40 protein-coding genes and 1 tRNA gene (1 of these 41 cut by a window edge) are annotated in these 57,671 nt (G+C 57.7%); 25 read left to right on the forward strand and 16 right to left on the reverse strand.

Translation table 11 applies throughout. From position 1 onward, the window contains the following. Positions 1-80: the final stretch of a helix-turn-helix transcriptional regulator gene (locus ACOBR2_RS08810; RefSeq protein ID WP_420239647.1), read on the forward strand. It extends 256 nt beyond the left edge of the window; the window shows 80 of its 336 coding nt (coding positions 257-336); its start codon lies off the left edge, out of view; the stop codon is at positions 78-80. A 40-nt stretch (positions 81-120) separates the two neighbouring features. On the opposite strand, the gene ACOBR2_RS08815 is transcribed toward ACOBR2_RS08810, so the two are convergent. The 5 genes from ACOBR2_RS08815 to ACOBR2_RS08835 all read right to left on the reverse strand — a co-directional run bounded on the left by ACOBR2_RS08815 (position 121) and on the right by ACOBR2_RS08835 (position 3,478). Continuing rightward, complete coding sequence (locus ACOBR2_RS08815) at positions 121-1,374, reverse strand: tyrosine-type recombinase/integrase (protein ID WP_420239648.1); 1,254 nt, start codon at positions 1,372-1,374, stop codon at positions 121-123. Positions 1,375-1,459: 85 nt separating this feature from the next. Further along, positions 1,460-1,551, reverse strand: a tRNA-Ser gene (locus ACOBR2_RS08820). 151 nt (positions 1,552-1,702) lie between these two features. After that, a complete protein-coding gene (locus ACOBR2_RS08825) occupies positions 1,703-1,972 on the reverse strand; it encodes a response regulator transcription factor (RefSeq protein ID WP_420239997.1) in 270 nt (89 codons plus the stop codon). Then, the gene (locus ACOBR2_RS08830) at positions 1,858-2,175 is read right to left on the reverse strand and encodes a response regulator (RefSeq protein ID WP_420239998.1); all 318 of its coding nucleotides are present in this window, start codon (positions 2,173-2,175) and stop codon (positions 1,858-1,860) included. The genes ACOBR2_RS08825 and ACOBR2_RS08830 overlap by 115 nt, the downstream gene beginning before the upstream one ends. 43 nt (positions 2,176-2,218) lie before the next feature. Then, positions 2,219-3,478: a glycosyltransferase family 4 protein gene (locus ACOBR2_RS08835; RefSeq protein WP_420239649.1), complete on the reverse strand. Its 1,260-nt coding sequence runs from the start codon at positions 3,476-3,478 to the stop codon at positions 2,219-2,221. A 438-nt stretch (positions 3,479-3,916) separates the two neighbouring features. Here ACOBR2_RS08835 and ACOBR2_RS08840 point away from each other — a divergent pair, with 438 nt between their 5' ends. Next, the gene (locus tag ACOBR2_RS08840; RefSeq protein WP_420239999.1) at positions 3,917-7,717 is read left to right on the forward strand and encodes an alpha-amylase family glycosyl hydrolase; all 3,801 of its coding nucleotides are present in this window, start codon (positions 3,917-3,919) and stop codon (positions 7,715-7,717) included. Between the two features lie 558 nt (positions 7,718-8,275). Continuing rightward, complete coding sequence (locus ACOBR2_RS08845) at positions 8,276-9,130, forward strand: deoxyribonuclease IV (RefSeq protein WP_420239650.1); 855 nt, start codon at positions 8,276-8,278, stop codon at positions 9,128-9,130. Positions 9,131-9,183: 53 nt separating this feature from the next. Here the strand turns inward: ACOBR2_RS08845 and ACOBR2_RS08850 are convergent, their stop codons facing one another. Next, positions 9,184-9,855 carry a methyl-accepting chemotaxis protein gene (locus ACOBR2_RS08850; protein ID WP_420239651.1) on the reverse strand — a complete coding sequence of 224 codons (672 nt, stop codon included), beginning with the start codon at positions 9,853-9,855 and terminating at the stop codon, positions 9,184-9,186. 141 nt (positions 9,856-9,996) lie between these two features. Here ACOBR2_RS08850 and ACOBR2_RS08855 point away from each other — a divergent pair, with 141 nt between their 5' ends. Further along, on the forward strand, positions 9,997-10,158 hold the full coding sequence (locus tag ACOBR2_RS08855) for a hypothetical protein (protein ID WP_420239652.1): 162 nt from the start codon (positions 9,997-9,999) through the stop codon (positions 10,156-10,158). Between the two features lie 38 nt (positions 10,159-10,196). Here the strand turns inward: ACOBR2_RS08855 and ACOBR2_RS08860 are convergent, their stop codons facing one another. Both ACOBR2_RS08860 and relB read right to left on the reverse strand, forming a co-directional pair. Beyond that, on the reverse strand, positions 10,197-10,505 hold the full coding sequence (locus tag ACOBR2_RS08860) for a type II toxin-antitoxin system RelE family toxin (protein ID WP_420239653.1): 309 nt from the start codon (positions 10,503-10,505) through the stop codon (positions 10,197-10,199). 2 nt (positions 10,506-10,507) lie between these two features. Further along, positions 10,508-10,744 carry a type II toxin-antitoxin system RelB family antitoxin gene (gene relB, locus ACOBR2_RS08865; protein WP_420239654.1) on the reverse strand — a complete coding sequence of 79 codons (237 nt, stop codon included), beginning with the start codon at positions 10,742-10,744 and terminating at the stop codon, positions 10,508-10,510. 101 nt (positions 10,745-10,845) lie between these two features. Between relB and leuS the strand changes: the two genes are divergently transcribed. The 8 genes from leuS (at position 10,846) to ACOBR2_RS08905 (ending at position 24,874) form a co-directional block, all read left to right on the forward strand. Further along, a complete protein-coding gene (gene leuS, locus ACOBR2_RS08870; protein WP_420239655.1) occupies positions 10,846-13,362 on the forward strand; it encodes a leucine--tRNA ligase in 2,517 nt (838 codons plus the stop codon). Positions 13,363-14,143: 781 nt separating this feature from the next. Further along, positions 14,144-14,848, forward strand: a complete 705-nt coding sequence (locus ACOBR2_RS08875; RefSeq protein WP_420239656.1) for a putative Ig domain-containing protein — start codon at positions 14,144-14,146, stop codon at positions 14,846-14,848. A 225-nt stretch (positions 14,849-15,073) separates the two neighbouring features. Then, entirely contained in the window at positions 15,074-15,520 is a 447-nt protein-coding gene (locus ACOBR2_RS08880) for a pyridoxamine 5'-phosphate oxidase family protein (RefSeq protein ID WP_420239657.1), read from the forward strand. A 316-nt stretch (positions 15,521-15,836) separates the two neighbouring features. Beyond that, positions 15,837-19,283, forward strand: coding sequence for a TonB-dependent receptor domain-containing protein (locus tag ACOBR2_RS08885; protein WP_420239658.1), 3,447 nt, complete (start codon positions 15,837-15,839; stop codon positions 19,281-19,283). Between the two features lie 279 nt (positions 19,284-19,562). Further along, positions 19,563-22,889: a carboxypeptidase regulatory-like domain-containing protein gene (locus ACOBR2_RS08890; RefSeq protein WP_420239659.1), complete on the forward strand. Its 3,327-nt coding sequence runs from the start codon at positions 19,563-19,565 to the stop codon at positions 22,887-22,889. Positions 22,890-23,048: 159 nt separating this feature from the next. Continuing rightward, entirely contained in the window at positions 23,049-23,327 is a 279-nt protein-coding gene (locus ACOBR2_RS08895; protein WP_420239660.1) for a hypothetical protein, read from the forward strand. Between the two features lie 261 nt (positions 23,328-23,588). Beyond that, a complete protein-coding gene (locus ACOBR2_RS08900; protein WP_420239661.1) occupies positions 23,589-23,825 on the forward strand; it encodes an amidohydrolase family protein in 237 nt (78 codons plus the stop codon). 122 nt (positions 23,826-23,947) lie between these two features. Further along, complete coding sequence (locus tag ACOBR2_RS08905; RefSeq protein ID WP_420239662.1) at positions 23,948-24,874, forward strand: LysR family transcriptional regulator; 927 nt, start codon at positions 23,948-23,950, stop codon at positions 24,872-24,874. Here ACOBR2_RS08905 and ACOBR2_RS08910 read toward each other — a convergent pair. Beyond that, positions 24,864-25,427, reverse strand: a complete 564-nt coding sequence (locus tag ACOBR2_RS08910; RefSeq protein ID WP_420239663.1) for a UbiX family flavin prenyltransferase — start codon at positions 25,425-25,427, stop codon at positions 24,864-24,866. The two genes, ACOBR2_RS08905 and ACOBR2_RS08910, sit on opposite strands and share 11 nt — an antisense overlap. Before the next feature lie 322 nt (positions 25,428-25,749). Here ACOBR2_RS08910 and ACOBR2_RS08915 point away from each other — a divergent pair, with 322 nt between their 5' ends. From ACOBR2_RS08915 to ACOBR2_RS08925, 3 genes are all read left to right on the forward strand, one after another. Continuing rightward, on the forward strand, positions 25,750-27,258 hold the full coding sequence (locus tag ACOBR2_RS08915) for a UbiD family decarboxylase (protein ID WP_420239664.1): 1,509 nt from the start codon (positions 25,750-25,752) through the stop codon (positions 27,256-27,258). A 114-nt stretch (positions 27,259-27,372) separates the two neighbouring features. Then, positions 27,373-28,758 (forward strand): SLC13 family permease, encoded by a 1,386-nt coding sequence (locus ACOBR2_RS08920; protein ID WP_420239665.1) that lies wholly within the window; start codon positions 27,373-27,375, stop codon positions 28,756-28,758. A 286-nt stretch (positions 28,759-29,044) separates the two neighbouring features. After that, a complete protein-coding gene (locus ACOBR2_RS08925) occupies positions 29,045-30,721 on the forward strand; it encodes an outer membrane beta-barrel protein (protein WP_420239666.1) in 1,677 nt (558 codons plus the stop codon). Between the two features lie 345 nt (positions 30,722-31,066). Here ACOBR2_RS08925 and ACOBR2_RS08930 read toward each other — a convergent pair whose 3' ends face one another. Both ACOBR2_RS08930 and ACOBR2_RS08935 read right to left on the reverse strand, forming a co-directional pair. Further along, a complete protein-coding gene (locus tag ACOBR2_RS08930; protein ID WP_420239667.1) occupies positions 31,067-31,810 on the reverse strand; it encodes an SDR family NAD(P)-dependent oxidoreductase in 744 nt (247 codons plus the stop codon). A 58-nt stretch (positions 31,811-31,868) separates the two neighbouring features. Beyond that, on the reverse strand, positions 31,869-32,393 hold the full coding sequence (locus ACOBR2_RS08935) for a carboxypeptidase-like regulatory domain-containing protein (protein ID WP_420239668.1): 525 nt from the start codon (positions 32,391-32,393) through the stop codon (positions 31,869-31,871). A gap of 437 nt (positions 32,394-32,830) precedes the next feature. On the opposite strand from ACOBR2_RS08935, the gene groES reads away from it, so the two are divergent. From groES to ACOBR2_RS08960, 5 genes are all read left to right on the forward strand, one after another. Further along, the gene (gene groES / locus ACOBR2_RS08940) at positions 32,831-33,136 is read left to right on the forward strand and encodes a co-chaperone GroES (RefSeq protein ID WP_420239669.1); all 306 of its coding nucleotides are present in this window, start codon (positions 32,831-32,833) and stop codon (positions 33,134-33,136) included. A gap of 137 nt (positions 33,137-33,273) precedes the next feature. Further along, positions 33,274-34,905: a chaperonin GroEL gene (gene groL / locus ACOBR2_RS08945; RefSeq protein ID WP_420239670.1), complete on the forward strand. Its 1,632-nt coding sequence runs from the start codon at positions 33,274-33,276 to the stop codon at positions 34,903-34,905. 344 nt (positions 34,906-35,249) lie between these two features. Then, positions 35,250-35,948 carry an OmpA family protein gene (locus ACOBR2_RS08950; RefSeq protein ID WP_420239671.1) on the forward strand — a complete coding sequence of 233 codons (699 nt, stop codon included), beginning with the start codon at positions 35,250-35,252 and terminating at the stop codon, positions 35,946-35,948. A gap of 291 nt (positions 35,949-36,239) precedes the next feature. Next, positions 36,240-38,600 (forward strand): PAS domain S-box protein, encoded by a 2,361-nt coding sequence (locus ACOBR2_RS08955; protein WP_420239672.1) that lies wholly within the window; start codon positions 36,240-36,242, stop codon positions 38,598-38,600. Further along, positions 38,597-39,835 carry an HDOD domain-containing protein gene (locus tag ACOBR2_RS08960; protein ID WP_420239673.1) on the forward strand — a complete coding sequence of 413 codons (1,239 nt, stop codon included), beginning with the start codon at positions 38,597-38,599 and terminating at the stop codon, positions 39,833-39,835. Before ACOBR2_RS08955 ends, ACOBR2_RS08960 begins: the two co-directional genes overlap by 4 nt. 28 nt (positions 39,836-39,863) lie before the next feature. On the opposite strand, the gene ACOBR2_RS08965 is transcribed toward ACOBR2_RS08960, so the two are convergent. Further along, positions 39,864-40,496, reverse strand: coding sequence for an HAD family hydrolase (locus tag ACOBR2_RS08965; RefSeq protein ID WP_420239674.1), 633 nt, complete (start codon positions 40,494-40,496; stop codon positions 39,864-39,866). A gap of 125 nt (positions 40,497-40,621) precedes the next feature. Here ACOBR2_RS08965 and ACOBR2_RS08970 point away from each other — a divergent pair, with 125 nt between their 5' ends. Next, complete coding sequence (locus tag ACOBR2_RS08970) at positions 40,622-41,770, forward strand: pyridoxal phosphate-dependent aminotransferase (protein ID WP_420239675.1); 1,149 nt, start codon at positions 40,622-40,624, stop codon at positions 41,768-41,770. 85 nt (positions 41,771-41,855) lie between these two features. Here ACOBR2_RS08970 and ACOBR2_RS08975 read toward each other — a convergent pair whose 3' ends face one another. Further along, positions 41,856-42,500, reverse strand: coding sequence for an MBL fold metallo-hydrolase (locus ACOBR2_RS08975; RefSeq protein ID WP_420239676.1), 645 nt, complete (start codon positions 42,498-42,500; stop codon positions 41,856-41,858). Positions 42,501-42,583: 83 nt separating this feature from the next. Between ACOBR2_RS08975 and lexA the strand changes: the two genes are divergently transcribed. Continuing rightward, positions 42,584-43,189, forward strand: a complete 606-nt coding sequence (lexA, locus tag ACOBR2_RS08980) for a transcriptional repressor LexA (RefSeq protein WP_420239677.1) — start codon at positions 42,584-42,586, stop codon at positions 43,187-43,189. 429 nt (positions 43,190-43,618) lie between these two features. Here the strand turns inward: lexA and ACOBR2_RS08985 are convergent, their stop codons facing one another. Together ACOBR2_RS08985 and ACOBR2_RS08990 are read right to left on the reverse strand one after the other, a co-directional pair. Next, entirely contained in the window at positions 43,619-46,879 is a 3,261-nt protein-coding gene (locus tag ACOBR2_RS08985) for a BTAD domain-containing putative transcriptional regulator (RefSeq protein ID WP_420239678.1), read from the reverse strand. Between the two features lie 747 nt (positions 46,880-47,626). Further along, positions 47,627-48,643, reverse strand: coding sequence for a response regulator (locus ACOBR2_RS08990; protein WP_420239679.1), 1,017 nt, complete (start codon positions 48,641-48,643; stop codon positions 47,627-47,629). Between the two features lie 605 nt (positions 48,644-49,248). Here ACOBR2_RS08990 and ACOBR2_RS08995 point away from each other — a divergent pair. From ACOBR2_RS08995 to ACOBR2_RS09005, 3 genes are read left to right on the forward strand one after another with little or no spacing between them, the layout of a single operon-like run. Continuing rightward, positions 49,249-51,576: a PAS domain S-box protein gene (locus ACOBR2_RS08995; protein ID WP_420239680.1), complete on the forward strand. Its 2,328-nt coding sequence runs from the start codon at positions 49,249-49,251 to the stop codon at positions 51,574-51,576. Then, positions 51,573-52,007: a response regulator gene (locus ACOBR2_RS09000; RefSeq protein WP_420239681.1), complete on the forward strand. Its 435-nt coding sequence runs from the start codon at positions 51,573-51,575 to the stop codon at positions 52,005-52,007. Before ACOBR2_RS08995 ends, ACOBR2_RS09000 begins: the two co-directional genes overlap by 4 nt. A gap of 3 nt (positions 52,008-52,010) precedes the next feature. Next, positions 52,011-53,465: a sensor histidine kinase gene (locus ACOBR2_RS09005; RefSeq protein WP_420239682.1), complete on the forward strand. Its 1,455-nt coding sequence runs from the start codon at positions 52,011-52,013 to the stop codon at positions 53,463-53,465. A 293-nt stretch (positions 53,466-53,758) separates the two neighbouring features. On the opposite strand, the gene ACOBR2_RS09010 is transcribed toward ACOBR2_RS09005, so the two are convergent. Beyond that, positions 53,759-57,406, reverse strand: coding sequence for a DUF3683 domain-containing protein (locus tag ACOBR2_RS09010; RefSeq protein ID WP_420239683.1), 3,648 nt, complete (start codon positions 57,404-57,406; stop codon positions 53,759-53,761). Between the last annotated feature and the right edge of the window lie 265 nt (positions 57,407-57,671).

Genomic DNA, 57,671 nt, shown 5'->3' on the forward strand with positions numbered 1-57,671 from the left:
GCCGCCTTCATCCTTCCGTCGGCAAAAAAGCGCCAACTTCGCAACGGCCAATCGTGAACCAGATGCAGATTGCAAGCTGACCCGCTGCCGGCTTTCGTCAACGACTACGTCGGCAGAAACCTACTCAGCTTGCGGAGCATATTCCGCCAGCAGGCTTGAATTGATTTTGTGGAGCACATCCTTGCTTCGCACAGCCTTGAGATAAACCATGGTCGATGCCAGATCGCTGTGGCCCAACCAGAGCTGAAGCGTGCGAATGTCACAGACACCTTCCTGCAAATTACGCGTGGCGAAAGTGTGCCTGAACTTGTGCAAGAAATACTTCGAGCAGTACGGTCCATCCGAGCAACGGTTCCCGTGGCGGCTGATGCACGTCCCACAATTCAGACCGGCCCGGCGAGCTACCCATTTGAGCTTGAGTTCGTGTTTGGTGTCCGGTGATCCCGACTGAGTTGGAAAGACGAGTTGATGGGGGTTCGGCACCTGATTTTTCTGATGGCGCTGCAAAGCGGCAATCAAGCTGGCCGGAACAGGAACTTCGCGCTCCTCTTTGTCCTTGGGGCGGAAGTCCCACACCGTCTTGCTGGTCACCCTCAATACGCTTCGCCGGAAGTCCACATCGGGCCAAGTGAGATACCGCATCTCCTTTTCGCGGAAGCCGGAAAGCAGGTATGCGCTGAAAAGTAAATGCTCCGGGGGATTGCACGCCGCGAAAAGTGCTGTCAACTCTTCCGGTTCGTAAATTACTCGAATCGAATCCACGTACGCCGGCCAGTCGAACTTTTTCAGCAGGCCGGTTATTCCTTGCAGCTTGAGGAAGGAGACCAGAATACTCACGCGATTGTAGGCTGTCCGAGGGGCGCACCCGACCTTGTACTGGTAGCGAATGTATTCGAGCAAGTCCTCGCGCTGCACTTCGGAGACGTAACGCTTCTTGCAGGTTGCGACGAACTGCCCCAAGCTAAATTTGTACGCCATGTACGTCTTCTTTTCCCGCTGAGGCGGCTTGATGTCTTCGAGGTAATCCGCTGCGGCATCGGCGAGCGTTATGCCAGGCGATGCCTGCTCTGGAGTCTCTGCGATCAGAACTCCAGCTTTCGCGGCTTGAAGTTCCAGGAACTTGCGCCGCGCCCAATCCAGCACATCAGCTTTGTCGGGCACAGGTTCGCGGGAGCGGGATTTTCCCTCGCGCCACTCAAGGTAGTACGTTCCCTCGGGGTGGACTTCGACCGCGCCCTTAATGCGGACCTTGTCCTTCAATTTTCCATTGGATTCGACGACGGCAGGGTAAAAATTCCAAGCGCCATCCACCTTGATCTTTTTGAGGATGTTGACGCGCTGGGTAGGACCGTAGCTGGAAACGACTTTTGCCATGGTGGGGACTCCAAAAGCGCCAATTTAGCGCTTTATGGATACCATTGTGGACACCAAGGAAGATAAAGTCAATAGAATCAATATATGGCGGAGAGGGGGAGATTCGAACTCCCGATAGAGTTACCCCTATGTCTGATTTCGAGTCAGGTGCATTCAACCAGGCTCTGCCACCTCTCCGACTTCTTTAGTTTACTGAGAATGCTGGTTTTGTGCAATGGTCTCAGGGGGTTCCGGGAAATTCCCTGTGGAAACCTGCTAAGTTTTTGTGTTTAGTAGGGATAGAGCGAATCTGAGGGGGCACGGGCAGGCTGGAATGGACGCTTCGGGGCTACTCCAGCAGGCCTTCCTGCAGCACGTAGCGAATGACCTCAAAGTTGTTGGAGAAGCTCATTTTGTTCAGAATGCGCTCGCGATAGGTGCTGACGGTCTTCACGCTCAGGTCGAGGGTGCGGCCGATCTCCACCGTCGATTTGCCGCTGCCGATCATGCGCAGAATTTCAAACTCCCGGTTGGAGAGCGTTTCATGCAGGGGGCCCTGTTCCTGGCTGGTGATGCTGCGTGCAACCTGTGCCGCGACGTGCCGGGAAATGTAGGGGATGCCATTCGCGGCATAGCGTTCTTCGGGTGCATGCTGAGCAGCAGAACGGGGAGTTTTTCGCGGAGCTTGTGAATCTCTACTAGCGCCTCCAGGCCGTTCATGCCGGGCAGCGTGAGGTCGAGCAGCACAACATTTACGTCGACGGGGGTGCTGAGAATCTCTAGCTGTGACTTACAGCAGGCTACACGAAGTCCGCTGTAAATTCTGCCGGGAAATCTCCTACACGGCGCTCTTTTTTACCTGTATTTACTGCACCAGTTCGCTGAAGACCGCTGCCAGCCGCTCCAAATTGCGGGGCAGGTTATAGCGCTCAACGATGCGTTTGCGGCCGTTTTTGGCTAGCCGCTGGCGCAACTTTGGGTCGTCCATCAGCCGACGCAAGGCGTGGGTGAGCGATTCCCGATCAGAGGGCGGCACCAGCAGGCCATCCTGGCCGTCGCGGATCATCTCTGGAATGCCGTTGATGTGGGTGGTTACGCAGGGAATTTCCATGGCCATGGCCTCCATCAGCACTACCGGGAGTCCTTCGGCAAAGCTGGCGATGGCAAAGGCGTCGGCCTGGGCGTAAAACGAGCGGATGCGGTCCTGATTCACCGGGCCTTCGAAGATGATGCACTCCGGGTGGTCGAGCCGGGAGGTGTGTACGTGCAGGGTTTCGTCATCGGGCCCGCTGCCCACCAGCCGCAGACGCACCTTGCGGCCCTCGGCCACCAGCTGCCCGACGGCGTCGATGAGCATGTGTTGTCCCTTGGTGGCCACCAGACGGCCAACGCAGAGAATCTCAAAGACATCCGGAGCCTCACGTTCGGGCCGGGGAGTGAACTGTTCAACGTCCACGCCTAGCGGCGTCACTACCATCTTGTGCCAATACATATAGGCCGAGTGTTTCATCATCTGGCTGCGGGCAAAGGAGCTGATGCAGCAGAGGAAGTCCGCCGCCGCGGCCTTGCGGCCCAGCAACTGGCGTTCGGCGTCATAGAATTCGTCGGGGCCGTGCACGGTGATCGAGTAGCCAAAACCGAAGATGGTTTTTACATAGAGCCCGACGGTAGCCGCCTGCGAGGCCAAGTGCACATGCAGGTGGGTCAGATCTTTTTTCTGCATCCAGCGGCCTACCATCAGCGCTTCGGTAAAGTACATGGCGTGATAAAACCACTGGCGCAGGTCGAGTCCGGCCAGCCGGCCCACCAGCTCCATACCGCACCCATAGCCTTTGCTGTGGTGGTAGAGCGTCTTCAAGTGCGCCACAAGAGCGCCGCGCACGCTGTGGCGTTTGACGCAGTAGGTGTGGGCGGCTTCTGCGGCTTCGTCGGCCGTCATGGCCTCTGTTGACCGGTCGGGCGGATTGATGGATGCGGTTTCGATCTGGAAGCCGAGCGCCCGTAACCCAAGCACCTCCCGCAGCACAAAGATCATGGAAAGCGTTGGATAGGTGCTGACCAGATAGGCCAGCCTGCGCGGGTGCGGAGCGGGGCTGGCGGTTTTGGTCTGTCGTTTGTCGGGCATGCACACACTCCCACCGGAAAACACAGGACTGCCGCTCCATCATAGCTTTTGCGGCTGTGGCTTTCGGGCAAAAAAGAGCGACTTGGCCCGGGGCTGCTCCGGGTTGAACCATGAAGGCAAACAGGCAGAGGCAATGCCGTGCCGGATGAACCAGCAATGGGCAAGCTATTCAGGGTAAAATCACATCTTCCAGCGCCTTTGGGTGCAGGCCGAGGACCAAAACTGCCTCGGCGGAAGAGCCTGTGCTGTTGTGCCGTGCTCAGGCTTCGGCGGGCGGACAGGATCTGCTGGTTTGCAGCTGCGGGAGGGGGAGATTGCTGCAAAGCATCTCTCCGCAAAACAGAAGCGGGTCAATGGGGCTATTTGTTGACGCGAGATCAGGAAGCGCAGCCCTGCAAGTGGACTGCTCCTGCAAAGCAAGAGGAGAGATGCTCTGTGATGATGGAATTTCACATTGCCAGAAGCGCCCGTCAGCGCTATCAGTTCGATGAGTCCCTGTTCGGCTTCAACGGCAATGTGGTTCTTGCCAACATGCCGGCCTGCCGCGAGTTTGCCTATCGCATGAACCAGGTGCGCAATGTGGAACAGCATCCCGAGCTAGCGGTGCACGCCGGGCAGCTTTACGCCATGGGCCTGATCGACGAGGCCAGCCATGTAGTGATGGCGCGCTATCGTGAGCAGTTCGACCCCGAGGTGATGAACGCCGCGCTCAGTTGGTTTGCCGTCAAGGTAGGCACCAAGCCGCTCGACGAACTTCTGCTGGCCTTTGTGGAGCAGTTTCCCGGCCAGAGCGTCTTGCGTGGGCAAGAGACTCCGGCCCAGTGGTTGGCAGGGGAGTGCGACGGCCAGCCGAATCGCGCGGCCGCGCTGGAAGAGTTGTTGATGCTGCATCTGGCCAATCGCAACCCCGCCTTCAAGCCCTTTGCCGAGCTCTTTGAAGACAAATTGCTGGCCGAGAAGACGGCCTACCGCCAGCTTGCCAGCAAAGCTCCCGAATACTTTGCCACCCGTCCGCTGATCCCGTTGCCCGATGCGGTTCCGGTCAATCTCTACGATCTGCTGAGCGTTCCTGCGCTTAATGCGCCCGAGTCGCTTGGCGAGCAGTTGAAGCTGATCCGCAAGCTCTGGAAGCCGCTGATTGGCCACTCCCTCGATCATTTTCTGGAGCTGGCCGGTGAGATTCTGCATGAGGAAGAGCTGGCCATCTGGATGCAGTTCAACCCGCCTGCCGCCTCTGCCCGCGCCGCTGCTGAGGCAGCCGCACGCAAGCGCTGGGAGAGCGGCCAACACCTGGGCGGAGGTCCGGTGGCCACGGCGGAAGTGCCCACCTTTGGCGATCCGGCCCATGAGTACGAGAAGTTCTCGCCCGATCAGGCCTGGATGCCGACGGCCGTGCTCATTGCCAAAAGCACCTACGTCTGGCTGGCCCAGCTCAGCCGCCAGCATGGCCGGCACATTGGCCGTCTGGACGAAATTCCCGATGAAGCGCTGGCCGAGCTGGCCGGTCGGGGCATGAATTCGCTGTGGCTGATCGGCATCTGGGAGCGCAGCCGCGCCTCCAAGACCATCAAGCAGCTTTGCGGCAATCACGACGCCGTGGCCTCGGCCTACTCGCTCTTCGATTACCGCATTGCCGACGATCTGGGTGGCGAGGCGGCCTACATCAACCTGCGGGATCGCGCCTTCCGCCACGGTCTGCGGCTGGCCAGTGACATGGTGCCTAACCACATGGGCATCGATTCGCCCTGGGTCGTCGAGCATCCCGACTGGTTCATCTCCCGTTGGGAGTCGCCCTACCCGACCTACAGCTTCAATGGGCCGGATCTGTCCAGCGATCCACGGGTCGAAATCAAGATTGACGATCATTATTACGAGCAGTCCGATGCCGCCGTGGTCTTCCGCCGCGTGGACCGCTCCAGCGGAGAAACCCGCTACATCTACCACGGCAACGACGGCACCAGCTTTCCCTGGAACGATACGGCGCAGCTCGACTACCTGAATCCGGCCGTCCGTGAGCAGGTGATTCAGGCCATTCTGCATGTGGCCCGGCTCTTTCCCGTGATTCGCTTTGATGCCGCCATGACGCTGGCCAAGCGCCATTTTCATCGCCTCTGGTTTCCAGGTCCCGGCACCTCGGGCGCGATTCCATCCCGCGCTGAGTCCGGTATGAGCGATCAGCAATTCGATCAGGCCATGCCGCTGGAGTTCTGGCGCGAGGTGGTGGACCGCGTGGCCACCGAGGTTCCCGGCACGCTTCTCCTCGCCGAGGCCTTTTGGCTGATGGAGGGCTACTTTGTCCGTACTCTCGGCATGCACCGCGTCTACAACTCGGCCTTCATGGTGATGCTGCGCGACGAGGACAATGCCAAGTACCGTCAGGTGATCAAGAACACCATCGAGTTCGACCCCGACATCCTCAAGCGCTACGTGAACTTTATGTCGAATCCTGATGAGCGCACAGCAATTGACCAGTTTGGCAAGGGCGACAAATGCTTCGGCGTGGCCATCATGATGTCCACCTTGCCCGGCCTGCCCATGTTTGGCCACGGACAGGTGGAGGGCTTTACCGAGAAGTACGGCATGGAGTATCGCTGGCCGCGCTATCAGGAAGATCCCGACCACTGGCTGGTGGAGCGCCATCAGCGCCAGATTGCCCCGCTGCTTGAGCGTCGCTGGCTCTTTGCCGAAAGCGCCAACTTCCTGCTCTACGACTTCTATCAGGGCGATGGCCATGTGAACGAAGACGTCTTCGCCTACTCCAACCGTAGCGGCAGTGAGCGGGCTCTGGTCGTCTTCCATAATCGCTACGCCACGGCCTCGGGAACCATCGACAACTCGGCTGCCTACGCCGACAAGGCTGCTGGGCAGTTGCGTCAGCGCCGGTTGGCGGAAGGCCTTGGCCTCAGCGGCGACCGCTCCATGGTTCTGGCCTATCGTGACTCGCTCTCTGGTCTGGAGTATCTGATTCGCGCCTCCGATCTGCTGGATCGTGGCCTGAATCTGACCTTGAATGCCTACCAGTGCCACGTCTTTCTGGACTGGCGGGAGCTGAGGAGCACGACACTGGAGCCCTGGGACCGTCTCTCCGACGAGTTGGCCGGACGCGGCGTGCCCAATCTGCATGAAGAGTTGTTGCAACTGGAGTTGCAGTCGGTGCACAAGGCGCTCAAGCGTCTGCTGGAGCCAGCGGTGTTGCGCCTGATGGCCGATGCGGCTGAGCCTGTGAGTCTTGTCAACAGTGCCCAGCACGCCGAGCGTGAAAGCCAGTTTCTTGAAGAGGCCTGGGCGCGTTACGAGCAGTTTTTGCGGGTTGCGCAAAGGGCCTATGCCGAGCGGGTGCATAAGGCGCCTTCGGCTGGCTTCGATCACGCGTTGCTGGCTCCGCTCTTCCGCCAGCGGTTGCGTACGGCCTTGCGTTTGCCGCTGCTGGAGGCGCTTTCGCCCGCTCCCTGGAGCAACGCGGCGCGGCATGTACTGCCCAGCTACAGCCCTTTGCGCGACGCCGCCAGCCTGTGGGCACCGGTGCTGGCCTGCTGTGTGCTGGAAGAACTGGCTGAATCCGTGGATGCGCTGCGGCCCGAGTGCGCGGCCATCCATCTGTTTGAAAGTTTGCGCTTGCGTACGCCACTCGGGGAGGCATTTGCCGCCTTCGGCTTCGAAGGCGAGGACGCCTGGAGGGCCGCAGCCCGCGTCAAGGTGCTGCTGGTCTCTTCTGCGGCCAATGCCGCCGCGAATTCCACAGCCGCCGCCACTGCCACGCCAGCCGAAGCAGCGCTGCCTGCGTCTGCAAGCGAAGGCTGTGCGGCGCATCCTCCGGAGCTCTGGCTGGATCCCGATGTACGCTGGCTGGCCGGCGTGCATGAAGATGATGGCAGTGTCTATCTGGTGCATGAGGCCTACGAAGAGCTGCTCTGGTGGCTGCAGCTTCCTGCTTTGCTGCAGGTGGCGGCGCAGCGCATTCCCAATCCGCTGCAGGTGGAGCAGATCGCCCACGCCGTGGAAGAGGCTTTGGCCAGGGCCGAAGCTGCCGACTATCGAGTGCACCGGCTTGACGGCTCGAAGGAAGCAGACGCAGTAGAGGCGGAAGGAATTCTGTCCGCGCAAGAAGTCCCGGAAGACGAACCCAAGCCCACACCGCAACCCGAGCTTGCTGCCGAAACTGCTTCTGCGGCTGTTGCCGATACAGCCGCTGCTGAGGTAGATACTGAGGTTGATGTGGCAGACGCTAATACGCCGTAGGCGTAATACAGGTTAGCCCCACGTTTCAACGTGGGGGTACGCGGCAGCAGCGACGAACAAAGTCCCGTAGGGACGGCGCAATCCAGCCTGAACTCCCTGCTGTGTCACGCGCAGCCATTGGCCCCACCGCAGGTGTCACGCGCAGCAGTTGGCCCTACCGCAGGTGTCACGCGCAGCCATTGGCCCCACCGCAGGTGTCACGCGCAGCAGTTGGCCCCACCGCAGGTGTCACGCGCAGCCATTGGCCCCACCGCAGGTGGTCCAACCCGCACCTGCAGAGGGATGCGAATACGACCGGATCAAATTTGCAGGATGAATGTAATGGTTTACGAAGAATTCGTCGTCTCAAGGAAGCATTGGAAGTAGTAGACGGCTGCTCCTGATAGGAAGCCTCTCAGTTGAACAACGCGTACGCCGCATCCTTACTATAAGGATGCGGCGTTTTTTTACTCTCTGCACCTTATGGGCCGGGCCGCGCATCTGTAGTTTGTGCCTGAGTCTGTTCCCGCAAGGGGCGGACCGGAGCGAAGCGTTTCAAGAAAACGATAGACTGACATCATGACCAAGCGAATCGGAGTGCATCTGGGCACCACGGGCGGCGTATCGAATGCCGTGGATCGCGCCGTGGAGATCGGCGCCAACACCTTTCAGATTTTTTCGTCGAGCCCCCGCATGTGGCGCGCTCCCAAGGTCGACCCCAAGCAGGCCGCCCGCATGAAGGAACTGCGCGCCAAACATGACGTAGGCCCGCTGGTCATTCACACCAGCTACCTGGTGAACCTCTGCAGCCAGACCGAAGAGGTGCGCGAAAAGAGCGTGGTCGCCTTCCGGGGCGAGATCGAACGTGCTCTCACCCTTGGCGCTGAGCATCTGGTGCTGCATCCCGGCTCGTGGAAGGGTCTGACGCGCGAAGAGGGCCTCAGCCATGCGGCCGAATCCATCACCCGCGCCATCGACGGCTTGCCCTGGCAGGGAACCAACTTCAATGTGCTGATCGAAAATACGGCGGGATCGGAATTTTCGCTGGGCGGCAGCTTTGAGCAGGTGGCCGAACTGGTTTCCCGCCTGCGTGCCTCGGCTCCGGTGAATGTCTGCCTCGACACTTGCCACACCCACGTTGCGGGCTACGATCTGGTCACGCCGGAAGGCTACGAGGAGACGATGCGGCAGATCGCCGCGACCGTCGGTTTTGATGCCGTCAAGGTCTGGCACTGCAACGACGCCAAAGCTGCCCGCGGCTCCAAACTTGACCGCCATGAGCACATTGGCGAAGGCACCATGGGTGTGGAACCCTTCCGCCGCCTGCTGAACGACCCGCGCTTTGCCCACTCCGCCTTCGAGGCCGAAACCCCAGTCGACGCGCCCAATGACGATGAGCGCGACGTTCGGGCGCTCAAAGCGCTGGTGGTTTAATTCGAACGTTCCTACCACGCAATAGGCGGATCAGGCCTCGGTGCCTGATCCGTTCATACCCCCAGCCGGAAACCCTTGGCACTGTGCTCCAGATCGACGGCTAACCGGCTTAGGTCATTGCAGGCCCGGGCGGTTTGCTCACTTGTGGAATGGGCGTATTCGCTGAAGCTTGAGATGCCCCTCATGGATTCTGAAATCTGTCCGGAAACCTGACTTTGCTGGTCGACGGAGTCCGTGATCTGGCGGACAATCTGCTCTTCTACCTGTATCAGGTTCACAATATTGTCGAGTGCATCGCTGCAGACGCTGACTTTTTCCGTCAGCTGGTTTACCTGCTGGCGTCTTTGCTCCATCATTGTTTGTGCCGCCGCTGAGTCGTTCTGGATGTTGCTGATCCTTCCGCTGATTTCCTGTGTGGCCACAGTCGTGCGCTCGGCCAGCCGCCGTACTTCGTTGGCGACCACGGCAAAGCCCCGGCCCTGTTCGCCAGCGCGGGCGGCTTCAATGGCTGCATTTAGGGCTAGCAGATTGGTTTGACTTGCAATCTGCTCGATTACGCTCAGTACCTGACCGATCTGGCTGGAGCTCTGGCCCAGCCTTTCGATCTGCTGGGAAGCCTCATTGGCCATCCGGGTGGACTGTTCGAGTACCTGTCGCGTTTCCTGCACGACCTGCGTGCCATGGTTGGCTGCGCCTCGGGAAGACTCGTTGGTAGACCAGCGCAATGTCCTGATAGAGCGCCGAGTTGATGCGTACCACGCGCAGGGTGTGGAAGGCCAAGGACGGCAGATGCGGTCATGATGCTCAGCTTGACCGCAAATCTCAGGTTGCTCAGAAACCCCATTGATGAATCCTCCATGGAGTAAATGGAATCCGCGAAGTTTTCGCTGATGCTGGCCCGCGTCTTCGGCAATTCGCCGGAGTTCTGGCTGAATGTGCAGCGCCGGACGGATTTATGGGAAGCTTTGCACACGCCCAAACGGCGGCAGCGGATTGAACAGGCGCGGGCCCTGCAGGTGGTTGGCTAGATGCTATAAGTGTGAGAACGATGCACCGTAAGGCCGGATCATTTTTCGTACACCTTGCCGCGATGTGCGACTCGCAGGACCAGCACCACCAGCCGATTGTCCTCGAAACGGCAGATGAGGCGGTAGTCACCTATGCGATAGCGCCACAATCCCGCCAGATTCAGCCGTAAAGGCTTGCAGAACTGCTTCGGGTCGGTCGATCCTGCGATGCGCTCGCGCAGATACGAGAGAATCGACCTCTGGATTTCAGCGGAAAGCTTGCGTAATTCGCGGCGGGCGCGGTCGTCGAACTCTACTGTCCAGCAGGGAAGGGCTGCGCTGTTTTCAGGGGCAGGATCGGCGGCCATGCTCAGGCTTTCTGGTCAGCGTCTTGCTCCAGTTCGTCCAGAGTCCAGCGGCGGGCGGGATTTTCCAGCCGGTAAAGCGCTGTATATCTTTCTTCGATCTCGTCCAAATGGGCTTCGAGCGCCTGACGCACGTAATAGCTCTTGGGCCGGCCGGTCAGCCGGGCCAGATTGTCGAGCCTCACTTCCATTTCTTCGGGTACACGGACGGCCAGCATGGGGCACCTCGTATAATCTGTCATACAAAGTATACGTTAATCCGAGTCAATCTTTTCAGCTACTTTACCTCTGCCGTGCAAGCATCCGTTCCAGAATTATCTTTCCCATTTACAATAAACAGGTTATGGCGGAAGAAAAAGAACTTCGTTACGATCCGGCGCTGATTGAACCCAAGTGGCAGCAGCTTTGGGCAGAGCAGCCTGAGCTTTATGCTGCGGAAGCAGCCGATTGCGGCAAGCCCAAGTACTACGTGCTTGAGATGTTGCCCTATCCCAGCGGCCAGCTGCACATGGGCCACGTGCGCAACTACTCGATTGGCGACGCCCTGGCTCGTCATATGTGGATGCGCGGCTACAACGTGTTGCACCCCATGGGCTGGGACGCCTTTGGTCTGCCGGCTGAAAACGCGGCGCTGAAGCACAACACGCCTCCCCGCGAGTGGACGCTTTCCAACATTGCCGCCATGAAGCGCCAGATGCAGCGCCTCGGTCTTGGCTACGACTGGGCCACCGAAGTGACCACCTGTCTGCCCGAGTACTATCGCTGGAACCAGTGGTTCTTCCTGCGCATGTACGAAAAGGGCCTGGTCTATCGCAAGCAGAGCAAGGTGAACTGGTGCCCCGAATGCAACACGGTGCTGGCCAACGAGCAGGTGGTGGACGGCTGCTGCTGGCGGCATGAGACTACCCTTGTGGAGCAGCGCGATCTGGAGCAGTGGTTCTATCGCATCACCGCCTATGCGCAGGAGCTGCTCGACGGTCTGGACAAGCTGGAAGGCTGGCCGGAAAAGGTCCGCACCATGCAGCGCAACTGGATTGGCCGCTCGGAAGGTACCGAGGTTGATTTCACGCTGGATGAAGGCGAAGGCAAGACCAACCAGAAAAAAATTCGCGTCTTTACCACGCGCGTGGACACCATCTTTGGCGCGACCAGTGTGCAGCTTGCCCCGCAGCACGCGCTGGTGGCCGAGTTTGCCGCATCGAATCCCGAGCTGAAGGCTCAGGTCGAGGAGATGATCGAGCAGCAAAAGAAGGCTCGGGAAGCCGGTGACATTGGCGGCATTGAGAAGCATGGCGTGCCCACCGGCCGCTTTGCCATCAATCCCTACAACGGCGCCAAGGTGCCCATCTGGGTGGCCAACTACATTCTGGCCGACTACGGCACAGGCGCCATCATGAGTGTTCCCGCCCACGATGAGCGCGACTTCGAGTTTGCCACCAAGTACGGTCTGCCGATTGTTCAGGTCATCGAACCCCTCGAAAAGACGGAAGAAAACGCCAGCCTGCCTTTTTGCTCTTATGATGGCAAGCTCATCAACAGCGACGCGTTGGTGAACGGCCTCGGCTGCAAGGAAGCCCAGAAGAAGCTCCAGGATCTCGCCCTCAAGGGTGCCTTCGGCGAGCCCAAAACGACCTTCCGTTTGAAGGATTGGGGCGTAAGCCGTCAGCGCTATTGGGGTACGCCGATCCCCATGATCAACTGCCCGGCCTGCGGACTGGTTCCCGTGCCCGACGAGCAGTTGCCGGTGCTTTTGCCGGAGCAGATCGCCATCACGCAGAAGGGCGGTTCGCCGCTCAGCCGTGTGCCGGAGTTCCTGAACACCACCTGCCCCAAGTGCGGTGCCGCAGCCAAGCGCGAAACCGACACCATGGACACCTTCGTCGATTCCAGCTGGTACTTCTACCGCTATACCGACTCCAAGAACGCGAATGCGCCCTATGAACCGGCCAAGGCTCAGTACTGGTTCCCCATCGATCAGTACATTGGCGGCGTGGAGCACGCCATTCTGCACCTGATCTATTCGCGCTTCTGGACCAAGGTGATGCGCGATCTGGATCTGATCAAGAACAACGAGCCTGCCGAGCGCCTCTTCACCCAGGGCATGGTCATCAAGGACGGCTCCAAGATGTCCAAGTCGAAGGGCAACGTGGTTTCGCCCGACGACATGGTGGCCCGTTATGGCGCGGACGCGACGCGTATGTACGCGCTCTTTGCCGCTCCGCCGGACCGCGATCTGGACTGGCAGGAAGACGGCGTGGCCGGCATCAGCCGCTTTCTGGGCCGTGTGTGGCGCATCGTCACCAAGTATTCGGAAGTGGCCCGCAAAGCGAAGGGTGCGCCCGAGGCCGATGGCGGGGTGGCGGCACAGTTGCAGCGCAAACTGCATCAGACCACGGCCAAAATCACCCAGGACTTCAGCGGTCGTTGGCACTTCAACACCTGTGTGGCGGCCATCATGGAGCTGGTGAACGAGCTTCAGGCAGCCGACGCTGAACTGGCCGCGGGCAAGGTACCGCCAGCGGTGATTCGTGAGCTGCTCCGTTCGCTGGTGCTGTTGCTGGCTCCTTTTGCGCCTTTCCTCTCTGCAGAACTCTGGCAGGAGCTGGGCGAAGAGGGCAATGTGCTGCGCGCTCCCTGGCCGGTCAGCGATCCGGAACTCGCCAAGGAAAACGAGAAGGAAATTCCAGTGCAGATCAACGGCAAGCTGGTCTCCGTGGTGCGGGTTGCGGCGGACGCCGACGCCAAAACCATCGAGATTGCGGCACTGGCCGATGAAAAGGTGCAGGCGCGCACGGCTGGCAAGACGGTAGTCAAGATCATCGTCGTTCCGGGCCGCGCCACCAACCTCGTGGTCAAGTAAGAGAAGCAAAAGGCACTCCCGGCAGGAGTGCCTTTGCTTTGCTCCAGAAGGGCTTTGCAGAGGGACTCATTGCCTGCATCGCGTAAAATAATTTGAAAAGAAGATAGATTTCAGTTGATTTCACTTCATCCGGTTTTATAGGATTCCACTTTCATTCCGGCTTTCTATGCGCAGAGCAAGGGAAGCCACTGCAGGATTTGGCAAGAGTACGGAACGATTCGAAACAGGCAGGCAAAGATCGCAGTATGGATCGCTGTGTGGGTAGGAGTTCTGGGGCTGCAGGCCAGGGCAATAGATAAATTGGACGCAGTCCAACCCCTCAGTCAGCATACGTCCGCTATACCTTCGCTTTTCTGCGCGGTAGAGCATCTCTCCTGAAGGTGTAGAGCGAGTCGATGCAGCTTCGTTGACGCGACCCTCAGGGAGCGGCAATCTGGCAGGACTTTTGCCACTTCACAGCATCAGGAGAGATGCTCTAGAGCATACATTTGTACTGTTTTCCGGGATGAACTCTCGGGCAAATAAACAATTTCTGTTGCGCCAGGGAGTACAAACTGCTGCGATTTACGACGATGGGCGGCGGTTTTGTCAAAGAATCCAACAGTTGTGTGCGCAGGAGAACAAATTATCCATCTTTCTGATTACGAACGCTTTGAATGAATTGGCAAGAGATCCGCCACGGCGACGATAAACCAGAGGAGAGGTAGTGATGGAAAAACAATATCTTCTATCTATTTTTTCCGGGGGCAGGAGGGACGCTTGCCTGCGCCGTTTTTCCGCGATGTCGCTTCTCTTGTGCGGCCTGTTTCTGACTTGCGCTGGAAGCGTTTGCAGGGCAGAGGAACAGACGGCGTGCAGTGACCGCGAGAAGGCCGACCTACTGCCGGTTACGCTGGCGACCACGGCACTCTTTGATGGAGCGGCAGGCCTACCGTACAAGCAGACGATTGTGGCCACGGGCGGTAGTGGCATTTATGTCTACACTGCCAGTGGATTGCCCGCATGGCTCAAGTTCGACGGCGACGGCACACTCCATGGAGACCCCGGGGCGAGCGACGTTGGTTCTGTCAGCTTCAGCGTCACGGCCACCGACTCCTGCGGTACCGCCCTTCAGTCCGCGTTTCATTTGAAGGTAAATACGCTGGCTGTGGAGGCGGCAGGCGAACAAAACCTGGGCGCTGCCGAGGTGGGAGGAAAACCGGCCTATTCGACCCTGACGTTTCGCCTCAATGGCAACTACGAACTGGCTGCCCCGCCCTTTACCGTGCTCACCGATGGTGTGACCGGAGGAGACTTTACTGCAGCGGAAAAGGAAAGCACCGCTACCAGTGACGGCAAGGGTCCGCTTTGTTCGGTGCGTATTGCCTTTGCGCCCGCCGCTGCAGGCCCGCGCACGGGGGCGGTGCAACTGGTGGACGCCAACGGCAACATTCTGGCTACGCGCGCGGTCTTTGGCAACGGCAAGGGGACTGTGGCTGGTTTTTAAGAGCCGTTCGCCAGTGAGCGTGGAGTTTTCAGAGCTGCGCGTCAGAAGCTTGCCCGTACAGCCCTCAAAAAGCCCCGGAATTCTGCTGCGGATTCTCTCTCTTCGCACAGGCTGACCGATGGAAGATACTGGATGTAGATAGGTCCTTTGCCCGGTTCAAGGCGAAGCGGGCATTGCGGTAGTACTGTGAATGTAGATGCAGAGGACGCAGCGAAGGAATGGGATTTGAAGAGTAGCAGGGAGCAGAAGAAGGTTCTGGAGTTTTTAAAGAGCGAGAGCACCATGGTGCTGGCAACACGCGGTGAGGATGGTCTGCCCTACGCCGCGCCGTTGTTTTACGTGGTGGACGAGTCGTTTCGATTCTACTGGCTCTCTTCGCGCGATAGCGTGCACAGCTTGCATTTGCAAAGCTCTCCGCAGGCTTCAGCCGCGGTTTTTCATTCCACCTTTCGCTGGCGTGAGATTGAAGGCGTGCAGATGCGCGGGGTCTGTTCCATCCTGGATGGTCCGGAACGCAGCGCGATCCTCGCGGAGTATTGCGAACGCTTTCACTTGGGCACTGTGCTCTCTTTGGCAGCGCGTCATAGCACGCTCTATTGCTTTCAGCCGCAGTGGGTGCGCATGACGGAAAACAAAATCCGGCTGGGACGCAAGATAGAATTCAATCTTTAAATCTAGGTAAATATATAAGTGTCTGGCTCGTTTGAGAGCTTTTCCAGCGATAGAAAAAACTGCAATGCGCGTAAAATGCGGCGCAGAGAAAGCGTGTGAAAAGTCTCTCTCAAGAACTGAACTATACATCAAGATTTCACAATCGATCCTTTGTGTGAAGGTTATGTTAAGTGAAGTAAGAAATGGAAAACTACAGTCCGCGCCAGCCTTTTTCAGTGGAATTTCTCTAGTCCATAGAGAACAACTGGAGCATCGATCAGAAAGAAAATTGTAGTTCCATCGCTTTACAAAGAAACACTCTAAGAGGTGAGACGCGATGCGTTATCTGGCAGCATGTTTGCTGTTTCTCGTCACTGCTGTCACTGCCATGGCGCAGTTTGATACTGCGACGGTTCTTGGCACAGTGACCGACCCCAGCGGCGCCGTTGTGGCGCAGGGGCAAGTGAAACTTCACAACGCCGCAACCGGAGCTGACAAGAGCGCGGTAAGCGGCGAACAGGGCCAGTTTCAGTTTGTAGATGTGCCGGTGGGCTCCTATCTGCTTGAAGTAGTGGCTCCGGGATTTCAGAAGGCTGTGGCCAGCTTCCAGCTGAACGTGGGCGCGCATCAGCGTGTGGACGTGAAGTTGCAGATGGCTTCGAATGTGACCACGGTGACCGCCACGGCTGAAGCCGCGCAGCTGGACACCGACTCCAGCGAACACAGTCAGGTGGTGGCCGAGCGCGAAATCGTTGAGCTTCCTCTGAATGGCCGCAACTATTCGCAGCTGGTGGCGCTATCGACCGGTGTGGTGCCCAGCCCTTTGAGCCAGAGCTCCAGCTATCTGGCGCGCGATGGTTCGTTCAACATCAACGGCCTGCGCAGCGTTTATAGCAATTACATGCTTGATGGTGTGGACAACAACTTCTACGGCACCTCGAATCAGGGTTTCAGCAATCAGGTAGTGCAGCTTCCGCCGGACTCGGTGGCCGAGTTCCGCGTGGTCACCAACAACGAGAGCGCCGAGTACGGTCGTTCCGGTGGCGCGACGATCAACGTGGTTACGCGCTACGGCACCAACGACTGGCACGGTCGCGCGTGGGAGTTTCTGCGCAACACTTCGATGAATGCCGAAGGCTTCTTCAAGCCCGATGCGGGTGGTAAGCCGGATCTGCATCGCAACCAGTTTGGTGGCAACCTGGGCGGTCCCGTCCTGAAGGACAAGCTCTTCTTCTTCCTCGATTACGAAGGCTACCGCCAGACATCTTCATTCACCGACAGGGCCTCACTTCCGTCGCTGGCCGAGCGCGGCCTGACGTCTTCGGGTGCTTCGCAGGGCTATTACCTGATCGACAACTCCGATACGGGTGGAACGCTGCCGGTCGATGATCCCTGCCCCTATGCGTATGGCTCCAAGGTTTGTACCTCGACGACGCTTCTTTATGCTGGTCTGGGTTTGGGTGGTACAACTGCGCAGAATCAGGTGGGCGGCACGCAGTATCTGACGGGCCATGTTCCCACTTCGGCAGTAACGCCGTTTGCCGCAGCTTTGCTCAGCTATCTGCCTGCGCCCACCAACACCAACACCTATAACAACTATGTAGTGCTGCATCCGGAGAGCGTGCAGAAGGACAAGGGCGACATCAAGATCGATTACCGCCATTCGTCCAGCCTGAGCATGTTTGCCCGCTACTCGCAGGCCCGCATGAATGCCTACGATCCGGGCACGATTCAGGGCGTTGCCGGTGGCGATGGCGATGGCCATGTCTTTGCTCCGCTCAAGCAGGTGGTGGGCGGCGTTACCTGGACGATCAGCCCGGTTTCGGTGCTGGATGTGCGTCTGGGCTTTTCGACGATGCAGGCTGGCAAGAATCCGGTGCTGGCCGGGCAGAACACCATGACGGGCAATCTGGCTCTTTCCGGTCTGCCCACTGACTCCGAGTGGCTGGGTGGCGTCACCTATCAGTACTTTGTGGATGGTGGTTTCACCAGTCTGGGCCGTCAGCTGACCAACCCGCAGCATCAGAACCCAATCTTCTGGGATCCCAAGGCGAACTACACGCGTCTGGTGCGCAACCACTCCTTGAAGGCCGGTGTTGAGTACAACCTGCTGCATGTGGCGCAGGAAGATCTGCACCCGGTGCTGGGCGCCAACGTTTACGATTCGCAGATCTCCGGTCTTGGCTACGTCGATGGTCTCTATAAGGCCTACGGCAGCGCATACTATGGCACGGCCACCACGGAAACCACCCGTATGTTTGATTACGCTGACTTCCTCTTCGGCTATCAGACGGAGATGGCTCTGTCGGCTCCCACCACCAGCAACCTGCGCGTCTGGGGCCTCTCCGGCTATCTGCAGGACGACTGGAAGCTCAGCCGCAAGCTGTCGTTGAATCTGGGTCTGCGTTACGAATATGCCACGCCGATCTACGAAGCCAACAACCGTCAGGCCAACTTTGATCCCAGCACGGCCAGCATGATTGTGGCCAGCAGCAGCAATCGCTACACGGTCAACCCCAACACCAAGGATTTTGCTCCGCGCGTGGGTGCTTCTTACAGCGTGGATGACAAGACCGTGGTGCGTGGCGGCTTTGGCGTCAGCTACTCCCACTGGAACCGTGTGGGTTCCAACTATCTGGCCATGAACCCGCCCTACGGTCTGGTTGCGCAGACCTACTCCGCGCCCAGCCTGAGCACCTACAGCAACGTGCAGAGCGGTTTCCCCGCCAGTCTGGTCAGCTCCACCAGCTACAGCACCAAGAACGAAATCGTGCAGTACATGCCCAAGGACTCGCCCGACACGCAGGTGTGGAACTGGTTCTTTGGCGTGCAGCGCGACCTCGGTCACAACTGGGTGGTGGATCTGTCCTATGTGGGCAACCATGGCCTGAACGAAATCTTCATCAACGACATCAATCAGGCCACCTCGCCCGGCATGAACTCCACCACCGGCAATCTGACCAACGTTCCCTACTCGGCGTATACGACGATTGCCGGCATGCTGCCCTGGGGCACCTCGGATTACAACGGCCTGCAGATCAAGTTGGAAAAGCAGTTCTCCCACGGCCTCTACCTGCTGGAATCCTTCACCTGGTCGAAGGACATCGATCTTGCTGCTCAGGCTCTGGATGGCGGCAGCAACTGCTCACTCTGCGCCAACGGCATTCCTTCGGTGCAGAACATTTACAACTGGCAGGCGGATCGCGGTATTTCCTCCTACAACCACCCGTTCATTGACAGCACCACGGCTGTCTGGACGCTGCCGGTGGGCAAGGGCCAGTGGCTGCTGCCTAACATGAACAAAACAGCCAACTACGTTCTGGGCGGTTGGCAGGCTACCGGCATTCTGCAGGCTCGCTCGGGCGATCCTCTTACCTTTGCCTACAGCCCCAGCACCAGCCAGTCGGTTTCGCCGCTGATCTCGGTGGATGGCCGCAACGCTTATCGTCCGAACCAGTCGGGTGCGGCAGTGGCTTCGGGCAAGTCCTACCAACAGTACTTCAACACGGCCAGCTTCTCGTCGCCTTCCTCCAGCAATCCCTTTGGCAACTCGCCGCGTAACGCGGTGCGTGGCTACGATTACTGGAACTTCGACCTGGGTTTGACCAAGGACTTCACGACCCCGGCCAAAACCCACACGCAGTTCCGCGCCGAATCCTTCAATCTGGCCAACCATACAAACTTCGGCGAACCCAACCCGGTCTATGGCTCGGGCACCTTCGGCGAAATCACCACGACGCTGCCTGCCCGTATTCTGCAGCTGGCCGTCAAGGTTGTCTTCTAACTGGTGTTTGTGGAGTCTGACTTCACAACCGAAACAGAGCACCAGCCCGGCAGCGAAAGTTGCCGGGCTGGTGTTTTTTGGGCCAGAAAATCTGTCAGAACGGAGATTGGAGGTAGGGGAAATATGATGAGGTGTAGATACAAGACCTAGCGCATTTTCGTTTATGCAATCTTCAATATTTAGCGGGGTTTTCCTTATAGGATCCTTATCTGGTTTTATTCTTTCTGGTGTTAAGATTCCGTTAATCAAGGAAATCAAGACGTTCAGGAGCAGGGACCTATGAGAAACCGCTTGATCGCGGTATTGTCCGTACTTGTTGTCCTCTGTCTGGTCTGTGCAGGCCATGCGCAGTCTTTTCGCGGAAGCATTCAGGGTACGGTGACAGACAGCACCGGCGCAGCCATCCCCGGCGCCGAGGTAAAGATCACGAGCCCCGGCACGGGTTTGACCCGCACGGTGACGACCAATGATCTGGGCGGTTATGTCGCATCGGAGCTGCCTCTGGGCACCTACAACGTCACGGTGACGAAGGAAGGTTTCGGCGCGCTGTCTCTCACCAAGATCCCTGTGAGCGTGGGAACGGCTGCCCGCGCGGACGCCAAGCTGAATACTGGCGAGGTCAAGGAAGTGGTGGAGGTGATTGCCGACGTTCCCATGGTGGAGACGGGTACCAACTCCACCGGCGGCACTATCGAGTCGCAGGAAGCGGCTGAGCTGCCCGTGAACGGCCATGATTACACCAAGCTGCTGGAGCTTGTTCCCGGCGCTACCAGCGATCCCAACGGCTCGACCGAGTCGGCTGGTTCCTACGGTCTGTTCAGCCTGAACGGCAATCGCGGCCGTTCGAACAACTATCTGCTGGATGGCACCGACATGAACGACGGCTATCGCAACCTGCCGGCTGTGAATCAGGCCGGTGTGTGGGGCGCTCCGTCCACTATTCTGCCGGTGGATGCACTGGCTGAGATTCCCGTCACCGGCAGCCCCGAACCGGAGTTCGGCCGCAGCGCCGGTGCCACGGTCAACATTGTGACCAAGAGCGGAACCAATGAGCTGCATGGCAGCGCCTTTGAGTACTTCCGCAACGATTCGCTAGCGTCCCGCAACTACTTTAATACGGCGGATTTGGCCAAGAATAGCTATACCAACGAACAGTTCGGCGGCCTGGTCGATGGCCCGATCTTCAGGGACAGGACCTTCTTCACGCTCTCCTACGAAGGCCAGCGCGAACAGGGCGGACTGCCGCAGTTGGGCACGGTGCCTACAGTAAACGACATCAGCCTCAACACGCCGTCCACTGGCATCAACCCGGTGATGGCCAACATTCTTGCCGCCAAGCCGTGGGGCACGCTGCCCGCCAGCAATGAGAGCGTCACCTACACGACGCCCTTCCATAACTCCAGCGATAACATGATCGCCAAGATTGACCAGCACCTGAATCTGATTAACTCCGGCGATCTGTTGACGGGCCGCTTCTTTTATAGCCACGGTATTCAGAGCTTTCCGCTGGGCATGCTCTACACCGGCAGCAGCGCTCCGGGCTTCAACACCACGACGCCGACGCACGTGAGTGTGGCCTCGCTCTCCTACACCACAGTTCCGCGTTCCAATCTGATCGTCGAACTGCGTGGCGGCTACAACCGCTTTCTGCAGCAGTTCCTGCCCCAGGATAGGGGTTTGAATCCCGAAACGAAGTATGGTCTGGATACGCTGCCGACCGGCTACACCAGCTACGATCTGGGTCTGCCGACGATCACCATTGAAGGCGGCTACAGCCCGATTGGCGCAACGGCCAGCGATTCGCGCGGCCGCGTCGACACCAACTATCAGGGCTTTGGCAATGTATCGCTGACCCAGGGCCACCACAGCTTCAAGGCCGGCATTGAGTTTCGCCGTACCTTCATCAACAGCTTTATCAACTCCGGCCATCGTGGCAAGCTCTACTTTGACAGCCTGGAAGACTTCCTGGCCGGTACGCCGGATTCCTCTCAATCCAGCTCGGCTGAAGGCTATGGCAAGCGCTACTCCTATCAGAATGGCGGCGGCGTCTACTTCCTCGATTCCTATCACCTGAACGCTCACCTGACGCTGAACTACGGCGTGCGCTGGGACTACTTCGGTGTGATTGGCGCCAAGAACAACGCCTTCACCTACTTCAATCCGACCACCACGGCGCTCGAAACCATCGGTGCTCAGGGAGCGCCCAGTTCGCTCTACCAGAAGTCGTACGGCAACGTTGCTCCGCGCATCAGCATGGTGGACGATGTGTATGGCAACGGCAAGCTGGTGGTTCGCTCGAGCGTAGGCCTCTTCTACGACGGTCCGTCGCAGGACTTCTTCGTAGGCAATCAGGCTTACAACACCAACGCCGCGCAGGCCGGTCCGGCCTTCAACGACATTCAGTTTGCTTCACTCAGCAGCTACACGCAGGCCAACGGCATTACCGCCGGACAGGCCGTGTATGGCGGCTATGCGCCTAGCTCTGCCTTTACTGTGGCTCAGAACAACGTAACGCCGCGCTACGTCTCCTACAACCTGAACATCGAATCGCAGCTCGCCCACTCGGTGGCTTTCGAGCTTGGCTACGTGGGTTCGCAGGGCCGCCACCTGTATCGCTTCCGCGATCTGAATCAGGTGGACAACGTGCAGGGCAGCAACTACAAGTGCGCCAATGGCAACTCTGTGCAGTACGGTGGACAGTGCTTCTCGACCTACACAGATGGTTCGCTGGGCACGCTCACGCTCAGCTACCTGAACCAGATCGAAACCAGCGCGCTCTCCAACTACAACTCGCTGCAGAGCACTCTGAAGATCCAGAACTGGCACGGATTGACCTCGACGCTCAACTACACCTGGGCGCACTCGATTGATACGGCCAGCGACGGCATGGATTTTGTGCCCAACGCCGCCATGCCCGACAACAGCTTCAATCCTCACGGCGAGCGCGCCAACTCCAACTTTGACGTGCGCAACCGCGTGCAGTGGTACTGGAGCTACAACTTCCCCAAGGCCCGCCATGCGCAGCTTCTGGCCAGTGGCTGGGCCGTCAACGGCATCTTCAACTACAGCTCCGGCCAGCCCTACACGGTCAGCTACCTGTTTGAAGGCGACTACAACGGCACCGGCGAGTACTTTGGCCGTCCCGACATCATCGGCAACCTCAAGGCCGGCGCACACGGCAATAACCTGCTGAACTATGCTGACTTTGCCGCGCCCTGCACCTGGGATTCCGTGGCTGGCGCTTGTGTCTCCGGCACGCAGCACCCGGGCAACGAAGCGCGCAACCAGTTCCGTTCGCCCAACTTCACCAACTTTGACTTCTCGCTGACCAAGACCACCCATCTGACCCACAAGGTGGCTGCGGAACTGCGGATTGATGCCTACAACATCCTGAACCACCCCAACTTCTGCAATCCGCTGCTGCCGGGCTTTGGTATTGACGCCTTCGCCAACGCGTCGGCTTCTTCGGATAAGACCCGTCTGTTGGGCGGTGGCTCAACACCCTATTTGCAGTCCACAGCTACGCCCGACGTGGGCAGTGGCAACCCCTATCTGGGTGGCGGCGGTCCGCGTAGCGCCGAGGTGGCTTTGCATTTGAGCTTCTAAATTGCTGAAGAAAAACGGCCGCGTCCATCTGGATGCGGCCGTTTTTTTGTCTGTGCATCGGCGGAATTACGGCTTGTGTCGAAGGTACGCAGTGGGGGTTACCAATGGCAGGCCATGCGTAATGCTGTATTTTTATTAGAAGGTTCTTAGAATTCCTGCATGGACGAACTTGCCGCTTCACTCACTCAATTGCTCTCCAACGTGATTCTGCCCAATCTCAAGGCCGTGCAAGTCAGCCAGAATGAGCAGATCGCTGCCAATGACCGCCTGGAAGAAGCCATCGAGGATCTGCGCATGGAAGTGAAGGCCCAGGTAGCCTATCTGGCCGCGCAACTCACCTCGGCACGCTCTGAGGTGGCCGCACTGCACATGGCCCTGAAGGCCGCGCAGGCACAGAATATGGGCCTGAAGCACGATCAGAGCGCCATCATCAACTAATCCCATGCTGCCGGCCAGCATGCTAATGCTCTTCAGGCGGGATCCGGGTCGGCTTGCCGCTCCGCCGTCGCATAAAAGCCGATATTTTCAGTATCTAGATGGCAGGCGCACTCTTGGATGGGTGCGCCTGCCATAAAATTTATCCATCTCTGTACAAGTGGTTCGCGCCGCAAGGCTCTGGACGGGGTCTTCCTTCATGGAAGCTCCCTAGTCTGGGAGGCTTTGCCGTGCAGGTAGTGGCGGGCAAGGCCATGGCCCGGGGTGTTCTGGCCGAGCACGCTCACGCTCGACCGCGCCCTCGTCCACCTGATCCGCTTTACCGGAGCGCTGCTGGAGGATGCTCTGCGGCTGCTGACGGTCAATCCTGCCGCCATGACGGGATTCTCGGACCGGGCGGGATCGCTGACCGTGGGCGGCAATGCGCATCTGGTTGCAGTCGACAATGCGGGGAATCTGTTGGCCTCCATCGTCGGCGGAAGGCTGGCGATGGAGGATTGAAAGGTGCTGCGTGCCCTATACTTGCAGAGGCGTCCGGGTGGGATGCTGGCGTGGGTGGGCAGCAACGTGCTCATAGCTTACGGGCCGGAGCAGAGGCCCGGCAGAATGCGGCCAGGGGGAACATGGAAACACGACAATTGCGTTACTTTCTTGCCGTAGCCGAGGCATTGCACTTCCGTCACGCCGCTGAGATTCTGCATTTGTCGCAGCCCTCGCTCAGCCATCAAATCCGCCAGATCGAGCAGGAGCTGGGCGCGCAGTTGTTTGAGCGCACCAAGCGCAGTGTGCGGCTGACGGCCGCTGGCGAAGCGCTGGTTCCTCATGCCCGCGCCATCCTGCGTGGGTTGAGCGAAGCCGTGCATGAGGTGCAGCGCACCTCCCGTGGTCTGGCTGGCGAAATCAAGATTGGGCTGGTCAGCACGGCCATGATGGGCGTGCTACCGCATGCGCTGCATGCTCTGCAAAGCTCAACGCCGGGTGTGACCGTGCAACTGAAGGAGAGCGACCCGCACGAGCAGATCCATGGGCTGCTTGAAGAAAAGATCGACGTTGGCTTCATGCACGGAGCGCTGGAGGAACAGGTTCTTTCTTCCATGGTCGTGCAGCGCGATGTGCTGATGGTCGCGGTTCCTGATGCGCTGGCCGGGGAAGAGTGCATTGATTTGGGCCGCCACACGGACCTGACTTCGATCATGCCCTCGCCATTTACTGCATTCGGCTTTTTTAATCACGTGCACAGGGCATATGAAATGGCTGGGGGGCAGCCGCAACGTTTTCTCTATACCAATCTGATCATCAGCTCGGTACATTTGGTTTCGGCAGGCATGGGAATCGCCCTGATTCCTTCCTCTTTCCAGAGTGTGAAGCTGGAGGGCGTACACTATCGGCCGCTGCTCCAGACACCGCCCCCGGCGGAACTGAAAGCGGTTTGGCGCAAGGACTCTTCCTCTCTGATCCTGCGGCGTTTTTTGAATCTGCTCAAAAAGGAAAGCCTGGCCCGCAACGCCGCGGAAGATGTGGCAGCGTGCCGCGAAACGCCTACTCTTTAATATCCTCACCCCAGCGCTGGAAGCCGGGCATTTCTATATCGAACAGGTCGAGCATCTTGCCGATGATGTGGCGAGTCATCTCCTGCACGCTGGTCGGACGCTGATAGCAGGTAATCACTGGCGGCACCAGAATTGCGCCTGCCTCTGCAGCCAGCATCATGTTGCGCAGGTGGATTTTGCTCAGGGGCGTTTCGCGCGGGGCCAGCACCAGGCGGCGCTGTTCCTTCAGCATCACATCGGCGGCGCGTAGCAGCAGGTTCTCAGAAAATCCGTTGGCCACTCCGGCCAGCGTCTTCATGCTGCAAGGCGCAATGATCATGCCTGCGGTGCGGAATGAGCCGCTGGCAATGCTGGCGCCAATGTCGGCGATGGGATGCACATGGGTGGCCATCGCCTCGACTTCGGCAACCGAGTATTGCGTCTCTGACAAGATGGTGCGCCGCGCCCCAGAGCTGAGAATCAGGTGTGTCTCCCATTCCGGCAGTTGTTGCAGGGTGGCAAGAAGTTCAATTCCCAGCAAGGCTCCGCTGGCTCCGCTGATTCCAATGATCATTCGCTTTTTGTGCACGTTTCCCTCAGTCGCTGCCAGCTCCGGAGCGATTATGCCTATTCTCCCATAGGCAGAAAAAATGTCTAATTCTTTTTGCTCGATGGATTGATTGCAGCCATCTATCAGGAGCCAATGCAGGAAAGCATCTCTCTGAAGATGAGCAACTGCTCGCGAACGAGGAGCTTGCAGGGGAAATGTGATGGCTCGCACGTGTGATCGATGAAAACGATCAATCACGCACCGAAGAAGTATTGGACTCTGTTCGTAATGCAGGAAAACAATAGGGTTGATTTTGATTGCATATTTGCGAATGAGGTGATCCATCATGAGCACGGTTCCAGAATCCTCGAACTCCAGTGCTTCGGTACAGGTAACAGATCTGCGTTCGGCGTTGAAGCTGCTGGAGACCATCCCCGGCCAGTTGCTGCGCACCGAACATCCGGTTGACCCCAATGCGGAACTGGCTGGCGTTTATCGTCACGTTGGCGCAGGCTGCCCGGTTCTTCCCCCCACAAAAATCGGCCCCGCCATGCTCTTCGAAAACATCAAGGGCTATCCCGGAGCGCGCATTGTTACCGGCGTGATGGCTTCCCGCCAGCGTGTAGCGCATCTGTTCGGCACCACTCCGGAAAAGGTTACCTTCAAGCTGACCGAAGCCATTGACAAGCAGATTCCCCCTGTTGTCACCACGGCTCCGGCACCCTGTCAGCAGGTGGTCTACAAAGACAACATCGACATCCTCAAGGTGATTCCTGCACCCACCAATACGCCGGAAGACGCCGGCCCGTTCTTCACCATGGGCCTGATTCGCGCCCATGACCCCGAAACCGGCAAGTCGGATGTGACCATCCATCGCCTCTGCGTGCAGGGCAAGGATGAGATCAGCGTCTTCTTCGCTCCCGGCCGTCACATCGACGCCTTCCGTGAGAAAGCTGAAAAGCTCGGCAAGCCCCTGCCGATCACCATCAACATTGGACTCGATCCGGCGGTTTACATCGCCGCCTGCTTTGAGCCGCCGACGACGCCGACTGGCTGCGACGAACTGGCTCTGGCCGGTGGATGGCGTGGCAAGGCCATCGAACTGGTCAAGGCTGTTTCGGTGGATGAGTACTCCATCGCCAACGCCGAAGTCGTCATCGAGGGCGAGATTCTGCCCAACGTGCGCGTCCGCGAAGACCAAAACAGCAACACCGGCCACGCCATGCCGGAGTTCCCTGGCTACAACGGCCCGGCCAACCCCGCGCTGAAGCTGATCAAGGTCAAGGCCATCACCACCCGCAAGAACCCCATTCTTGAGACGGTTTCAGGACCGGGCGAAGAGCATGTGAACCTGGCCGGTATTCCTACCGAAGCCAGCATCTTCCACATGGTGGAGCAGGCCATGCCGGGTCGCTTGCAGAATGTCTACGCTCACAGTTCGGGCGGCGGCAAATTCCTTGCGGTTCTGCAGTTCAAGAAGTCGATTCCCGCCGATGAAGGCCGTCAGCGTCAGGCTGCATTGATTGCGCTGGCTGTCTACTCAGAGCTGAAGAACGTGATTGTGGTCGATGAGGATGTTGACATCTTCGATACCAATGACGTGCTTTGGGCGATGCAGACCCGCTATCAGGGCAACAAGAGCACCATCTTCATTCCGGGTGTCATCGGTCACGTGCTCGATCCTTCACAGGATGCCAGCTACTCGAACGAGATCATCCAGCGTGGTACCACCTGCAAGACCATCTTTGATTGCACTGTGCCCTGGCCCGTGAAGGATCACTTCAAGCGCGCGCAATTCCTCGACGTGGATCTGGCGCCGTTCCTGGTGCCCTCTACCAAGCCTCTCGATCTGTAGGCCTGTAACTTCAGGGCGGTGTTTTCTCGTAGAGGAACACCGCTTTGTAGCGCTGCGCGCGCTCGCGTCCTGAACAAGACAGCGGGCAAAGAATGGAAAGGATTTTTAGGCCGTATGGGCAAATTCAAAAAAGAAATTGGAGCTTTGCTCGGTGTTGCCGTATGCCTTGGCATCTGGTTCGCGCCTCTGGCTAACCTGCCGGACGCGGGCAAGCATTGCCTGGCGCTGAGTCTTCTAGCGGTTGTATGGTGGGCGTTCAGTGTTGTGCAGCCCGGTTACACTTCGCTGATTCTTCTGGTCCTCTGGGTGCTGACGAACACTGCGCCCGCGCCCGTGGTCTTCCGGCTTTGGACTTCGCCGATGATGTATCTGGTGATTGGCGGCTATCTGATTGCCGCAGCCGTCGAAAGCTCGGGACTGGGCAAGCGTCTGGCGTATAACTTTGCGCTGAGCTTTATCTCAAGTTATCGCCGCATGATCGCTGCCTGTTACATTCTGGGCTTTGTCCTCAGCATCATGATTCCGCATCCGTGGCCCCGTTCATTCATGATCATGGCAGTGATGACGATCATCATCCGCTCGGCCAAGCTCGAAAAAAAGTATGCAGTGCAGGTTGGTCTGACGGCCTTCGCCTCCTCATGCCCAACCTCGATGATTCTGCTGACCGGCGACAGCACGCTGAACGTGGTGGCGATGAACTTTGCCGGTGTTGAAGCCAGCTGGCTGAAGTGGCTGCTCTACATGGGCGTGCCGGGTGTCATCACCAGCGTACTGCTCTTCCTGATCCAGATCTGGCTCTTCCCGGGTCCGAAGGACTTTGTCGTCGACAAGCAGGAATTCCGTGATTTGCTCGCCAAGATGGGACCGATTTCGCGCAATGAGATTGTGACGATCTTCTGGATTGTGGTGGCGATTGGCTTCTGGATGACCGACTTCATTCATCACGTGCATCCGGGCTGGGTGGCCATCTGCGCAGCGCTGGCTCTGACGTTGCCCCGCGTGGGTGGCGTGCTTAAGCCAAGCGACTGGAGCAAGGTCAGCCTGGGAACGCTGTTCTTCCTGACGGCGGCTCTGGGCATTGGCACGGTGGGCGGTGTGACGGGTATGAACAAGTGGATCGCGGCTACGCTTCTGCCGGCCCACGTTCCTACCAACATTTTCGTCTTCGCCTTGTTCATTGCAGCCTTCGCCATGGTGATTCACCTGGTGCTTGGCAGCGTACTCGCGGTGATGGGTATTGTGACGCCGGCGGTGCTGGCCTATACCACCGGTTCGGGCATCAGCCCCATCGTGGTTTCGCTGTTGGTCTACACGGTGGTCAATCAGCACTACCTGCTGCCCTTCCACAACATGGCTTTGCTGGTGGGCGAGGGAGAAGACGCGGGTGGCTATAGCGCTGCGGACGTCTTCAAACTCGGCTTGCCGGTGACGGTGCTGGTCTTTGTTGTGGCACTTTGCGTGGAAATTCCTTACTGGAAGCTGATCGGATTAATCCAGTAGGGCTGCTGCCTGTTGCGATCCCGCCTGGGGATTTCCTCCCAGGCGAGATCGCAAAGCTGCAGGCATTGGGCAGATTGCCCGGCGTGAAGAAGACGGAATCGAATTCACAACAACGATAAAGAGGCAGGCTGCCTGCGATACGGCCACCACACATGATTCGGTAGGCCGGGTGCGTTCAACAGGGGAAGCCGGTTCCAGAGCGCGAGTTCTGCTGCACGTGGAATCAGGAAAGCCTTGTCTTAAAAACGACGCAACAGGACCACAGATCCATTTTTCGGAGGATGCAATGCAACGTATTTCGGTGATTTCATTTTTGGCAGCCGGCGCATGTTTCTGCATGCTGGCGGCGCCGCACACAGCGATGGCGCAGCAATCGCCCGTCGAGACGACCGCGAATCTGCAACCCACGCCGCTCAAGACCACCGTGTTAATCCAGCCTGCCGGAGTGCCGGTGGCGACCGGACCGAATGGAGAAGGTCTGTTGCCCAATGCGCTGGGTTGGAACAAGCTGGAGAAAAAGACCCGCATCATCGACGAGTACTACGTCGAGCTAGGACTGAGCACGAACAACAACATCGAGAAGGGCGATTCTTCGACAGGAAATGCCGCCTACTCCGGCGATGGAAACGGTGCCGTGGCCACGCCTTCCGATGCGGACACATTGTCGATTGAGCAGATCGAGCAGTTCCTGCATCGCAACGACAAGAGCAACATTGTTTCCGGCATTACGCCGACGCCGGCGCCGATGTACAAGCACTTCGATTGGGGCTTTTTGTCCGATACGGTCTATGGCCGTTCCCCCAAGGGCTGCCTGATGACGGGCTTCGATGCCAACTGGGCGATGAACCCGAGCCCTACCAACGACGCGGCAAATCGCTACATGTATCTTTGCGAGCCGAATGCCTTCGTCACGCTGTACTTCCCAATCTTCAAGGGTGTCTCGCTGCAGTTAGGCCGTATGGATGACCTGATTGCCATCGACGAGGTTCCGCCAGCCGCGCAGTGGAGCCCGAACATCTTCTACTCGAAGTCCTACGGCTTTTATCGTGATATGACGGTGGTAGGTTCGCGCATCGATGCCAACATTTTCCATAACAACAAAATGGGCTATCTGATGGGAGAGTTCGGCGTCAACAACGGCAACAAGACGGCGCACTCGCTCAACGGCAATCTGAACTACGTCTATGCGCTGCGCTATGCTTCGCCGAAGATGCGCACGGAAGTTGCCTATACGGGCCGCGTGGGCATGGGCAACATCAAGGCGAATGCCGGTTGCTCGATCACCTCGTGCTCGATGCAGGTCAAGCCGGTTTGGGCCAGCGATGACCAGGACAACTATCACCTCTATTCACCCAACGCACAGCGCTCGTTTGAAAACGGTCTGAAGGTGGTGGAGAACGTTACCCCTCGCCTGAAGATCACCGCGTTGATGCAGTACGGCAAGCAGTTTGGCGATGGCAAGGCAAGCACGATCGCGGTCTATAGCCCGGCGGTGGTCAGCTCGACTTCCTACGCGCTGGATATGTCGATTTGCGACATTCCGCATCCGGCCCAGACGCCTTACTGTCGCGCCGGCTTCACGGGAGCTTCCTTCCTGAGCTATGAGGGCATGGCGACCTACACGATCAAGCCCAACAAGCTGACGACCTCTTTGCGCCTGGAAGAGTTCCGCAATCCGGATGGCTTCTTTGGCCAGCCCGTCTTCTCGGTTGCTTCGAACACCTACAACACCGATGCCTACAAGGGCAATCCTCCCAACTGGGGCGGCGTCAAGGGTGCCTTCAATGAGACGACGGCGGGTGTGAACTACAACCCGGCGCGCGCGCTGCGTCTGCGTCCCGAGATTCGCTACGACTGGCAGAGCGGCAACTACATCAACAATGCCTTTGGCCGCAGCAATCCGAATGGCAAGACGTCCAGTTCACAGGTGACCGCGAGCATCGATGCGATCATCTCGTTCTAGTGTTCTGAGTCTGAAATCCTCATCAAATTTCAGACTGTCCTCCTGAGCGACCGCAGGGAGTCGAAGGATCTGCGGTTGCTTTTTGCCTCTGCATCCATGAACTTTGGTCCCAAAGGCACATCAACTTCCGCGGAAGATCCTTGAAGGACAGCCACAGATCTTGCGACTCCATTTGGTCATAAAACCGGTCAAACTTTGCTCAAGAGGACAGAACAATTACGAAGCGAACTTTGGACCCAGGACACTAGCTCGTAGCTTCACTTTGTAAGAATGCAACGATATGTTGCACAGCCTGTCCGCTAACAAACGGGCAGGCTGTTTTTTGTTCTCTGCTCTCTGTCGTTGTCAGCCGAGCGACAGCCCGCCATCCACGGCCAGAATCTGGCCGGTGATGAAGGCCGGGCCGGTGGCGAAAAAGAGCACGGCAGCGGCAATCTCTTCGGGCTGCGCATTGCGGCGCATGGGCGTCTTCTGGGCAAAGTGTTCCAGCAGGCTGGCCTCGCGCTCGTCCATACTTACAAAACCTGGACTCACAAAACCGGGAGCCACGCAGTTCACACTGACCGCAGGGGCAAAGCCTTTGGCCATGGCCTGGGTAAGCATGTGCAGCGCGGCCTTGGCGGCGCAGTAGTGGGCGTGCGTGGCCCAGGGGCGCATGCCGCCCAGCGAGCCGATGTTTACAATGCGACCGCTGGCAGAGCGCAAGAGTGGCAGAGCCTCGCGGCTGACCAGGAACGGACCCCGCGCGTTGGTCGCAAAGACCTCGTCCCAGGCTTCCAGTGAAAGCTCATCGAGTTTGGCCGTTTGGTAGACGGCGGCATTATTCACCAGCAGATCGAGGCGGCCAAAGTCATCCCGGACAGAAATAAGAGTAGAGCGGACAGAGTCTTCCGAGCGCACGTCACAGTGCAGGGCCAGCGAGCGGCGGCCGAGGGCGGTAATCGCCGCGGCGGTCTCTTCGGCTTCGTTCTGTGAGTTTAGGTAGGTAAAGGCGACGTCGAAGCCGGCCCGGGCCAGCTCAAGCGCCAGCACGCGGCCGATGCGCTTTGCTCCACCGGTAACCAGCGCGGTTTTTGCTTCCTGAGCCATTGCACTCCTACGCAAAAAGGCCGCCGCAAAAAATCAGCGGCGGCCCGGGAAGGGAAATCTACTTGCTGGGCGTTGCGGGCTTGCTGCTGTCGGCCGGAGCGGTGGTTTCCGCGTCCTTCGGCTTGCTGGTCGTATTCGTCATGCTGCTGGACTGGGTGTGGCCAGTCTGGTACACAGAATACTGCTCACCGGGGCGCTTCAGACGAATCTCGAAGCTCAGATCGGACTTGTCGACCTTGAAGTCCTGGCCTTCGGTCTGGAAGCCACGAGCGATCACCTGCAGGCGAACCGTGTCGCCCACCGGAATCACGTCGATGACGGCCTTGCCATCTTCGTTGGTCTTCAGCTCCATGATGCCTTTGTCCTTGTCACCCTCAATAGGGTGAAAGATGACGGCGGCATTTTCGATGGGCTTACCGTTGATGTCGCGCAGTACCACGACCTCGATGCGCGCAGCCGAAGGCGGCACCTTGTATTTGCGCGAACGCTGAATGGAGCTGTCCTGCTGGGCATTGAGCAGTCCGGCAGAGAGGCCGAGGACGGCGACCAAGAGAGCGAGATGGAAATAGTATCTGCGGAGCATAATGTTGATCTTATCTCCTTGGACGCAGTTGCGGCGAGTCCGGAAGCAGAGGGCCGCACTTTCCTGCAGTCAGCCTGGATTCAGCCCATTCCCCGCAGATTTTTCAGCCTCCTCCCCGACGCTCTCCCGTCATCCCTATATTGAATAAACGTTTATTTTCAATAAGATGATCGTTCTTTCGAAGTCATGCAGAGAATAATTCACAGATCTGTAAAACTATCTTAGTCAAATGCACTCATATTTTCATCTTCCCCTCTTGACAAAGCGTTGTTCCGCTCCGTATCGTTAGCAATTGAAGAGCGAGAGTGCTAGCGCACTGCCGGTTTGACTGCTATAGTCCCCGGTTTTCTGCAGGAAATCGCGATTCGTGACTTTGAGAATGTAACCCAATCCCGCGTTTCGGCTTAGCCGACGCGGACTTGAAGGAGAAACAGGCAATGGCATCTGTGACGACGACTTTCACGCCCCTCCACGACCGCATCCTGGTCCGCCGGGTGGAAGAGACCGAGACCGTTCGTGGCGGCATCATCATCCCCGATAGCGCCAAGGAAAAGCCCCAGGAAGGCGAAGTAATTGCCGTGGGTAAGGGCAAGTCCAACGATGAAGGCAAGGTTTTCCCGCTCGATGTCAAGGCAGGCGATCGCGTCCTGTTTGGCAAGTATTCGGGTACCGAGATCAAGATCGACGGTGAAGAGTTCTTGATCATGCGCGAGGAAGAAGTCCTCGGCATCGTCAAGAAGTAGTTTCTGAGCCTCTAGCTACTAGCTTCCAGCTGCTAGCTGAGTGCTCAAGTGCCAACATAGAAGTCCCTGGTCGCGACAGTGACCAAAAGCTAGTGGCTAGAAGCTAGCGGCTAGCAGCTCATCAGGAGATTAAGAAAATGGCAAAGCAGATTCTGCACGGTGAAGATTCCCGTCAGGCTATTCTTCGCGGCGTGAACACTCTGGCCGACGCGGTGAAGACCACCCTTGGCCCCAAGGGCCGCAACGTTGTCATCGAGAAGAAGTTCGGTTCGCCGACGATCACCAAGGACGGCGTGACCGTGGCCAAAGAGATCGAGCTGCAGGACGCCCTTGAGAACGTGGGCGCACAGCTGGTGAAGGAAGTTGCCTCGAAGACCTCGGACATCGCCGGTGACGGCACCACGACCGCCACGGTTCTGGCCCAGGCCATCTACCGTGAAGGCGTCAAGACGGTTGCTGCCGGCGCCAACCCGACCGCTCTCAAGCGCGGTATCGACAAGGCCGTCATCGCCATCAACGGCGCTCTTGATGCCATCTCCAAGCCGGTCAGCGATGACAAGGTCGCCCAGGTGGGCACCATCAGCGCCAACGGCGACACGGAAATCGGCGAGATCATCGCCGAGGCCGTGAAGGTTGTCGGCAAGGACGGCGTGATCACCATCGAAGAGTCCAAGACCATGCACACCGGTCTGGAAACTGTCGACGGCATGCAGTTCGACCGCGGCTACCTGAGCCCCTATTTCGTCACCGATGCCGAGCGCCTGGAAGTTATCCTGGAAGATCCCTACATCCTGATCTACGAGAAGAAGATCAGTGCCATGAAGGATCTGCTGCCGGTTCTCGAGCAGGTTGCCCGCTCCGGCAAGCCGCTTGTGATCATCGCCGAGGACGTTGAGGGCGAAGCCCTGGCGACGCTCGTTGTGAACAAGCTGCGTGGCACGCTGAACGTGGCCGCCGTCAAGGCTCCTGGCTTTGGCGATCGCCGCAAGGCCATCCTGGGCGACATTGCCATCCTCACCGGCGGCAAGGCCATCACGGAAGACCTGGGCATCAAGCTCGAAGGCGTCAAGCTGGAAGACCTCGGCAGCGCCAAGCGCATCACCATCGACAAGGACAACACCACGATCGTTGACGGCGCAGGCAAGGCCAGCGACATCGAGGGCCGCGTCAAGGAGATCCGTTCGCAGATCGAGAAGACCACCTCGGATTACGATCGCGAGAAGCTGCAGGAGCGCCTCGCCAAGCTGGTTGGCGGCGTTGCCATCATCAAGGTTGGCGCAGCCACCGAGACCGAGCTGAAGGAGAAGAAGGCTCGCGTTGAGGATGCTCTGCACGCAACCCGTGCGGCTGTTGAGTCCGGCATCGTCCCGGGCGGCGGCGTGGCCCTGCTGCGCACTGCTCCCGCGGTCGACAAGCTGATCGAGAGCCTGGAAGGCGACGAGAAGACCGGCGCCAAGATCATTCGCCGCTCCATCGAAGAGCCCCTGCGCCAGATCATCGCCAATGCCGGCGAAGAGGGCGCGGTCATCGTGGCCAAGGTTCTGGAGTCGAAGGACCCCTACTACGGCTACAACGCTGCCACCAGCGAGTTCGAAGACCTGGTCAAGGCCGGCGTCATCGATCCCACCAAGGTGACTCGTACGGCTCTGCAGAACGCGGCTTCGATTGCCGGTCTGCTGCTGACCACTGAAGCCCTGATCGTCGAGATCCCCGAGCCCAAGTCTGCTGCACCGGCTCCGGGTCATGGCGACATGGGCGGCATGTACTAGGACTTGCCGTCCAGGCAACGTTCTGTCAGCGAAATTGGTAACCGCAGCAATGCGGGGTAGAATAACGAGTGGAAGAGTCCGGCTTTGGCCGGGCTCTTCTTTTTTTGTCTGCAAATACCTGCCACAGAGCAACTTCTACCTTACTGGGCAGGCAATTCTTACGCTCTGCGTAAAAGTTACATAGCAAAAGGCTTCCTCTGTTAGCTGTGGATTTCTCCTTAAGTTGTTGTTGCGAATGGAGTTGTTGCATGTGGAACACTTTGGCACGGCGGGTGCTCTTAGTAAGGGCGAAACTGCAAACCGCATCGGATCAAGCAGGCTGGTTCGATGCAGAGGAAAGAGGAATGACGATGAAGAGCACGCAAATCGCAATGGCATTGGCAATGGCGGCAGTGGTCAGCATGGGCGCAACCGGATGCGCCACCAAGAAGTATGTACGCAACCAGAACGCTCCGCTGATCGACCACGAAAAGCAGCTGGACGATAAGGTGGACGCGAACGGCAAGCATATTAATGATGTGGACCAGAGCGCGCAGAACGGCATCAAGGAAGCCAAGGACTCGGCCGAATTTGCCAGCCAGTCCGCCAAGGACGCCGGTGGCAAGGCCGACGCAGCCCAGACGACCGCCAATGACGCCGTGCATCGTGTAGACGCGCTGGAGAGCGTGGTCAAGGGACTGGACAGCTACAAGTCGGTGGATAGCCTGACGGTCTACTTTGGCCTGAGCAAGGACGTGCTGAGCGCCGAGGACAAGTCCCAACTGGACGCCTTTGCCGCCAAGATCGCTCAGAGTGGCTACATTCTGGAAGTAACCGGCGGAACCGACGCCAGCGGCTCGGCCGAGGCCAACTATCAGCTCAGCCAGCGTCGCGCCAATGCTGTAGTGGCCTATCTGGTGGCCAAGCACAACATTCCCGCTCACCGCTTCTATCTGATCGGCATTGGCAAGGACAAGGAAGTGGCCTCCAACAAGAGCGCTGCCGGTCGCAAGCAGAACCGTCGTGTGACGATCGAGCTGCTGTCGAACTCCGTCGCCAAGTAACGGATCCGGTTCCTTCACAAGACACAAGGGCAGACTCCAGTTGGGTCTGCCCTTGTGTCTTGCCGTCCTCTTCTAAAGAGGAAGGCCGGAACACACTTCGATGCCCCTCGCGCTGGCGGCCAGCTTTTTCTGAATGTTCAATTCTTAGACATACAAAACGGGAGGAGCGCAAAACTGCACGCATTCCTACACAAAAGTGCGATCTTTTTTTCAGAATAGGTCAGGGATAAATCTATTCAGTGCCGATATGGCATGGGTCAAGGATCTTCATATGCCCTGTAGAAGGTGATTATGGATCCAGTTTTTGGGACGTACGATTATCGGTATGTTGCGCTTTCTGTGTTGGTTGCAATTGCAACATTCTACACGGCAATGACGTTTACCGAGAACATCGTTCTTGATCGCAAAGGAAAGCAGCTCTGGCTGTTCGGTGGGGCGTGCGCGATTGGAAGCGGCATCTGGTGCATGCACTGCACCAGCATTCTGGCATACCGGCTTCCAATTCCGGTCTACTGCCATTTGCCGTCCATGGCCTTCTCCCTGCTGGTGGCGGTTCTTACTTCTTGGGGAATGCTCTCCCTGGTTTGTCGTCGCCGCAAGAGGTTGCGGCACATCCTTGCAGGTAGCGTGCTGATGGGTGCGGGAATCGTTGGGATGCACTTTAGCGCAATGGCTGCCCTGCGTCTTCAGGCAAGTTACAGCTATCGGCCAGAGCTGCTGATTTTGTGGCTCTGCGTGGCGATCACTTCAATTTATCTCTGCCTGAAATATATGTTTTTTTATCGGAAGAAACAGTATCACTGGGCGGTAAAGATGGGTTTTGTTGTGGCTCTAGGGATGACCGCATCTGTTGTGTACTACGCGGGAATGTCCGCGGTCCGTTTCGTGAGCACGCCGGCCTTGCCGGATTTGTCCAATTCGATCGGAATGACAATGCTGACAATTTCTGCCGTCGTCCTGGCCACGATCCTGGGGCTTGGATTTGTGGTTGCCGCCACCTTGGTAAGCCGGAAACTCAGCGCGGAAAAAACAAAACTCGGCGAGGAACGTTCCGTCCTGCGCGCACTCATTGACAACATGCCGGATTACATCTACGTCAAGGACCTGGAGAGTCGGTTTGTCTTTGCCAATCCGTATGTGGCGCACGATATGGGGGCTGAGAAACCGGAAGCGCTCTACGGGAAGACGGATCATGATTTCTATGCTCCAGAGATCGCGGATTCTTTTCTCCGGGAAGAGCAGAATCTGCTTCGTACCGGAGAGCCCCTCAAGAACATTGAAGAAAGAGCCGTCGACCGCGCAGGGAATGAGATTTATATCCTCACGACCAAGGTCCCGCTGCGCAATGACAAAGGGGAGATGTTCGGGTTTGCCGGGATCGGCCGCAATGTGACCGCGTTCAAGAAGATGGAAAAAGCCTTGCGCGAGGCTGAAGTGAAGTATCGCGGACTCTTTGACCAGGCAAATTTCGGCATCTTTCAAAGCACTCCGGATGGTGCGCTGTTGCACGTCAATCAAGCCATGGTGTCAACCTTTGGCTACGAATCGATTGAGGAAATGGTTACCAGCATTACCGACATTGGCTGCCAACTTTTCGCCGACGATAAGCGTGGAATTGAATTCATGCTGACCATGGACCGGGTGGGTGGCGTTAGAAACTTTGAGTGCGAGATGAACTGCAAGGATGGCAACAGAATCTGGACCAACATGAGCATTTGCGCCGTCCGCGAGAAGAACGCCATTGTGCGCTATGAGGGCATGTGTGACGACATTACGGAACGGGTCCAGTTGCGGGAACAGCTGCTGCAGGCGCAGAAGCTTGAAGCCGTGGGACAGCTTGCCGCCGGCATCGCCCATGAGATTAATACTCCCATTCAGTACATCGGAGACAACGTTCAGTTTTTGCAGGAAGTCTTTGTTGAGTTGAATGGACTGATCAAGCAATACGAACAACTGTTTCTGGATGCCGAGGACGTTCCAAGTTGTGCCAAACGCGTCGGTGAGATCAGGGAGGCGCAAGAGAGCATCGACACGGAATATCTACTGGAGGAAATTCCCAAGGCCATCTTTCAAACCAAGGAAGGAGTTATGCGTGTTGCCACGCTGGTCAATGCGATGAAGGAATTTTCTCATCCGGGAAGGAATGAAAAGACGCCGCTGGACCTGAACCGGGCCATCGAAAATACAATCACGGTCGCCCGCAACGAATGGAAGTTTGTGGCGGATGTGGAAACGGATTTCGATCCGGCTCTGCCGCCGGTTCACTGTCATCCGGGCGAATTCAATCAGGTGATGTTGAATCTGATTGTCAATGCTGCCCAGGCGATCGCCAATGTGGTCAAACGCACTCCGGGCGAGAAGGGGAAAATTACGGTACGAACGAAATGCTGCGCGGGCCGGGCGGAAATCAGTGTCGAAGATACAGGCACAGGCATTCCGGAAAGCATTCGTTCGCGCATCTTCGACCCCTTCTTTACGACCAAAGAGATCGGCAAGGGGACAGGGCAAGGGCTATCGATTGCCCGTTCCATCATCGTGAACCGGCATGGCGGAAACATCTTTTTTGAAACAAGCGAAGGGAAAGGCACCTGCTTTATTGTCAGTCTTCCGCTTGAAAATATCACCAGCACCCCCAAAGGAGTCGCCGCATGAAGCGCATCCTGTTTGTAGACGACGAAGCGAATATTCTGGAGGGATTGCGGCGCACATTTCGCGCGGCGCGTGACCGCTGGGAGATGCAGTTTGTGGTGGGCGCGGAAGAAGCGTTGCGGGCCTTTGAGGCTGGCACCTTCGACGTGATTGTCTCGGATATGCGCATGCCGGGAATGGATGGCGCCACACTGCTGGAGATCATTCGTGATCGTTATCCCGATACCGCGCGCATCGTCTTGTCCGGATACTCGGAAGAAGTCTTGTCCATGCATATTCTGGCGGTGGCGCACCGCTGCCTGTCCAAGCCATGCGATCCGCTGGAACTTCGTGAAGCGATTGAGAATGTGTGCTTGCTGCGGGACGTGCTCAACGCCGACAAAATTCGAAAAATTGTCGGCGGGGTAAGTGAATTGCCCTCGCTTTCCGCTACCTATACCCGCCTGCTCAAAGCTATTCAAAACCCCAAAACTTCGATTGGAGAGGTTGTCACCCTGATCGAAAAAGACGTTGCGATGTCGGCCAAGATTCTGCAGGTAGCCAACAGCGCCTATTTCGGGTTACCCAAAAAGGCTGCCAATCTGCAAGGGGCAGCCATGTATCTTGGCATGGCCACAATCAAGAATCTGATGTTTGCCACCGAGGTATTTCGCGTTTTCACGCCTCATGCCCTGTTGCCTCCAGGCTTCTGCGAAGACCTGCAACTGCACTCCTGCCGGTCTGCGCAGATAGCAGGCGCGTTACCTGTACCCCATGAGATGCGGGACATCGTGTTTATTGCCGCGCTTCTTCACGATAGTGGCAAACTGTTGCTGGCTTCGGCCATGCCAGAGGCGTTCTGCTCGATTCTGAAAGAAAGCAGAGAGCGAAACGTGGATCCATCGGATGTTGAGGAGGAACAGCTCGGAACCACGCATGCGGAAATAGGTGCCTACTTGCTGGGTCTTTGGGGAATTCCGTTTCCGGCTGTTGAGGCGATTGCCCATCATCATCGCCCGACTCGTTATGCGCATGGCACGCTCAGCCAGGCTCCGCTGCTCAATGCAACCGACGCCGTGTACTGCGCAAACCTACTGGCTCATGAAATTGAAGGACATCCGAATGACGATCAAGGAAATGAACTCAGCGAATATGCCCACGCATACCTCGAAGGAAGAGGTTTGCTCCCCTTCTACGCGGACTTTCGCCAAAGAGCAATCCAGGCCGTTGCCCACGCAGATGCAACTAGCCAATTCTGACAATAATGCCCTCGTTGCAGCCGCTGGCTTAGGCGGGCAATGGAATTTCAGCAGCAAGGCCCAGTGCAAGAAGCTCATCGCGAAGCTGGGAAGGGCAGACGTACTGCGCGGCCTTGAGGCCTACGGCGCGGGCAGCTTCGACGTTGACGAGGAGGTCATCGACGAACAGAGTCTCGTTAGCCTGGAGCCCGAGTGCAGCTAACGTGTGCCGATAGATCGCCGGGTCAGGCTTGGCGATCTTCAGCGCATAGCTCCACACTTGCACGTCAAACTCTTCAATCCACGGAAGATGGCGCTTCATGTTGGCCAGAACCCGGTCGCCCATGTTGGATAGAATCGCGGCCTTCAGCCCTTTCTGCTTCAGGCTGCGTTGCCAGTCGAGCATCGGCTGGTTGGTTCCGGTCCACATAGCTGCATCCAGATCCGCAGTTTCGGTAATGCGGGCTTCCTCCAGCGGCAATCCAGCTTCAATAAAGATTTTGTGCCAGTATTCCAGCCCCGTCAGAAAGCCCAGATCGTAGTCGTGGCGATACTTCATATAGAGCGCTTCAGATTCAGCCGTAGATTTGCCAATGCGGCGGAGCAACTCAGCGCGAATTTCGGGTTGAGGCGGACCACTGAGCACCATTCCATAGTCAAAGATCACCGCACGCAGCGCCAAAAGAACCTCCCACGGAAAAACCAATCAATTTGTCCCCGTTGTATCGTGAAAAAGGGGCCTGCTTCTATTGTGCATGATGGAAATTCGCGGCTGGCCTGCCGGAAGTTTCAGGAAAGAAAAGAAAAATGAAATTTTCACACCGTACCGAATGGAATACCGAAGAGAGCCGCCTGGCCGAGGCTCACCGGCTGCGTCAAAAGGCCGGGCTGCCCATCGCCGACCTGACCGCCTCCAACCCGACCCGGTGCGGATTCTCCTATCCCCAGAGCCTGCTGCCCGCCCTGCAGAACGAGGCCGCGCTTGACTACGATCCGCAGCCCCGCGGCCTGCTAGAGGCCCGCAAGTCCGTCTGCAGCTACTATGCCAGCCACGGCGCTCAGCTCAGCCCCGAGCAGATCATCCTGACCACCTCAACGAGTGAGGCTTACAGCTTCCTTTTTCGGCTGCTCTGCGATCCGGGTTGCGAAATTCTGGTGCCCCAGCCGGGCTATCCGCTCTTTGACTATCTGGCCGTGCTCGACGACGTGCGGGTGGTGGGTGTGCCGCTGGTTTACGACCAGGGTTGGCAGATCGACCCCGAGAGTTTTCGCCGGGCCATCACGGAAAAGAGCCGCGCCATCATGCTGGTGCACCCCAACAATCCCACCGGCCACTTTACCAAACCGTGGGAGGCTGAGGAGCTAGGCCAGCTCTGCCGCCAGCACTCGCTTGCGCTCATCGTCGATGAGGTCTTTCTGGACTTTTCCTTTGGCGTGGATGCCAAGAGCTTTGCCGAGGGGCTGGAAGGCGTTTCCGTCTTTGTGGTCAGCGGCATGAGCAAGATCGCCGGTCTGCCCCAGATGAAGTCGGCCTGGATTGCCGCCACGGGACCGCAGAAGGAAGAGGCGCTCGACCGGCTGGAGGTGATTGCAGACACCTTTCTCTCCATGAATGCGCCGGTGCAGTGGGCTCTGCCGCAATGGCTTGAGGCCCGTGGGCAGATTCAGGCGCAGATTCGGGAGCGGGTCCGCCAAAATCTGGCCGTGCTTGACGCAGAGCTGAAGCGGAAGCCCGAGGCGCAACGGCTGGTGGCCGACGGAGGTTGGTATGCCGTGGTGCGCGTCCCTGCCATTGAGCTCGACGAAGAGCGGGTTCTGCGGCTTCTGGAGCAGGGCGTCTGGGTGCATCCAGGCTACTTTTTCGGGATGGCGGAGTCGGGTTGGCTGGTGGTAAGCCTGCTGGGCCCTGTTGAGGAATTTGTAACGGGGGCGAAACTTTTAGTTAACGGAATCTAAACGAATCAAGCGAGTAACATGACGCGGAGACTCCTTCAAGGGATACTTGAAGGAGTCTCCGTAAGTAGTTGATCATTAGAGGTGTCTAAAGATTAAAGATTGTTCCGGACAGATAAGGGTTTTGGCGCCGTTCACGTCCGATGCTCGTCGTGGGGCCGTGCCCACAGATGACCCGGGTTGCATCGGGCAGGGGCAAAAGCTGCTTGCGGATCGACTCCAGCAACTGGGCTGAATTGCCGCCGGGCAGGTCGGTGCGGCCAACGCTGCCAGCAAACAGCGTATCGCCTGCAATCAGCAACTCCTCCTTGACCAGATAAAAGCAGACGCCGCCCTGGGTGTGCCCGGGTGTGAAGAGCACCGTGACGGGCAGGGCATCTGTTCCGACGTTCTGGCCATGGGTCAGAAAGAAGTCGGGTGGTTCGATTGCGGGCGGGGTCATGCCCATCCAGGCGGCTTGCTGGGGCGCTGCCTCCAACAGGGGCAGATCGTTTTCATTCAAATAGATGGGAGCGCCGGTCAGTTTTTTCAGCGCTGCGGCCGCGCCCACATGATCCAGATGAGCGTGGGTGAGTAGGATCTGTTTCACGGCAAGCTTGTGGCTTTCCAGACGTTGATGGATGCGCCGGGCCTCATCGCCGGGATCGAAGACCAGCGCTTCACCGGATTTTTCATCGCCAAGAATTGTGCAGTTTGCGCCCAGAGGGCCAACGGGAAACGAATCAAGAATCATGGACTGATTGTAGAGAGAAGAGTAGAAAAGACAAGGTAAAGAAAAAGATTTCCAGTTCGCTTTTTATTCGCTATAATGCGCCCATGGCTGTTACCCGTCGTCAAAAAGAGATTCTGGACTTTCTTTCCTCCTTTGTGGAGCGGAATGGCTATTCGCCTTCGTTTGAGGAGATTGCGCGGGGCATGGGGTTGAAGAGCCTGGCCACTGTGCACAAGCACATTACCAACCTGGAAAAGAAGGGCATGCTGGACCGCGTGCACAACCGCAGCCGGTCCATTGACCTTCTGCCGCCTGGAGCGCAGACGCGTTCCAGCGCCTGTCTGCCGCTGGCGGGCAAGATCGCGGCTGGGCTGCCGGTGGAGGCCACCGAGATTCCGGAAACCATCTCGCTGCACGACGTGGTGGGGAACCGCGACGTTTTTGCCCTCGAAGTGCGGGGCGACTCCATGCGCGACGAGCACATTATCAACGGCGATTATGTGTTGGTGGAGCGCACGCGTACGGCCCGGCACGGTGAGATTGTGGTGGCGCTGGTGCACGGGGCCGAAACCACGCTCAAACGCTACTTTCCGGAAGGCGCGCTAGTGCGCCTGCAACCAGCCAACTCCGAGATGGACCCCATCTACGTGCCGGCCACGCATGTGGCAATTCAGGGCCGGGTGCTGGGCGTACTGCGCAAATATAAATAGCTTGCGGCCTGCCCTCCATCGCTCTATCAGGCTGCGGAAAAGCTCACCCCAGAGTAGATTCGTCTTTGCGGAGGGAGCAGGGGCCTTTAGGCCCCTGAAGTATGGCGGTATCGAATACCGCCTTTAGACACGGTTTTTTTCGTATCCTGCCCACTTTGGAGGCCGAGCGATGAAAAGACATCCGGGGCTGAAGCCCGCCCATTTTGCCGTTTTTTTGCGGGGGTTATAGCAAATTCAGAATTGCTGTAGAGGGAGTTGATGAGGCAAAGTGCCGTTTTCTCAAAAAAACGGCACCTTGCAGACTCTTTCAGACTGCACGGTTATTCTGAATTTGCTCTAAAACCCCCGCCTCCCTCCGCCACGAGTTTTCCCGCAGCCTTTAAAGCTGTGCCCATTCAAAGTCCTCGGCCCAAATTCCAAAGCGAACCCTTACTTGTTTTTCTGGCCCAGCGACTGATAGATTGCGGTGGTTTGTGGCGAAGGTTCAATGCCCAGGTGGTAGCGCAACTGTTCCCGGCATTCCAGATAGGTGCGGGCGGCGTTGCTGTGGCTCCCCAGTCGGCATTGGCAGAGCATGATGCGGCGATAGAACTCTTCCCCGAGTCTATCGAGGGCGATTCCTTGTTGGTAGGCTTCGATCGCGGCTTCAAAGTCCGCCTTTTCTTCGCAGAGTTTCCCCAGGGCCAGCAGAGCGTGCAGCAATTCCTCGTTCAGTTGGCTGCGAAAGACCTGAATGCTGTCAAAGCCCTGATCTACCGGTAGAAAGACGTTCTTGGCCAGCCGCAGTGCACGCTGAAAGGACGGGGCGTTGTACCGTATCTGGCCGGCGTGAACTGCCTGCAACTGCTGGCGCAGGGCTAGACTGTCGACCCAGCAGATGCGTGGGTTTAAAGAGAGCTTGCGGCCACGGTAGAGAACGCAGGAATCGGTTTCCAGCAGACGGCGCAGGCGGCCGAGGTTGGTTTCAAAGGATTTGTGCGCCAGGTCGCCGTCGGCGTCGGGCCACAGTTGGTCGCTGAGCTGCTCTTCGGGAACGTTTACACCGCCCTGTGCAATCAGCAGCTTCAGCATCTCGAGCGGTTTTTTCTGTTCTTTTCCCGAAAAGGCGAGCGGCGCGCCATCGAGTAGAATCTCAAAGCTGCCCATGGTGTAGATTTTGATCGCATACGGCCAGTTTGCCGTAATGAATGCCACGTTGCCGGGTTGCGCAACCGGAGGATCCAGCGAGAGTTTGCGGACCAGGAGGCGCGAGTATTCCGGTTCAATGTCCTCCTCAAGCGCATGCGCCAGCAGAAACTGCATCATCTGCGGAAGATAAAACTCCAGGTGTACATAGTGGTAGGCACGGGCCAACTCCAGAGCGCGGCGCAAGCAGGCTATGCCTTCGGCTTCATGCTTTTGCTGCAGATAAATCCAGGCCTTGATCAGGGAAATATTCCATTCAAGCACCGTACTTTGCATGGAAATTGCCAGGTAACTACCCGATTGCAGATGGTTGAATGCCTGATCTGGTTGGTCGAGCTGAAAGAGGGTGATGCCCATGCCGATATGCCACAGGGCGCGAATGTAGGGCGCTCCGATGTGCTCTACCAGAGGGGCGGCCATCTGCATATGTTGGTGGGCGCGCTGGGGTTGGCCCTCCAGCAAGGCCATCCATACTGCAGTGCTGTAGTAGCAGGTTTGATTTAGAAGATGCGTCGGACCGACCAGGGTGCCGGCCTGCTGCTCAAAAGTAATCGTGGCCTGCTGCAGATCTCCGGAGGCAAGGCTGATGGCTGTCAGAAAGTTCCAGAGCAGGGAATCGAATACGTGCACCCCGCTTTCCGTGGCGATCTGCTGAGCATCCTGGAGTGATTTCTTCCCTTGTTCATATTCGGCAGTGTAATACGCCTGAATGCCGACCATCAGCAGAATGCGGATCTGTATCAGGGCCGGAAGTTTGTGGCTGCGCATTTCAGTGAGCGCGTTTTCTATCAGGGCCACGTTTTTTTGGTATTCGCCCTTCCAAAGGTAAAACAGGATCAGGTTGAAGATGGTATTGACCTTCAATTCGATCGAGGGCGTTTCTTCCTGCAGTTTCTGGATTCTCTCCAGCCAGAATTCAATGCGCCATGTCTGGTCGGTGCGCACCAGAGCAAGAGCGGTCAGAAGGGAAGAAATGACAGTTCTTTCTGTCTCTTTGTCGGGAAACGAGAGGCCGTCTCCCAGATGCTGTTCAAAGAAATCCAGGCAGCCGAGCAGCGAGCGCCACTTGTCGAGGCTATAGGTGTAGGCGTCCACCAGACCTGCCCAGGCAAGAAAAGTTCCTTTGCGATCCTTCAGCGCGGAAAACTGTTGCAGCGCTTTGTCCATCTGCTGGCAGGCAAGCGGAATATTCAAAGGAAAGGAGCACATGCCGCGCCAGTACGTTAGCCATGGATCGTCAGAATCGCCCTCGGGCAGCGCCTTCAGCCATTCCTGAAGGATATGATTTCTGCCCTGTTGCAGTAATTGCGCCGCATGGGTACGGATCAGACGGGTCAGTTCCTGCGTCGCCCCGGTTTCTCCGTAGAGCCGAGCCGCGTCTTCGTAATGATGATGCTCTTCAAGCAGTTGACCTGCCTGGCGGCGCAGCTCATTGAACTCGGCCGCAGGCAGTTGGGAGCTCAAGCTGTTGAGCAGAAACTCCCGCAGCAGAGGGTGGAACTGAAATTCAGTGTTGCTGCCGGAGAGCTTTTTGGTGAACAGATTGTTGCGGCAGAAGGCGTTAAGTAGTTGACGCGACTGCGGATATTGGGTAAGTTTTTCCACCACAGGAAGGTAGATGATCGGCAATACGGCGGCCCGGAGAAGAAAAAGCTTTACATCCTCCCCCAGGGCCTGAAAGATCTCTCCGGCAAAGTAATCGAAGATCGAGTCGCAGTTCAGCTCCGGAGCCTCGGAGGGACGAACCGGGGTCAGGCTCTCCAACAACAAGGTCATGCCAGCCGCCCAGCCATGGGTGCGTTCGTAAATCTGCTCAATGGTTGCGTCTTGCAGATGAGGTTGCAGAGTTTCAACCAGAGCAGAGGCTTCCTGATGGGTAAAGCGGAGGTCCTCATCGTCCAAACGAACAATCTGTCCGTTGGCTAGCAGGCGGATCAGGGGCGCTGGTGGTTCCTCGCGGCTGAGAACCAGCATCCGCGCCCGGCCTTGCAGGCCTTCCAGGGCGAAGCTGAGCAGTGAATGCAACTGCGCATTGGCTGGCAAGTCCTGATAGTTGTCGAGAACAATGACCCCGGGGGCGGTCCTGCCCCGCTGCATGGTCTGGTTTTCGGGCAGGAAGAAGCTGCTGAGCTGCTCAAAAAAACGTCTCGTAAATGTTGTGACGCCAGCAAGATATTCCGGCTGGAGCAGGGGAAGTGAGGCCGCGCGGCCATTGAAGTTCTGGCGCGCGGCCTGCTTGATGTAATAGAAGAAAGAGGATGGATAAGAGTCTTCCTGGTCGCAGTTGTACCAGAGAAAAGAGGCCTGAGTGGAATGTAAATACTCTACGGCAAGGGTGGTTTTTCCCGATCCAGCCTGAGCGGAAATCCAGGTCATCGGTTTGGAGGCTGCTTGGTCCAGCAAAAGGTGAAGACGTGGGCGCGGCGCAATTTCACCCGCCTTCGGCGAAGCGATCTTGGCATGGAACGGCTGATCGACTTTGCGCCGGACTGGTTTCTTCTCCATGGCCGGGAGCGAAACCCTATGTTCGGATATCGAATACAGTTTTTTCATATACTATGGTCTGTTCATCGTCAAGAAAGTAGATAAAGTTGCGCTCTTTTGAGAAGGGCAGTACGCGGATCTGCAGCTTTTTGTGGATTTTATCAATATGCGGTAAATAAATTACAGGTAATCACTTTTACAGGTATTGCAAGTAACATATCGTTGAATCGTGTAGCCGCACGACAGGAAAAGCATGATTTTGTGTAGCGATAATGGTGCAATCCTATTTCAGAATCATTGCTTCCGCAAGAAATGGTTACTACTGGTGAATGTACTTAAGAAAATATGTTCTGTAGAAGAATAGTACAGCTTTCCGGGGGAGGGAAAGGTGAATATGAATGCTTACACAGAGGACGAGGTGCTCTATAATTATATGTGCAGTATAAGCCCATCTATTTATTTTTAATGGATGACCTCGTCCTCTGCTCGTGAGGGATACTCTTCTGTCTTCAGTGCTGTGCTACTCTTGCACCGTTCCCGAAGGGCCTAGTTTCGATAGGCCTTACGGGGTAGGACAGGCCCTCACTGAGTCCACAATAGCAATCAAAACAAAAATGGCTGCCTACAGATGCTCCACTTGGTATCGCATTGCGGGACGGACCTAAAGTAATTTTAAGCGTTGACGACGCTGGTTTTGTAGCCGGGATTAGATGCGAAAAAGCCCCCCAGGTTGCTTCCGGCGGGCTTTTTCTGGTACGTATTTTTACTTCAATTCATCTTGCTTTGGTGTGGTGCAGCCAGAATAGTACCCTCCTGCAGCAGCATATGCATCAAATCACGTGCAATACGCGGGTCAGGATCCATCGACAGGCTGGTCAGCGAGCGGCCCAAAAGGCATTCTGCACCAACCCCGGACTTGGTCAGAAGAGCCTGATTGACGCGCAGAATCTTGCCGGCGTTGTCCAGTTGGGCCATGGCCATGGGGGCGCTGTCGAAGCCTGGTTTTTCATCCTGTACCTCGCCAAGTGCTTGATGACGCAGGCGTTCGGAGGCATCGCGCACCATGAAGACAATGCCGCGGGGTTTGCCCTCGGCGTCTTCGGAGACGTTCATGGAAAGGTCCACCGGCAGATCGGCCAGATTCTCGGTTTGGAACTTCCAACCGAAGACCTCCGATGTTGTCTCGTTGAAGTCGGTAAGGTTACTTACCTCCTGCCCCTGATCGTTTTTTAACCGTAGAACTTTGGTGAATGGTTTTCCGTGGACCTGCCGCAGGGTGGTTCCGCTCAGGTTTTCGAGCGCGGCATTCATGAACTGTACCTTGCCGTCCATACTGGTGAGCAGCAGGCCGTCGCGGATGGTGTCCACGGCGGCCACCATCTCAGAGCGCACTTCGCGCTCGCGGGCGTCGTTACGCGCTTTGTGCAGCGCAACCTGCAGAGTGGCAAGCAGTTCCTTGCCGCGGATGGGCTTGGTCAGGTAGCCATAGGGCCTTTGGCGGGCGGCGCGGGCAACGGTGTTCTTGTCGCTGAAGGCCGTAACAAAAATTCCCGCTACGTCGAACCACTGACGCAGAATTTTTGCTGTCTGGATGCCATCCATACTTCCGGCAATGTTGATGTCAAGGAGTGCGAGCTCCGGGCCGTTTTTTTCCGCGGCCATCAAGGCTTCTTCGGCGTTTTCGGCAATCCCGACAACCTGGTAGCCAGCCTCTTCCATCTGCTGACGCAGGTCCATAGCGACAATGGGTTCGTCTTCGACAATCAGAATTTTGGTTTGCTGCATGGGGGGAAGTCCTCCGTCTGTGTCGCGGTCATGGCCGTCTCTACCGAACTGGAGAGCTTGCAGAGCAGGTCTGTGCTGCTTGTGTTATCGGATGAGACAGAGGGGATGAGATTACCACGGGAATGGAAGGCAAAGTTCACATGCCGTTTAGGAACATGCGAAGTGCTATTTTCCTTTCCTGGGAGTGGAGGTTGGTTTTATGCAAAAGATCGGTGCGGTGTGTCTTTTTAAAACAGATTCCGGGCGATAGATTAGAACAGAGCAGCGTGCGTTTGGCTGGATGTTGCTGCTGCTGTGAGCAATTGCCTCGCATGTTTCCGGACCTGATTGCTGATTCTGGTCTTCAGTCGTCTTGAATCTTGTAGCAGGCGGCAAGGCGCGTGCTATACTCCTGTCGATCATCAAAATGATGCGGCTAAGTATCTGAAAGAGAAGCTGTATGAGAAGAAGGAAGGTCCGTTGCAGAGGCTCGGGTTCTGCGTCTGCATGGAACCTCCTCATTGGTGCTCGGATTGTGGCTTTCTTCCTCCGTTCTTACGTTTTTTCGGTAAAGGTTTTAACTTGTCGGGGAGTGTGTTTCTTGGCCCGGAGGTTCAACCTGAAGAATGGGAGAGCGTGCCTGCCAGCGCGGGGACAGATGGACGATCTTGAACTTCGGTTCCGGTTCGCAGCGAGCCTTTGTCCGTTATGGTGTGGCGTTGTTGCTGGCCCTGGCCGCGCAGCTTTGTCGGGTTTTCCTGCATCATCCTGATTCTGTTCCCTTTACAACCTATTATCCGTTTATAGTGCTGGCGGCCTGGTATGGCGGCCTGGGCCCGGGGGTGCTCTGCACCGTTCTGTGCGCGCTGGAGACGGATTATTTTTCGTTGCACCCCTTCGGATCTTTCACGATTACCAATCCCGATTACATGCTGGGCATCGTCCTTTTCATGCTGACCGGCATGAGTGCCAGCGTTCTATTTGAACAGCTGCGCCGGGCGCGCAATGCGGAGCGGAAGCTGCGCCAGAAGGAAGAGCGCCTGCATGCGCATCTGCAGGCCATCGTGGACTTCTCGGACGATGCGATGGTGATGCGCACCAGTGATGGCACCATTACCAGCTGGAATCGCGCCGCCGAACTTATGTTCGGCTATACGGCGCAGGAGGCCATTGGCCGGAGTTTTTTCATGCTGGTCCCGCCGGAAGAACTGCTGAAAGAGCAGGCGATTCTAAACCGGATCCAGAACGGCGGCATGCAGCGTAACCGCCAGGCAATTCGCATGCATAAGGATGGAACCCGGCTGGCGACGTTGGTTAGCGCCGCGCATATTCGCGATGCCCAGGGATGCGAGTTGGGGATTGTCGGCATTGCGCGCGACATCAGCGAACTGAAGAGTGTGGAAGCCGAATATGCCCGGCAGGCCAAGGAACTGGCGGCGCAAAAGAAGATGATGGAGAGCGTCATTACCTATTCTCCAGTTGCAAAGGCACTTGTGCGCGGCAAAGATTTCGTTTACTACCTGGCGAATCCGGCCTATGAGCAGATGCAGCCTGGCGTGCAGGTGGTAGGGCATTCGGTGCAGGAGCTCTGGGCGGAGTCGTCGGCTGAGATCATGGAGCTTTTCAGGCAGGTTCTGGAGACGAATCAACCCGCACATCTGAAGATGGTGCGCCGTCTTGTGCCGCAGGCTGACGGGAAAGAAAGCAAGGCGATCTGGGTGGATATTTCTTATGTCCCAGTGAAAGGGATTCGAGAGCCCGATGAGACGGATCTGTTGATTGTGCTCAACGACATGACGGCAGTGAAGCATAGTGAGGATGAGCTGCGGGAAAACGATGAACGCACGCGTCTGTTGATTGAGCATGCGCCGGCGGCTCTGGCGATGTTCGACACCGGGATGTGTTATCTGCAGTGCAGCCAGCGTTGGAAGACTGATTATGGTCTGGAGGGGCAGAATCTTTCCGGACGCAGTCATTACGAGGTGTTCCCGGAAGCCTCCGACGAATGGAAAGCCGTGCACAAGCAGGGTTTGCAGGGTGAGGTGGTGCGTTCGGAGGGGGAGATCTTCCGGCGTGCCGACGGCCATGAGCAATGGATTCGCTGGGAGGTGCGTCCGTGGCGCAAGGGCGATGGCGAGGTGGGGGGAATTGTCATCTTCAGCGAAGACATTACCATCCGCAAACATTTTGAAGACGAGATGCTGCGTTTGAACGAGGTTCTGGAAGATCGGGTGAAGACGCGCACGGCGCAGCTGGAGAACAGCAACCGCGAACTGGAGAGCTTTGCCTATTCGGTTTCGCATGACCTGCGCGCGCCTTTGCGCGGCATTGATGGCTGGACGCAGGCGCTGTGGGAGGATTACGGAGAAAAGCTCGATGCCCAGGCGCGCAAGTATCTGGACCGGGTGCGCTCCGAAGCGCAGCGCATGGGCCATCTGATCGACGATCTGCTGCATCTGTCGCGGGTGACGCGTCAGCCGGTAAAGCTGGGGCGCGTTGACCTGACGTCGCTGGTAAATATGGTGGCTGAGCGCATCCACGAAGAAAGACTGGAGCAGAGGATTCGCTTTGTGATTGAACCCGGCATGCTGGTGATGGGCGATGAGCGCCTGCTGGAGATTGTGTTGACGAATCTGCTTGGCAATGCGGCCAAGTTCTCCAGCAAAAAAGAGGAATCGGTGATTGAATTCGGGCTCGATCCCAAGGACCATATGCGGCGGACGTTCTTTGTCCGCGATAACGGCGCGGGTTTTGACATGAACTATGCCGGACAGTTATTTGCTCCATTTCAGCGGCTTCACTCCGCTGCGGAGTTTCCGGGAACAGGGATTGGATTGGCGACCGTGCAGCGCATTGTGCTCAAGCATGGCGGTACGATCCGGGCTGAAGCAGAGCCGGGAGTGGGAGCGACCTTCATCTTTACGCTCGGGGGGGCGGAATGCGAAAACATATGAAAACTGTGCTCTTGGTTGAAGACAATGAGAGCGATGTGGATTTAACCAGACGTGCCTTGCAGAAGGGACACATCGAAGACGAACTGGTGGTGGCCGAGGACGGGCAGATTGCGCTGGAGTATCTGCTGGGAATTGGTGCGTACCATGGGCGGGACGTGAACAAGACGCCGGCGGTGGTGTTGCTGGACCTGAAGCTGCCGCGTATCTCCGGGCTGGAGGTGCTCAAGCGCATCCGGCAGGAGGAGCGGATCAAGCATCTGCCGGTGGTGGTGCTGACCACGTCGAGCGAATCGGCCGATCTGACGAGCTGCTACAGACTGGGCGCCAACAGCTATCTGCGCAAACCAGTCGATTTTACCGAGTTCAGCGAATCCGTGAACAAGATCTGTTTCTACTGGTTGAAACTCAATCGTCATCCATATGAGGCCTGAGTTATGAGGCGCAGGATACGTCTGCTACAGGTGGAAGATTCGGAAAGCGATGCTTTACTGATTGAGCGTACGCTGAGCCGGTCGGGCTATGAGGTGGACGCTCTGCGGGTGGAAACCGAAAAACAGATGCGTGCGGCGCTCGAAGAACGGGGTTGGGATCTGGTGATTGCTGACTACTGTTTGCCCCTGTTCAGTGCTCCGGCGGCTCTGCGCGTGCTGCAGGAGTCACGCCTGGACTTGCCGTTTCTGGTGGTTTCCGGTGCCATGGGTGAGGATGTGGCCGTGAGCATGATGAAGGCCGGCGCGCATGACTACATGCTCAAGGACCGCATGGAGCGCCTGTCGCCCGCCGTGGAGCGGGAGCTGCAGGATGCGGATTTACGGCGCGAACACCGGGAAGCAGACAGCAAATTGCGCGAGGTTGGATCGGAGTTGGAGACAATCTACGCGCATGCGCCGGTGCTGATGTTCGTGATCGGCGATGACCTGTGCGTTCAGAAGATGAACGTGGCTGCGGAGCAGTTCTCGGGCGTTGCCATGGAGCATTGCAGTGGGCGGAAGGTTTGTGACCTGATTCGTTGCAGAAACGATGCGAGATTTCTGGTTGAAAAGACCAATGCCGATCGATGCGAGGATTGCATCTTCCGCCATGCCATGCTCGATACGTTTTCTACCGGAGTGCGCCATGAAGCGGTTGAAGTCTGGAGCGCTGCCGATGGCTCCACGCATGGGCGGGAAGAGTGCTTGCTTCTATCGATTGGTCTGATGCCCGAGCAGGAGCGGCGGCAGGCACTGGTTTGTGCGCAGAATGTGACTCAGTTGAAGAGCACGGTGGCGTCGCTCGAAGCGGCACTGGCGGAAAAGGCGGTGCTCTTCAAGGAAGTGCATCACCGGGTGAAGAACAACCTGCAGATCATCGCTTCCTTGCTGGCCATGAAGGCCCGTATGAAAAAGGAGCAGGTGAGCATCAATGATCTGAAGGAATGCGAGCATCGTGTGGCCGCCATGGCCTTGATTCACGAGCAGCTCTACAGCCAGAAGGATGTGAATTCGATTGATTATGCCGACTACGTGCGGCAGTTTGTGCCCGCGTTGGTGGCGGCCTACGATAAACAGGACGGCCTGACACTCACGCTCGATCTGAAGCCTGCGCTGCTCACCATCGATCAGTCGATTCCCTGTGGCCTGATTCTGAATGAGCTGATTACCAATGCCATCAAGTATGCCTATCCCGAGGGCGAAGGCGAGATTGCCGTGCGCTTGTGGAACGAGGACGATCAGGTCTTTCTGCAGGTGGCCGACAAGGGTGTGGGCATGCCGCCCGATGTGCTGGAGCATCAGGGACAATCGCTGGGTATGCAACTGATTCCCATGCTGAGCAAGCAACTGCGCGGCCAAGTGGAGTATGCGCCGGGCCCCGGAACCACGGTGACCATCTCATTTCCACGAGTGTTGTAGATTGAGTCTGTCATCCTGAGCGACCGCAGGGAGTCGAAGGATCTGCGGCTGCTTTTTGCGACTTATGCCACGAACTTCGGAGACCGCATAAAGTTGTAGCTTGGGTTCGTGCTTTCCCGGGTCCCAGAGTCGGGACCCGGGGCACCCGACTCTGGTGCTGGTTTTATTGATCCGACCCTCAGATAGAGTTAACTCCTGGGTGCCCCACCCTCGCCACATCTTTGTTTTTGTGGCTAGGGTGGGAAAGCACGACAAGGGCCGGATCAATCATATGTTCTGGTGCGAGAAACGCGCTAGAAGCGAACTGCCGTGGCGCGGCTGGCAATGGCTTCGAACTGCTTCTGCCACTGCTTGCCGGCATACTTTTCCGCTAGCGCAACAATGATGTGCTCAGGCTTGATGCCCAGGTCGCGGGTGCGGCCCAGACCCTGAATGCACGACGGGCAGTTGGTGAGCACGGTCTTGCGGTCGTCGGCCATGGCCGCCTTCAGCTCCTCGCGTTTGCGTTGCTGCATCTGGTCGGTGATGTCGGGCCGCGAGAGCGAGAGCGTACCGGCTTCCGAGCAGCAATGCGGCACGGCGGTCACGGAGTCAAAGCCGCCCATCTGCTGGAGCACGCTGTTTGCCTTGCCGCCAAGCGAATCGTGGCAGGGCGCGTGATAGAGATAATTGCCGGAGCCATCGAGCTTGAGGCCGACTTCAGCCAAGTAGGCGGAAACGTCCACAATGCGGTTGAAGAGCGCTTCCGTGTTCATCGCGCCAATGCCCTCCTTGCAGGTTCCGCAACTGACTACGCAGGCGTCGAAGTCAACGTGCGAGAACATTTCGCGGATCTGCGCGAAGAGGATCGAGTCGCGCAGAACGTTGCGGGAGTGCTGGGCGGTTTTGGCGTTGACGTGGGCCGGGAATCCGCAGCAGATGAAGGGCGGAGGCAGCACGACGCGCACGCCCATCTCCAGCAGCATGTATATGGCGGCCATGGAAATGTCGCTGAACATGCGCTCGCTGCCGCAACCCGGAAAGTAGAAGACGGTTTTGGTTTCGCCGTTCTTGGCGGGCGTGGCAGGCTCAAACAAGAGCGCCTGATCGGGCTCGCACTTGGGCAGCACGTCACGCAGCGTCTGCGACGGCACCGGCGCGATGGAGGTCTTGAGCATCTGCAGCGGATAGAAGTTGGAGGCTAGCTCCAGCTTTTGCAGCGGTGCGGTCAGCTTGCTGCCAATGCGCTGCGCCGCGCCGCCCATCTGCAGAACCGAGGCGCGGAAGACCTTGTTGAAGGTCGTATTCTGACTGTCCAGGTAGCGCAGCGTCATCTTGGTGGCGGGCGGCGTGTGCTTCATGCCGCTGCTGGCCAGAATTTCGCGCTCCAGCACTGAGACCGCGCCGGTGTCGATGTCGACTGGGCAGGGCGCAAGGCACTTGTGGCAGATGGTGCAGTGGTCGGCCAGTTCTTCCAGCCAGGTGAGCAGCTCAAAGCGCGTGGAGAGCTTGCGCTGCGCGTCGTAGAGCAGTGCTTCAATCAGCGAACCAATGGCCAGATTCTTGTTGCGCGGATGATAGAACATGCCGCTGCCCGGATAGTTGACGCAGCAGTTCGGCTTGCATTTGCCGCAGCGCACACAGTGGGCAATCATCTTGGAAAGTTCTTCGAGCTTGCCGTGCTGCAGAATGCTGGCTTCCAGTTCCAGCATGTTGAACGACGGCGTAAAGACGTGGCCGAGGGCCTGATAGTCCTGCAGCTTGCCGGGGTTCATCAGGCCGCTGGGATCGACTTCGGCGCGATAGGCTTCCAGATCGGCCAGCAGCTTGGGCTCCAAATACTTGAGCTTGGTAATGCCGATGCCGTGCTCGCCCGAGACGACGCCTCCGAGTGAAACCACCTTGGCCATCACGTCGTCAATGCGCAGGTCGGTGCGCTTGAGCATGGGACGATCATTCGAGAGCACGGGCACATTCACGTGCACATTGCCGTCGCCGGCGTGCATGTGCGTCGCCAGAATGATGCGGCGGTCGCGCACTTCGTTGTAGGCCTTTTCGAGCGCCTCCAGAATGTCCGGGTAGCCGCGCATCAGGCGTTCCAGATTGTGTTTGAAGGCCTTGAGCAGGGTGAGCGAACGCAGCGCCTTTTCTTCTTCCGCCTCAACCTGCTTGCGGAAGGTGGCAAACAGCTCTTCGCGGGCCGTGGTCTGCGCGGCAAACTGCTCGGGGTCTTCCTTGGCCATGCGGCGGGCCAGAATCTCTTCGGCGCGCGTGGAGAAAAGCTGTTGCGAGTAGCGCTCTTCCTCGGTGTTCACATGGTCAACAAAGTCAGCGAACTCGGCCAGCGACTCCAGCGGCAGCACAATGTCTTCGTTCATCTTGAAGGCATTGGTGCGGCGGGCGATGGCGCCCAGCTTCTTGCGGTCCTGCCAGAAGCGGACGGCCTCTTCGTTGTTGCGGGCCACAAACATCAGGGTGTTGGGGTGCGCGGTAAGCAGCGCGCGAATGCGCTCCACGCCGCGCTGGGTCTGTTGTTCATCGTCGCCAGCTATATCGATGAGCAGCACGGCGCGGGGCGTTTGGGCACGCGCGGCTTTCACCTTGTAGTTGATGGCGCGAATGTATTCGTCGTCAAAGTGCTCAAGCGCGAGCAGCGTCTCCTGATGGTCGGCCGGGAAGGGAAATGCCTTGCTCAGCTCGACGATGACGCGGCTGGCTTCATCAAAGTCCGCGCCAAAGAACTCCAGACAGAGCGTCTGCTTGGCCTGGTAGGCGGGATAAAGCACAAAGCGGGCGGAGGTGATGACGCCGTCGGTGCCTTCTTTCTGCAGGCCGGGTACACCGCCCAGAGCCTTGTTGGTAATGTCTTTCCAGAGGCCCTTTTTACGAATTTCAGTGCCGCGCAGGCGGATGGATTTGAGCACCGCGCCCTGCTCATCGCGCACCTCGAAGCTGACCGCGTCGTCGGGCAGAATCTTGCGCAGCTGATGATTGGTGCGGGCGACGGTCCAGTTTTTGCCGCCGGGCATGGCAATCTGCCATTCCAGCAGATTGTCGATGCAGGTGCCCCAGCGGACGGCCATCTTGCCGCCGGCATTTTCCGCGATGTTGCCGCCAATGGTACTGGCCCAGGCGCTGGTGGGGTCGGTGGCAAAAACCAGCCCATGCTCCATGGCGTGTTCCATGGCGATTTCGGTAACTACACCGGCTTCCACATCCATCACATGGGCGGTGGCCTGCTGGCCGTTTTCAAGCAGCAGTGTTTGTTGACCGATGGAGCGAATATGGTCCATGCGCTCGGTGTTGATGACGATGCAGCCGGAGCGCAGCGGTACCGAGCCGCCGGTGAGGCCCGTGCCTGCACCACGCGGAATGGCCTTCAGGCCAAGCTTGGCGATGGCGGCCAGTAAGGGCGCAACCTGGGATTCTTTTTCCGGCGTAACCACGGCCAGAGGCAGATGCAAACGCCAGTCAGTGGCGTCGGTGGCATGCGAGACCAGCGAGAAGGGATCGAAGAGCACATTGGACGCGCCTACGACGGGGCCCAGTTCACGCCGGACGCGGGTGCGCAGGTCGGGCATGCTGCTGATGTCCTGACGGAACTGGTCAATCAGCGTGCGGCAGCGGGCCAGCGTGTCCAGCACGCGCGCGTCGCCATTGGCCGCGGTGTTGATCGCGTCCACGTCCTTGCCGATCTGCTTGAAAAAGGCATCGCGGCGCTTGGTCGAGTCGAGCAGTTCCTGAAAGAGGTACGGATTGCGCCGATGGATCAGCAGGTCGCCGAAGATGCGCATCAGTCGGCGTGCGCTGCGGCCGGTTACGCGGGCACTGCGCAGTTCATCAAGAACGCCTACCGTCTCGGGGCCGAGAAGGAACGAGATGGCCTGGGCATCGTCTGCCGAGGTGTAGTTGAAGGGAATTTCTCGCGTGCTGATCTGCTTGGACTCGGTTGCATCGCTCATAGGTTTCATAGCTCTTTGCGCCCCATTATAAAGGGGGAACAATGCGCCGCGATGTGACGCAGCGCGTAGGAGAAGGGCATTTCGTGCTGCATTGCAGTAAAAAGACGGGTGCGGGAAACTGCCCGCGCCAGCACTGGAATGCAGCCCGCTTGCGGCTTGGTGTGGCGGCGGTAAATCCTGCGCTTCGGGAGCGCTTTGTATCGTTGAGCCAAGAGGACGTGTCGCATTTCTGCTGAATATCCGAGGAATTTTTTGTTCTGCGGCC

It is taken from the genome of Telmatobacter bradus (genome assembly GCF_048629425.1).
In the GTDB taxonomy this organism is placed as follows: Bacteria; Acidobacteriota; Terriglobia; order Terriglobales; family Acidobacteriaceae; genus Telmatobacter; species Telmatobacter bradus.

Excerpts from the sequence above, each read along its gene's own strand:
- ACOBR2_RS08990 (WP_420239679.1), bottom strand. The coding sequence starts at position 48,643 with ATGCAGCAAACCAAAATTCTGATTGTCGAAGACGAACCCATTGTCGCT.
- ACOBR2_RS08910 (WP_420239663.1), bottom strand. The coding sequence starts at position 25,427 with ATGATCATTGGAATCAGCGGAGCCAGCGGAGCCTTGCTGGGAATTGAA.
- ACOBR2_RS08840 (WP_420239999.1), top strand. The coding sequence starts at position 3,917 with ATGATGGAATTTCACATTGCCAGAAGCGCCCGTCAGCGCTATCAGTTC.
- ACOBR2_RS08950 (WP_420239671.1), top strand. The coding sequence starts at position 35,250 with ATGACGATGAAGAGCACGCAAATCGCAATGGCATTGGCAATGGCGGCA.
- ACOBR2_RS08935 (WP_420239668.1), bottom strand. The coding sequence starts at position 32,393 with ATGCTCCGCAGATACTATTTCCATCTCGCTCTCTTGGTCGCCGTCCTC.
- ACOBR2_RS08885 (WP_420239658.1), top strand. The coding sequence starts at position 15,837 with ATGCGTTATCTGGCAGCATGTTTGCTGTTTCTCGTCACTGCTGTCACT.
- ACOBR2_RS08995 (WP_420239680.1), top strand. The coding sequence starts at position 49,249 with ATGGGAGAGCGTGCCTGCCAGCGCGGGGACAGATGGACGATCTTGAAC.
- leuS (WP_420239655.1), top strand. The coding sequence starts at position 10,846 with ATGGCGGAAGAAAAAGAACTTCGTTACGATCCGGCGCTGATTGAACCC.
- ACOBR2_RS08960 (WP_420239673.1), top strand. The coding sequence starts at position 38,597 with ATGAAGCGCATCCTGTTTGTAGACGACGAAGCGAATATTCTGGAGGGA.
- ACOBR2_RS08970 (WP_420239675.1), top strand. The coding sequence starts at position 40,622 with ATGAAATTTTCACACCGTACCGAATGGAATACCGAAGAGAGCCGCCTG.
- ACOBR2_RS08845 (WP_420239650.1), top strand. The coding sequence starts at position 8,276 with ATGACCAAGCGAATCGGAGTGCATCTGGGCACCACGGGCGGCGTATCG.
- ACOBR2_RS08955 (WP_420239672.1), top strand. The coding sequence starts at position 36,240 with ATGGATCCAGTTTTTGGGACGTACGATTATCGGTATGTTGCGCTTTCT.
- ACOBR2_RS08985 (WP_420239678.1), bottom strand. The coding sequence starts at position 46,879 with ATGGAGAAGAAACCAGTCCGGCGCAAAGTCGATCAGCCGTTCCATGCC.
- ACOBR2_RS08895 (WP_420239660.1), top strand. The coding sequence starts at position 23,049 with ATGGACGAACTTGCCGCTTCACTCACTCAATTGCTCTCCAACGTGATT.
- groL (WP_420239670.1), top strand. The coding sequence starts at position 33,274 with ATGGCAAAGCAGATTCTGCACGGTGAAGATTCCCGTCAGGCTATTCTT.
- relB (WP_420239654.1), bottom strand. The coding sequence starts at position 10,744 with ATGACAGATTATACGAGGTGCCCCATGCTGGCCGTCCGTGTACCCGAA.
- ACOBR2_RS08975 (WP_420239676.1), bottom strand. The coding sequence starts at position 42,500 with ATGATTCTTGATTCGTTTCCCGTTGGCCCTCTGGGCGCAAACTGCACA.
- ACOBR2_RS08835 (WP_420239649.1), bottom strand. The coding sequence starts at position 3,478 with ATGCCCGACAAACGACAGACCAAAACCGCCAGCCCCGCTCCGCACCCG.
- ACOBR2_RS08815 (WP_420239648.1), bottom strand. The coding sequence starts at position 1,374 with ATGGCAAAAGTCGTTTCCAGCTACGGTCCTACCCAGCGCGTCAACATC.
- ACOBR2_RS08930 (WP_420239667.1), bottom strand. The coding sequence starts at position 31,810 with ATGGCTCAGGAAGCAAAAACCGCGCTGGTTACCGGTGGAGCAAAGCGC.
- ACOBR2_RS08920 (WP_420239665.1), top strand. The coding sequence starts at position 27,373 with ATGGGCAAATTCAAAAAAGAAATTGGAGCTTTGCTCGGTGTTGCCGTA.
- ACOBR2_RS08860 (WP_420239653.1), bottom strand. The coding sequence starts at position 10,505 with ATGGCCGCCGATCCTGCCCCTGAAAACAGCGCAGCCCTTCCCTGCTGG.
- ACOBR2_RS09010 (WP_420239683.1), bottom strand. The coding sequence starts at position 57,406 with ATGAGCGATGCAACCGAGTCCAAGCAGATCAGCACGCGAGAAATTCCC.
- lexA (WP_420239677.1), top strand. The coding sequence starts at position 42,584 with ATGGCTGTTACCCGTCGTCAAAAAGAGATTCTGGACTTTCTTTCCTCC.
- ACOBR2_RS09005 (WP_420239682.1), top strand. The coding sequence starts at position 52,011 with ATGAGGCGCAGGATACGTCTGCTACAGGTGGAAGATTCGGAAAGCGAT.
- ACOBR2_RS08855 (WP_420239652.1), top strand. The coding sequence starts at position 9,997 with ATGGAATCCGCGAAGTTTTCGCTGATGCTGGCCCGCGTCTTCGGCAAT.
- ACOBR2_RS08915 (WP_420239664.1), top strand. The coding sequence starts at position 25,750 with ATGAGCACGGTTCCAGAATCCTCGAACTCCAGTGCTTCGGTACAGGTA.
- ACOBR2_RS08925 (WP_420239666.1), top strand. The coding sequence starts at position 29,045 with ATGCAACGTATTTCGGTGATTTCATTTTTGGCAGCCGGCGCATGTTTC.
- groES (WP_420239669.1), top strand. The coding sequence starts at position 32,831 with ATGGCATCTGTGACGACGACTTTCACGCCCCTCCACGACCGCATCCTG.
- ACOBR2_RS09000 (WP_420239681.1), top strand. The coding sequence starts at position 51,573 with ATGAAAACTGTGCTCTTGGTTGAAGACAATGAGAGCGATGTGGATTTA.
- ACOBR2_RS08905 (WP_420239662.1), top strand. The coding sequence starts at position 23,948 with ATGGAAACACGACAATTGCGTTACTTTCTTGCCGTAGCCGAGGCATTG.
- ACOBR2_RS08875 (WP_420239656.1), top strand. The coding sequence starts at position 14,144 with ATGTCGCTTCTCTTGTGCGGCCTGTTTCTGACTTGCGCTGGAAGCGTT.
- ACOBR2_RS08890 (WP_420239659.1), top strand. The coding sequence starts at position 19,563 with ATGAGAAACCGCTTGATCGCGGTATTGTCCGTACTTGTTGTCCTCTGT.